Source organism: Bacillus cereus group sp. BfR-BA-01383, from assembly GCF_022663495.1.
Lineage (GTDB): Bacteria > Bacillota > Bacilli > Bacillales > Bacillaceae_G > Bacillus_A > Bacillus_A cereus_AU.
In genome coordinates, this window is the sequence record NZ_JAKUFP010000022.1 from 1 (window position 1) to 57,671 (window position 57,671).

The window sequence follows — 57,671 nt, forward strand, 5'->3', positions numbered from 1 at the left end:
GAAATTAAATAACCTGAGTCCATATAAATATAGAACTCAGGTTGCTTAGTTGCGCTTTTTAAATACTGTCTACTTGACAGGGGTCACTGCATAGTTGCTATCTCTTATTTTTGTTAATATCTTGGCTACTAGTTAAAAAGGTTTTAAATTTATGGAACAAACTTGTTTCTTAGGTTGTCTATTATGTATACGTATCAAAACAGGTGTTTAAGTTGGATAAAGTGTAGTGAATATAATACTTGTTTTCAGTATTGAAAATGTGAAAGGAATGATGGTTTTGAAAAACAAGAAAATGCTAAAATTAGGAATGTGTGTTGGTATATTAGGTTTAAGTATTACAAGCCTAGCAGCTTTTACAGGAGGGTCACTGCAAGTTGAAGCGAAAGAAAAGCCAGGACAAGTGAAACATAAAAATCATGCGACGTATCAAGAATTCGCTCAACTCGAGAAAAAATTTGATGCTCGATTAGGTGTATATGCTATTGATACTGGTACGAATCGAACAATTGCTTATCGACCTAATGAGCGGTTTGCCTTTGCATCAACCTACAAGGCGTTAGCGGCAGGGGTATTGCTACAGCAAAACTCAATTGATAAATTAAATGAAGTTATCACTTATACGAAAGCCGATTTAGTTGAATATTCACCCGTTACAGAGAAACATGTAGATACTGGAATGACACTAGGAGAAATTGCTGAGGCTGCTGTTCGTTCCAGTGATAATACTGCAGGGAACATTTTATTTCATAAAATAGGCAGACCTGAAGGATATGAAAAAGCGCTTAGACAGATTGGCGATCGAGTTACTATGTCTGATCGATTGGAGACAGAGCTAAACGAGGCTATTCCGGGGGACATTCGTGATACAAGTACAGCAAAAGCAATTGCTACCAATCTAAAGGCTTTTACGGTCGGAAATGCGCTTCCAGATCATAAACGTAAAGTTCTTACAGAGTGGATGAAAGGAAATGCTACAGGAGACAAACTTATTCGTGCAGGCGTACCCACTGACTGGATAGTTGGGGATAAATCAGGAGCTGGAAGCTACGGGACACGAAATGATATTGCTATCGTTTGGCCGCCTAATAGAGCACCTATTATCATTGCTATATTATCAAGTAAAGATGAGAAAGAGGATACCTATGATAATCAACTAATTGCAGAGGCAGCTGAAGTTATAGTTAAGGATCTTAGGTGATAATCTCTCATTATGCTAATTTCTTTACCTAATGTTATCGAAAGTATAAGAATACAAAAAAGATTCTTTTTCGTGTGAAAAGAATCTTTTTTGTATTCTTATTATTAATTGGGATAAAATCAAAAATATAGCGAAGATACACTATGTATCTGAAATGAAAATTGTGTGCCACTTACCATATCAAGACGACAACTGAGGTGGCTTCTTGATGGATTGACTTTTCAACAAAAACAAGGACATCAAGCTGTACATGCGAGAACCATTCTATAAAAATCATATATGAAAAAGGAATTTGAATGATTTTGCCGAATGGGTTTATCTATGAAAACAACACTCTCACATTCAAACCAACCCACAATTGAATCACTTCAAGCTCAAGTAGAGGAACTCACGGCAAAAGTGAGATGGTATAAAGAACAATTTCGTCTTAGGCAGCAAAAACGGTTTGGTACGTCTAGCGAAAAAACACTTAATAATCAACTCGCTTTAGAAATGTTTAATGAGGCTGAGAAAAAAAGTGATTCTGAAACACCCGAACCCGCTGTTGAAACGATCACCTATCGCCGCAAAAAGAAACGCGGTCATACGGATGAGTCTGTCCAAAACCTTCCGGTTGAAACCGCAAAAGAGAATAATTTAAGTCCCTATCATTATCTTCTTTATTTGTTTGAAACACTCCCCAATATCGATTTAAACAACAAAAAAGAAATTGATAAAGTCTTGCCATGGTCAACGGATTTACCGTCTAGATGCAGAGTGCTGAAAAAAAGTGAAGTAAACAAAAAGTAACCTAAAAATTAACTTTCATTGTATATTTTGGAGTTTATTTATATTTACAAATATATATTGAAAACACAAGGAGTTGGTGAATAAATTATGCTAATAGAGCTGAAACTAGTCATACTATCATTTATTTTAGTCGCTATTATTACACCATTTATTCTCTTTATTTTGAAAAAAATCAACTTTACGCAACCCATTCGAAAAGAGTTACCCCCTGACCATCAGACAAAAAAGGGAATTCCTCTAATGCTGGGGATTGTTTTTTACATTGGAGTAATTATTTGTCTATATTATAATCATTCTCCTTTAATGATACTCTTATGTTCTACATTTATACTATTTGGACTTATTGGATTTCTCGATGATTTTTGGAAAGCATATAATCAAGATCCTGGTGGGATATCTAGCAAAACTAAATTAATTTTACAGTTCATGTTTACTAGTTACATTCTTTATACTTTAATAATGAACTTTAATTTTGAATTTAAGATTTCTCTTACTCAAGATAATACTTTTTATTTACCTAGCTTTGTATACATCATTCTTATTACATTATTCATTGTAGGCACAGCCAATGCAATAAACTTCACTGACGGAATGGATGGACTTCTAGCTAATGTCTCCATACCTTCTTTTTTATTTTTTTTCTTAATAAGTGAGCATCAAGAAATAAGGATTTTTTCATTAGTGATGATTGGATGCCTAGTAGGTTTTTAAATTTATAACCTATACCCTGCAAAAGGATTTATGGGTGATACAGGTTCTCTTGCAATTGGTGGAATTTTAACCTTCTTTTCTGTTATTGAACACGTAGAGATTCTAGTACCATTATTATTTATTATTTATTTCGCAGAACAATTCTCAGTAATTATACAAGTCTATTATTTCAAAACAACCGGGTCCAGATTATTTAAAATGACCCCTATACACTATCATTTCGCTTTAAAATATGGTTGGCGCGAAAATCAAATTGTAAGTATATTTGGGGTGGTTTCTTGGATAACTATGCTGATTTGCTTTGTTTATTATAAAGCATTTTTGATTTGATAAATAAATTTCATAATCCCTCCCCTTAACTTTTTGGTACCTCCTCTTCCTATTATACGACAAGGAAATCTATTTAAAATAAAAAAATCGTTTAGCTTAAAATTATCGGGACATGCTCATGGAGGGCAAATTAGGTTACCATTTATCGGAGGATTAGTTGCTCCAAATCAAGGTATTTTGCCTAAATATACAGCGGGTTTATATGAAGAACAAAATACATCGATGGTAGTTAGTAGAGGATTAGGAAATAGTATTATTCCGCAAAGGATTTTTAATAGGCCAGAAATTGTAGTCGTACAGTTAAATTAAGCTGTACGATTTTTTATAGACGAAATAAGCAAAGTTACTTTACTTATTTTGTACAAGTTTTCATTACAATTTTGTTAAAAATTTTCTACGTTACATAAAGTAACAAAATTTGACCTGAAGAGTTTGTTATAGTGTAAATAATCAAAAAACTTAAAAATTAGTCGAGTGAAAAGTGTGATATGAAAATCATGTAAAAAACATAAAGGGGTGTACACATGCATAAAGAATATGAAATTGAAGAGTATACGGCGATTGAGGAACAAATACATTATTATTGTCAATGTTTATTAGTAAGCCATCCAGATCAAATTATAAAATATTTAGAAAAAAGATTAGAAAAATATGCAGAAACATTACAATATGCACATTTATATCCCGACACGATTATTTTACCATTACAGCAATTAGTCATCGAATATTCTTTGGACGTTGCTAGAATTAGAAAGTATATGAATTTAAAAACATAAAAATATATAATTCAAATGAAACAGAGTCGACTTTAAGAAAAAACATTCTAATGTCGACTCTGTTTCATTGATTAAGATGTGAATTGAAAACAAATACTAAACAATGAAGTTTGACATATAATTAGGCAAGAGTAGAATGAAAGTGAGTACTCACTCATTTTTATTTAAAAAGGGGGATAATACATGCAGCAACCTTCAATTATTTTACGTACTGTATCGAAAAGTTTTGGGAAAAAAGAAGTTTTACACAATCTTTCATTACAAGTTGATAAAGCAGAAATTTTTGGTTTAGTTGGGCCTTCAGGATCAGGGAAAACAACTCTTATTAAAATGATTGCAGGTATTAATGAGGCAACTAAAGGTGATGTACTTGTTTTCAATGTAAACATGCCTAATTTAAGTGAAATGAAACGAATTGGTTATATGGCTCAGGCTGATGCGTTATATGAAGAACTATCAGCGTATGAAAATGCAGATTTTATTGCAACGATGTATGGTTTAAAAGGTAAGCGTAAGAAAGAGCGGATTAATGAGGTTTTTGAACTTGTGCAATTATCCGAGCATATGAAAAAGCCAGTACAGCAATTTTCAGGTGGAATGAAAAAACGTTTATCATTGGCGATAGCACTCCTTCATGAACCAGAAATATTGATTTTAGATGAGCCAACAGTTGGCATAGATCCTCTTCTTCGAAAATCAATTTGGGAGAAGTTTTATGATCTTAAAAAGAAAGGTACAACTATTATTGTAACAACGCACATTATGGATGAAGCGGAGTTTTGCGAACGTCTAGGGTTAATTAGAGAAGGGAAATTGGTTGCGATTGGCACACCTGAGGAATTGAAAAAACAAACATCATCTGGACGAATTGAAGATGTCTTTTTATTAGAAGAGGTGGTTGAATCATGAGAGTTAATGGTGTAATTATCCGTATTATTCGTCAATTTTTTCGAGATAAGCGTTCGTTAGCTATGATGTTTGGGGCACCAATGTTATTACTTTGGTTATTGTCTCTCGTGTTTACACAAAAAGATTATATACCACATATCGCTGTTGTGGATGTGCCGGCTCCAATAGTAAAGGCAATGAAAAATCAAGAAGCGTCAATTTATGAATATGAAAAAGAAAAGGCATATTCTGAATTAGAAAAGCAAAAAGTGGATGCAGTAATCTATTTAGAGAAAGGAAAAATGAATCTTCTATTAGAAGGCAGTGATTCATCAAAAAATCGTGCTGTACTTCAAGTATTGCAAAAGAGCACCGAAAAGAATGATGTATCGATTATGAAACCTGAAGTGGAGTATTTACATGGCTCTAAAGATTTTACAATGTTTGATGGGCTTGGACCAGTATTAATTGGTTTCTTTACATTTTTCTTTGTATTCATATTGTCAGGAGTATCTTTCGTAAGAGAACGTTTAAGTGGCACTTTAGAAAGGTTGTTGTCCACTCCGGTAAGAAGATGGGAAATAGTTGTAGGATATATTATTGGTTTTGGAATTTTTGCATTTATACAATCTATTATTATCGTAAGTTTTTCAGTTTATATTTTAGACCTTTATGTAGCTGGCTCTATATGGCTAACGCTATTTACTACATGTATGCTTTCTTTAACTGCACTAACATTAGGTACATTTTTATCTGCATACGCAAATAATGAATTTCAAATGATCCAGTTTATACCGCTTGTAATTGTGCCACAAGTCTTCTTTTCTGGATTATTTCCAATTGAATCTATGAATAAGTGGCTACAAATGCTAGGGAAATTATTCCCACTCACATATGGTGCTGACGCAATGAGACAAATAATGATACGGAATCAAGGGTTTACAGAAATTGCATTAGATCTCACTGTTTTACTTCTTTTTTCACTATTATTTGCAGTTGGAAATGTATTTGCTTTAAAGAAGCATCGTAAAATATAATGACGACAAAAAGGAGCATTATAAATGAAGAAGGATTGGCTGGAAGAATTAGTTGCTGCAACAAATACTGATAAAAAAAATGAACGTCAAATGCGTATATTAGAGGCAGCTGTTGATATGTTTGGAGAAAAAGGGTACGCTTCAACCTCAACAAGTGAAATTGCAAAGCGAGCTGGTGTAGCGGAAGGAACAATCTTCCGCTACTATAAAACGAAAAAAGATTTATTGTTAGCGGTCGTCATGCCGACCTTAACAAAGTTCGCCGCACCATTTTTCGTACAAGCTTTTGCAAAAGAAATATTTAAAACTAATTATGAATCGTATGAAGGACTTTTAAGAGTAGTAATACATAATAGATTTGAATTTGCGAAAAAGCATTTTCCAATGATAAAAATATTAATTCAAGAAGTACCATTTCAACCAGAACTAAAAAGTGAAATACAGCAATTAGTGGAAACAGAACTACTTTCACATTTTAAAAAGTTGATTGTAAAGTTTCAAGAAGAAGGGGAAATTATTGAAATGCCACCATCTTCCGTATTACGTCTTACTTTATCAGCTGTATTAGGATTTCTTTTAACGCGGTTTTTATTATTGCCTGAAGAGAAATGGGACGATGAAGTAGAAATTGAAAATACGATTCAATTTATATTGTATGGACTAACGCCGCGGAGGCAATAAAATGCTGGATTGTTTTGTGGGGCAGTATTTTTTTTGCACCTTGCAATTGAAAAAGAAGATAAATTGTCGAATTTTATTACTTGAGAGCATTTCCTTTAAGCTTGTATCCAATTACTCATTTTAAACTGATTAATAATATGAAACAAACCGTAGTATTTTAACTAGATAATATATATTTGTTAGGGCATATAATTAAGTGAAATAAAAAGAATCAGGGAGTATTATTGCGAATCAAACTCAAGAACAAACTAAGTCTGTTTTTGAGAATTATGAGCGGAATCTATACGAATTATTAATATGTATACTGCAATATACATTAAATATAAACGTATGTGAGTATATTTTGTATATTTCAAAACGAAACTAAATAAAAAGAAAAGCTCATTTTTTAAAACTTCTACACATGTATTCTAAAAAGAAAATATCACTTCGCAAATGGCTCATGATTTTAAAATCGTGGGCCATTCGGTTTGATAAAAAGTATCTAAAACAAACGTATTTCGAGCCATACCTTGAAAATTTAGTAGAAATTTCTGATTATGAAAAAAGTAGAGATTATTAAACAATAAAATACATAATTCGACATGAAATTCCTATGTTGTTGTAGAACAATGTAGGAATTTTTTCGTGCATTAGTACAGAATCTGTTTTAAAATTAAGTTATGACAGAATTGTAGCAATTGTCTAACTAATATTCTTGTCTTTTAAGAAGTAATGTTTGTAGTAGAAACTCGCACGCTGTCGAAACTCAATATTCGATAAGGGGTGTGTAGCGGAATGGAATTTACTCTAACTCGCGAAAAACAAATGATTAAAGAAATGGTACGTGACTTTGCTGAAAAGGAAATCGCACCGAAAGCTGTGTATTATGACAAAACTGCGGAATTTCCATATGAAACATTTCAAAAAATGGGCGAACTAGGATTATTAGGCATCCCATTCCCAGAAGAGTATGGAGGTTCAGGTGGCGATACTGTATCGTACGCGCTAGCGGTTGAAGAAATTGGTCGTGCTTGTGGTGGTACTGGTTTAAGCTATGCTGCAACAATTTCATTAGGTGCTTCTCCAATTTACTATTTCGGTACAGAAGAACAAAAACAAAAATATTTAGTTCCAATGGCGTCAGGTAAAACATTAGGTGCTTTCGGATTAACGGAGCCAAACGCTGGATCTGATGCAGGTGGCACACAAACGAAAGCAATTTTAGATGGCGATGAATATGTGATTAGTGGTGAGAAGTGTTGGATCACAAACGCAGAGTATGCAAATACAATCATTGTAACCGCTATCAATGGTGTTGAAGACAATGGTAAAAAACGTATTTCTGCATTTATCGTACCGACTACTAGTGAAGGATTAACGATTTCAAGTCCTTACGATAAGATGGGTGTTCGCGCTTCTAATACTTGTGAAATCGTACTTGATGGTGTGCGTGTACCGAAAGAAAATATTCTTGGTGATGTAAATAAAGGATTTAAACAATTCTTATATACACTTGATGGAGGACGTATTTCAATCGCAGCATTAGCTGTTGGTATTGCGCAAGCTGCATTTGAACGTGCATTGCAATATGCGAAAGAACGTCAACAATTTGGAAAAACAATTTCTAATTTCCAAGCGATTCAATTTAAATTGGCTGATATGGCGACTGAAGTGGAATTAGCGCGTAATTTAGTACATAAAGCAGCTTGGTTAAAAGATAATGATAAACCTTTCGGTAAAGAAGCGGCTATGGCAAAACTATTTGCATCTGAAGCAGCGAGTCGTATTGCAAATCATGCAGTGCAAATTCATGGTGGATATGGCTACATGCGTGAATATGAAGTTGAACGATATATTCGTGATGCAAAACTGTTAGAAATTGGTGAAGGAACTTCTGAAATTCAACGTCTCGTAATTGCAAGACATTTAGGATGTAGATAAAAAGGAGGAATCACTATGTTTCAAAAAATATTAATTGCTAATCGCGGGGAAATCGCAGTTCGTATTATGAAAACTTGTCAAAAACTTGGCATCCGCACTGTTGCTATTTATTCTGAGGCTGATGAAAATGCCCTTCATGTAAAAATGGCAAATGAATCTTACTTAGTAGGTGGCCCACGTGTCCAAGAAAGCTATTTAAACCTTGAAAAAATTATAGAAATAGCTAAGCTGACGAATGCTGAAGCAATCCATCCGGGTTACGGATTATTATCAGAGAATCCATCTTTTCCGATTCGCTGTAAAGAAGAAGGAATCGTATTTATCGGTCCTTCAGAAGAAATCATTACTAAGATGGGAAGTAAAATTGAATCACGTATAGCAATGCAAGCAGCAGATGTACCAGTAGTTCCAGGTATTACTACAAATATTGAAACTGCTGAAGAAGCAATTGAGATTGCAAAACAAATTGGTTATCCATTAATGCTTAAGGCATCCGCGGGCGGCGGAGGCATTGGAATGCAGTTGATGGAAACTGAGCAAACGCTCACCAAAGCATTTGAAAGTAACAAAACAAGAGCACAAAATTTCTTCGGTAACGGAGAAATGTACTTAGAGCGCTATATAGCTGATGCACATCATATTGAAATTCAGCTTTTAGCAGATACACATGGTAATACAGTGTATTTATGGGAACGAGAATGTTCAGTACAGCGCCGAAACCAAAAAGTGATTGAGGAAGCGCCTTCACCATTTCTAGATGAAGGTACACGAAAAGCGATGGGAGAAGTTGCTGTACAAGCTGCTAAAGCTCTTGGTTATACGAATGCTGGTACAGTTGAGTTTCTTGTAGATGATCAAAAGAACTTTTATTTCTTAGAAATGAATACGAGATTACAAGTAGAACATCCGGTTACAGAAGAAATTACTGGGTTAGACCTTGTTGAACAACAACTACTTATCGCATATGGTGAGAAACTATCATTTACACAAGATGATGTAAAACGTAGTGGTCATGCCATCGAGGCTCGTATTTATGCAGAAGATCCGAAAACTTTCTTCCCATCACCTGGGAAAATTACAGATTTAACATTACCGTCAAATGTACGTATCGATCACTTCTTAGAGAATCAAGTAACGATTACACCTTTTTATGATCCAATGATTGCGAAAGTAATCGCTCATGGAGAAACTCGTGAAGAAGCGATTTCAAAATTACAGGATGCGTTGCAAGAGTTAAAAGTAGAAGGTATTAAAACGAATACATCGATGCTACTACAAGTATTAGAAGACGATGTGTTCAAAAGTGGTATTTATACAACCGGTTTTGTAACGAAACAACTTGTTAAAAAATAATAGCTATGAATATTAAGGGGGAAAAAATGATGACGAAAGTATATGCATCGATGGCAGGAAATGTTTGGAAGATTGTTGTAGGAGTAGGAGATACAGTAGAGGAAGAGCAGGATGTCGTCATTTTGGAATCTATGAAAATGGAAATTCCAATCGTTTCAGAAGAAGCCGGAACTGTTATGAAAATCAACGTGCAAGAAGGCGATTTTGTAAATGAAGGAGATGTATTACTAGAAATTGAATAGGGAGATATAGGGGGAAGCGAATTGAAACTACCTAATTTTGCTGTCATTAAAGAAGTCGGGCCACGTGATGGTTTACAGAATGAAAAAAAGATTGTTGGCACAAAAGATAAAGTAAAATGGATTCAACTACTTACAGAAGCGGGATTATCGTATGTTGAAGTTTCCTCATTCGTTCACCCTAAATGGGTTCCCGCATTAGCCGATGCAAGTGATGTATTTTCTGAGCTAAAAAGGGATCCAAATGTTACATATGCTGCGCTTGTTCCAAATCAAAATGGTTTGGAACGAGCTTTTTTGCAAAATGTAGATGAGGTGAATGTTTTTTTATCAGCAAGTGAATCTCATAATAAAAGTAATATTAATAAATCAATTAAAGAAGCATTGGCTGTAATTGAAGATATAACAAAACAGGCAGCGTTCGAAGGGAAAAAGGTAAGGGGATATGTTTCTACTGTATTTGGATGTCCTTATGAAGGAGATATAAGTGCCACAGCAGTTGACGAAATATGTAATCAACTATTTTCATACGGCATTTATGAAATCTCTCTTGGTGACACGATTGGTGTAGCGAATCCATTACAAGTAGAGAAAGTATTAGAACATTTATTAAAGAAGTATGATGCTTCACAGTTTGCGATGCATTTTCATAATACCTATGGAATGGCACTGGCAAATGTAGTTAAGTCTTTAGAACATGGTATTACAACGTTTGATAGTTCTTGTGGTGGACTTGGGGGATGTCCTTATGCACCAGGAGCATCGGGTAATGTTGCTACTGATGACTTAGTACATATGCTCCATAAGCTCGGGGTCCAAACTAATATTGATGAAGAAAAGTTATTGAGGGCTAGTCAATTTATTCAAAGTAAGTTAAATATCCAATTACCGAGTCATGTGTATAGAGCGCTTCAACATAAAACGATAAGTAGGTGAGAAGATGCTACAATTACAAAACATTTCAGTTGACTATGTTACACCGCACGTTGTAAAGATTTCATTAAATCGTGAAAGACAGGCAAATTCATTATCTTTGGCATTATTAGAAGAATTACAAACTATATTAACGGAAATAAGCGAAGAGTCAAATACACGTGTAGTTATTTTAACAGGAGCTGGTGAAAAGGCGTTTTGTGCTGGTGCTGATTTAAAAGAACGTGCCAATATGAATGAAGAACAAGTTCGCCATGCTGTTGGTATGATTCGTTCTACTATGGAGATGGTGGAACAATTACCACAACCAGTAATTGCAGCAATAAATGGAATTGCCCTTGGTGGTGGTACAGAATTAAGTTTAGCTTGTGATTTTAGAATTGCTTCTGAAAATGCAAGCTTAGGTCTTACAGAAACTACTCTTGCCATTATTCCTGGAGCAGGAGGTACGCAGCGCTTACCGAGATTAATTGGTGTTGGTAGAGCGAAAGAATTAATTTATACGGGAAGACGTATTTCGGCGCAAGAAGCGAAAGAATATGGTTTAGTAGAATACGTAGTGCCAGCTGATTTACTAGAAGAGAAAGCAATTGAAATTGCAGATCGAATTGCAAATAATGGTCCGATTGCTGTTCGACTAGCAAAAGAAGCAATTTCAAATGGTATTCAAGTAGATTTACATACCGGATTACAAATGGAAAAACAAGCGTATGAGGGCGTAATCCATACGAAAGATAGATTAGAAGGATTACAGGCATTCAAGGAAAAACGCAAACCAATGTATAAGGGGGAGTAAGTATGTTAGATCAAAAACAACAATCTAATTTATTTGAAGAACGAGTTGAAACAATTAAGCAAGGCGGGGCACCGAAATATCATGAACAAAATAAAGCAAAAGGAAAACTTTTTGTTCGAGATCGTTTAGCTCTTCTATTTGATAATGGCGAATACGTGGAAGATGCATTATTTGCAAATTGTGAACAAACAGGATTACCAGCTGATGGTGTTGTAACTGCAACTGGTAAAATACATGGTCGTACTGCGTGCGTAATGGCAAATGATTCAACGGTTAAGGCGGGGTCATGGGGATCACGTACAGTTGAAAAGATTTTACGTATTCAAGAAACGGCTGAAAAATTACGCGTGCCGTTATTTTATTTAGTTGACTCTGCTGGAGCGCGTATTACAGATCAAGTAGAAATGTTCCCTGGACGCCGCGGTGCGGGAAGAATCTTTTATAATCAAGTGAAATTATCAGGTAAAGTACCGCAAATCTGCTTATTATTTGGACCTTCAGCAGCTGGTGGCGCATATATTCCAGCATTTTGTGATGTTGTTATGATGGTTGAAGGAAATGCATCTATGTATTTAGGATCTCCACGTATGGCTGAGATGGTTATCGGCGAGAAGGTAACTTTAGAAGAGATGGGCGGAGCTCGTATGCATTGCTCTGTGTCAGGATGCGGAGATGTATTATGTAAGACAGAAGAAGATGCAATTACTCAGGCTAGACAATACATTTCATATTTTCCAAGTAACTATTTAGAAAAGACTCCATTGATTACACCTCAAGAACCGAAACAGTTCGATAAAACGTTAGAACAAATCATTCCAGAAAATCAAAATGCTCCTTTCAATATGAAAGATCTCATTAACAGAGTTATTGATGAAGGCTCTTTCTTTGAAGTGAAAAAATTATTTGCTCAAGAACTTATTACAGGATTAGCACGTATTGATGGTAAGCCAATTGGCATTATTGCAAATCAACCGCGTATGAAAGGCGGCGTGTTATTCCATGATTCAGCTGATAAAGCAGCTAAGTTTATTAATTTATGCGATGCATATCATATTCCATTATTATTCCTTGCAGATGTACCTGGATTTATGATTGGTACAAAAGTAGAGCGCGCTGGTATTATTCGTCACGGTGCAAAAATGATCTCTGCAATGAGTGAAGCAACTGTACCGAAAATTTCAATCGTCGTTCGAAAAGCGTATGGAGCTGGTTTATATGCAATGGCAGGTCCAGCATTCGAACCAGATTGCTGCTTAGCATTACCGACAGCTTCTATTGCAGTAATGGGACCAGAAGCGGCGGTTAATGCTGTATATGCAAATAAAATTGCAGCTTTACCAGAAGAAGAGCGTGCAAGCTTCATTGCTGAAAAGCGTGAAGAGTATAAGAAAGATATTGATATTTACCATTTAGCATCAGAGATGGTAATTGATGGTATTGTTCATCCGAACAATTTACGTGAAGAGTTAAAAGGCCGATTTGAAATGTATATGAGTAAATATCAAGTATTCACGGATCGTAAACATCCAGTATATCCAGTTTAAAAGCCCTATTTAGGGCTTTCTTTCTCAAAAAGTCAAGGAGGGGAAAACATTGAAACAAGCAGTTTGGTTTCCAACAGAAGAATATAAAGAAAAAACGCGATTATTTAGTTGGATGAAATCATTAGGCTATGAAGATTACGAAGCTTTTTATAATAAGTCAATTGAAGAAACAGCGTGGTTTTGGGGAGAAGCTGAGAAAGCAGTTGGCTATCAGTGGATGAAGCCATACACAGAAGTGTTAGATTTAGAAAATGGTACACCGTTTGCACAGTGGTACACTGGGGGCACTTGTAACGTTGTAGAATCTGCTTTATCTCGCTGGCTTGCAGATGATGAAACAAGAACACAGCCAGCACTTCAGTACGAAGGGGAAAATGGAACTTCTAAATCATTTACATATGAAGAGCTTGACAGCTGGGTAAGCCGTGTTGCGAACGGTTTGAAACACGCTGGTATTGAGAAAGGTGATCGTGTAACAATTTACATGCCGATGATTCCTGAAACAGTTGTTGCTATGTTAGCAGTAATGAAAATTGGAGCGATTATTTCACCGATATTCTCAGGTTTTGCGTCTGATGCAGTAATGACACGTGTACAAGCAGCGGGTTCAAAAATGATTATTACCGCAGATGGATTTTCACGCCGCGGGAAAATTGTTTCTTTAAAAGATGAAGTAGATAAAGCTTGTGAACATTGTCCAACTGTTGAAAAGGTGGTAATTGTTCGGCATGCTGGAAATGATTTTACACCGCATAATTACGATTTTTCATGGAGTACGTTAGAAAAAGAAAAACCATTTATACATGCTGAAGAAATGCATAGTGATGATCCATTAATGCTCATTTATACATCAGGAACGACTGGTAAGCCGAAAGGGACAGTACACACGCATGCTGGTTTCCCTTTAAAATCTGCATTTGATGCAGGGTTTGGAATGAATATAAAACAAGGCGACCGTGTATTATGGGTAACTGATATGGGCTGGATGATGGGACCATTTTTACTATTCGGCTCTTTAATTAATGGAGCAACGATGGTTATGTACGAAGGTGTGCCAGACTTCCCAGAAGCAGATCGCTTATGGGAGACGGTTGATAAATATGAAATCACACATCTCGGTATTTCACCAACATTAATTCGTGCGTTAATGGCAAAAGGTGATGAGTATGTAAATAAACACTCGCTCAAAAGTTTAGAAGTATTCGCATCAACAGGAGAACCTTGGAATCCGGATCCGTGGATGTGGCTGTTTGAAACGGTTGGAAAAGGAAAAGTCCCAATTTGTAACTATTCAGGAGGAACTGAAATTTCTGGAGGGATTTTTGGCAATGTGCTTATTAAGCCAATTGCACCAATTAGTTTTAACGCATCCTTACCAGGAATGGCAGCGGTTGTACTTGATGATCAAGGTAAACCAATTCGTGATGAAGTCGGAGAACTATGTTTAGAGAAACCTTGGGTTGGAATGACAAAGAGTTTCTGGGAAGACGATGAGCGTTATGTAAACACATACTGGTCACGCTTTGAAAATAAGTGGGTGCATGGCGATTGGGTTATTTATGACGGTGAGCAATATATTATTACGGGGCGTTCAGATGATACGTTAAACATTGCTGGAAAACGTATTGGGCCTGCTGAATATGAATCTATTCTTGTGAAACATAATAATGTAATAGAAGCAGCTGCAATTGGTGTACCTGACGATGTAAAAGGTGAGGTTTGTCATTGTTTTGTAGTATTACGAGATGGTGTAATATTTACAGCAGAATTAAAGAAAGAATTAATGAGTTTAGTAAATTCTCATATCGGAAAAGCATTATGTCCTAAAGATATTCACGTTGTAGAGGATTTACCAAAAACACGTAATTCTAAAGTAATGCGACGTGTCATTAAAGCAGCTTACTTAGGAAAAGAGTTAGGAGATTTATCGTCACTTGTAAATCCTGAAGTAGTTCCGTTTATTCAAGGATTACAGTCTAGTAAACTATAAAATTACGAATGGGCTCTATTTACATAGAGCTCATTTTTAATGTTTACAAAAAGGTAAGAAAGAAAAAGTAAATTTGAAGTAGAAAAATTCTACTATTAGTGTTAAGTATGCCTGTTTGTTTTATATTTTTTATCAAAATAGGATACTGTGGCATGTCTATTCAATAGAGTGATTGAATTTTGTTAAGAATGAAAATTTAGTGAAGAAAAAAGTAATAAATAAAAGGAGAAATCCCTGGGGGACAGGGATTCAATAAGGGAGATATTGTTGTCGTTCAATGTCGAAATTTGGCGTATCCGACAAATTAATATTATCATGAATTTTCAGGGGATTGTGATAGTGGATGTGTCAAAAATGTGTACGGGTTTCATATAAAAGTGTTATTTAAATAGGAAAAGGGAAAAGAATTAAGTTCATTCGCTCTTAAGATTTTTCCCTTTTAAATTTACTGTTTGTTCGTTGTTCTAAATACGTCTGAAATTGGTAAATCTTCGCCATGTAAAGCTTGAGTACTGTCCTTTTTGTTTGAATCATGTGCCTCCTGAGATGTTTCTTGCATTTGCTCTTGGGCCTTACTAGGAGTATTCAGTGCATCTGATGACACATGATCAAGTTTTTGACTTAATAGATCTTTTTTATCCATGTTATATAGCTCCTTTTTGAACTTAGATATAAAAACGATGTATTTTTAAATAGTTACGTGGATATTATGTATCTTTGAATGGAATTATATACACAACTATATTGAGAATTTAACTAATTATAAAAATTACTTGTGATGACAAACTTAAAAAATATAAAAATCATTAGTTCTAAATTAAAGCGTTATTTTAGTAGGATGTAGATTACTCGATAGTAACTAGATCCCATTCGTTAGGTGTTACGAAATTTCATTTGAAAGGAACATCCCAATGATAAGATGAGCACTGTAAATCAGTGCTCATCTTATCAGAAATTACTTAGTCCTTAAAAATAAAACCATTACGGACAATTTACAATGGTAATAGTGACGCTAGCCATTGTTCCAGGAGAATCAAGAAGTGAAGCAGTAATGGTTACTGTTCCAGGCCCATTAGCGGATAGAAATACAGCGGTAAAGTTAACTGAGGCATTGGTAATGACAGCAAGAGGAACCATGAAAGCAAGGGAAGGATTACTAAATGAAAAACTGACTACTACTCCTGGAGTAGGACTACCGTTTACTAATACTTGACCCGAAAAAAATAAAGTATTATTTCCTTGAGTGGATACACATGCTGTGGTTGCGTTAGAAGTCAAGGTAATAGATGCAGGTCCAGCAGGAAGATTAAATCCAGTTGGTCCGGTTGATCCAGTTGGACCTGTAGGGAATTGAAAGGGTTGAACAGGTGGAAGTGTAGGTCCAATAGAACCTGGATTAAGTGCAGGAAAAGATAAAAACTCGTCCATTATAAATCACCTCTAAAAATCGTATTACTAATAGTAAATGTAATGATAGAGTAAAGTGAAATGGACAAGTGGTTGTATTTTAATAAATTAAACAAAATAGTTATTTGATAGAAAGAGAGATTAGTATGATTCTTTTAGAAATCTAATATAAAAAGGCAATTATCGTCAAGTAATGACATACTCGACTAATTAACGATATCATGAATTTTTTTGGTGAAAACACTGGTAAATATATCCGTATTAATAAGGGCATCATTTGAAACAAAACACTATTTTAATAGGGAGGGGAATAATGATGATTCCATGGGACAAGCGATTATACATTGTATCAAAGTGATCATTTTATTACAGAGGGGACAATTTTTGAGGTTAGTGAAAAGGAAAATAAATCATTAGATTGGCTTCGGTGCATGTTAGCTCCAAGCTATGAAAAAGTGTGCGGGAATAGTACAAAGCGAATTCGGTTGATTCGGATAGATGATGACGAAGAATGATATAAAAATTTCATTTCGTAGAGAAATGAGGTGATTAAGGATGGGCATTGAATATGCCATGTTTGTATGCATAAAGAGCAGGATTTAGCTTATATAAAGGTGTTGGAATTGTTCTAAAGGGGGGAATATCTAAAATATAAATAATTGAGGGGAGTGAACTAATAATGGAGACTAGCACTTTTTTAGGGTTGTTTTGGGGATGGATAACGGTTATCGTATCGGGAATACTTTTCGTACGTCCATCGGTACTACGTGAATTGAAAAAATTAGTGGTTGAAGACAGAGGGTTTGGTATTATGTATGGTTTTCTATCGATTTTCCTGGGGCTAGGTACTGTAATCCTGCATAATATATGGGTATTCAACTGGCAGGGGTTCCTAACAGTTATTGCATGGCTTGCATTATTAAAGGGAATATACATAATTGTATATTCTGAACCCTCCAAGAAAACAGACTTTGAATTAAGGGTACTAACTACACGTATAGCACTCGCTATCATTGGCGCCTTGGCTTTATGGATGCTTATAGTAATCTAGATAAAATAATCCTTTTCTCATAAGAAATATACTAGAAAATGCTATAATAATACCAATTATACATTTAGTCTTACTGGAAGAACCAGTGGACATCAAACTATAAAGGGCGTTGTTATATTGCTCTGTAGTTTGGTGTCCGCTTTTTTATTTTTTATTAACAAAATGGATTAGGGGTGTTTTTATAAATGAAGCAATTAACTTTCTTACCTAAAATTGACCGAAAAGAAACACAGGTTCGTTTAGACATGCCTGATGAAATTAAGAAACAAGGCGTAGTCGGCAAATTACCTCTTTCAGCTATAAAGAGAGTTCAAAGGTTTTGTGTAAAGTCGCAACCAAAAAGAATAGCAAACGTGTAGAAGCTAGAACTAATCGTATTAATAAAAAATAAGGAAATTAAAAGAGAAAAAGATTCGTTTGAGGAAGAAGTTGTCTAACTTTTAAGTTCAGCAGAATAAAATCCATGTTCCCTCATTAAACTTGCCTTTAACAATTAGAGGCAAGTTTTTATTATTAATAAAGAAAAGACTATTTATTGTTGTTAAAAGCATGTTTATACCAATAATGCTGCACATTTAGAGTATTTAGAATGAGGGTTCATACAGTATGTACATTTGTTTTTAAAAATATAAATTAGGAAGGTTTAGTACAAGTGATTGTTTTTTTCTTTCTATGTTTTTGCCTCGTACACTTTTAAGCTAGTGGACATACTTTACTAATCAAAAGGATTAGGGGGTGAGGTTTTGGGTTCTCGATTTAATAATTGTAGAAAAAAATGTACGTGTAAACAGGATAATTGTTGGGATATTTTTGAAGAGTGTAAAAAGGAAAAGAATGAGAAATGTGACAGCTCTTGTGTACAAGGAATTAGAGACGAGCTTAAAAAATTAATTAATAAAACAGTGCGAATTAACACTGAAGGACGTACTTATATAGGTACTGTTTCTTCTGTAACTTGCGATGTTGTTAAGCTAGCCGCTATTCCTGGTTCAGTTGCAGCAATCATATCTCTTTGTAAAATTGAAGCAATTTTACCACCTGCTACAACTGTTGCTGATGAGTTTGATTTTAACGGTGTTGACGTAGCAAATAAAGAGTAATTATGCTTTATTTGTGTAAAGCCATTCTTATGGAGGGCTTTTTATTTTGTTTTAAAGGGAATATATTTTTCATATAGAAATAAATTTGAAAATGTATAAAAGGTTACGTGAAAGGAGAATGAGAATGATCAAGCTAAAACAATTTACAAGATATGATTTCAAACAATTAATAAATTGGATTGATTCCGAAGAATTTTTAATACAATGGTCAGGAAATGCATTTACATATCCATTAAATGAACAGCAATTAGAAAGCTATATAGAGAGTGCAAATTATGAAAATGCAAATACACTCGCTTTCAAAGTATTAGATGCAGAGAATAAAAAAGTTATTGGTCATATTTCGCTTGGACAAATCGACAATATAAATAAGTCTGCTAGAATTGGAAAAGTATTAGTTGGTAATACGAAAATGAGAGGACGTTCTATAGGAAAACATATGATGAAAGCAGTACTCCATATTGCTTTTGAAGAATTGAAACTACATAGAGTAACTCTTGGTGTTTATGATTTTAATACGTCAGCCATTTCATGCTATGAAAAAATAGGATTTGTAAAAGAAGGTTTATTAAGAGATTTCAAAAAAGTAGGAGATACGTATTGGAATTTATGGGAAATGAGTATGTTAGAATATGAATGGAACGATAAAAAATAGTAATTTTTTATAATTATGTTATGTTAACAAAAGGTGTTGGGGGAAACCATGAATAAAGAAACTAAAGTAATTTCAATTGCAGCAGTTTCAGGGGGAGGAAAAACTACAATTACAGAAAGATTAACGCATGAGTTGAAAAACTCAAAGGCTTTGTATTTTGATAGTTATAAATTTGATAACTGTCCTGCTGATATCTGTAAATGGATTGACAATGGGGCGAATTATGATGAATGGGTACTTACAACATTAATTACTGATATTCAGTATCTGCTACAAAACAGTCATCTAGACTATATTATTGTAGATTATCCCTTTGCATACTTAAATAGAGAAATGGGAGAATTCATTGATGTAACTATATTTATCGACACACCTTTAGATATTGCGTTGGCTAGAAGAATTTTGCGAGATTTTAAGGAAGATACAATGAGTGAAATATATAATGATTTGAAACATTACATGAGACATGCGAGAAAAGCTTATTTAGAGGCAATTCATACCGTTAAACCAAATTCAGATATTGTCTTGGATGGATCTTTATCTGTAAAGGAAATAATTGATCGTACACTAGAGGAACTTAATCGAAGAAAAGTGATTGTGAATGGTTAAATGTATAGAGGAATATGTACAAAAGGATGAGCCGCATTATATTATAGATGCTGTTAAGTGGATCATTGGGGTAGAGGAGAGATTAGTGTGTACACTTTATTTCAATATAATTGGCAAGCGAAAACGCTCAGATTCTTCTGAGCGTTTTTTAGCGTAATATGTTATCAACCTAATTGAACTAACACTACCCGTTAAAATAATATAATTTGCTTCACAAACAAATAGAGGGAAATCGATAAGGTCAGAACCTTAAAGCATTTTGGAATCAAAATGGAATTAGCCCAACTGTTCACAGCGCCTTAAAATCAAGCAATAATTTTATTCGTTCGGATAGAGATTCTGATATGTTTCTACTGTATGTTTAATTAAATCTTTTAAAACATCGATATCGATATTAGCTAATTTATTAACATAAATACAAGCCTTACTTTTCGTGTGTTTACCAAAGTTTTCTAATAATTTTTCTCTTTTCTCACTTTCATAGGCCAAATAAAGACTAATTTTCGCCTTTCTTGGTGAAAAACCCACTAAAGGCGCATCACCTTCACGTCCTGATGCATACTTATAGTGATAGCTACCAAAGCCAATAATACTAGGGCCCCACATTTTAGCGTCGTAACCAGTTACTTCTTCAAAAATTTCTAATAACTGATAGGCATCTGCCTTCTTCTTCTCATTTTCCACACTTTCAATAAATTCAATTACACTATTTTCAGTTTCTTTCATCTTTGGTTCAGACATATATGTACCCTCCTATTCTCTGAATAAATTTATTTTAACATAAAACTAAAACTCGGTATTCAAATCAAACGTATCTGTGCAATACATAGTTCTCGTCATCGGCTCAATATGTAATACATTTATGTACATGTCGTGGACCATTCGGTTACGATAGTATGAAATCAATATTTCCTCTTTGTTTTGTAGTGATTGCACAAGCCATATTTACAGTTGTTCTTTCATATCTTCAGTTACAATTGGTTTCGGTACTTTATTCAAATCATTCAGGATTTCTCTAATTCCTTCGTATTGTTCAGGCATACTGGCCATTCGTTATCAAGACCTAAATCGTAAAAAGCCATAAAAAATAAAAGATGATACATATTATACATAACTAATTCATGATCAACAGCATCCAATATGGTGTGGCAGGGCTGGAAGTGTTGGGAGTACTACGGGCACGGTTGGGCATTATTAATAAGAGCCCAATAAAAAAATTCTCTTGGATGCAAGAGGTTTTTTTATTGGGAATAGTAAGAGGGAGGGGAGGTGCATTACATATGGGAAAAGGTAGAAGTAATAATGCTGGTAAAAAACAACCGAATTTCGATGATTCATCTAATTTCGCTAAACAAAGCCAACCGACAGAAAAGAAGAAGAAATAAGAAAAGGAGCTCTCTTGATAAGGAGAGCTCCTTTTTAAGGTATATTGACATTTCAGCAAAACATATCGATCGCTCAACCAATAAGTCGGTTTTTATATATAAGAGGAATTCTTAGTTGAAATCCTCGGATTTTTTCTGACGTATATGTAAAAACATTGAGATTGAAATGATGAAAAAGATGATAACCGTTTGTATGATTAAATTTTTAAATTGCAGCAATATTGTCCAAGATGTAAGAGCGTCTTTAAAAGCTTGGAGTGCAGAGTACGAGGAAGGATCAAAACCGTACTGTAGTAACTTTTTTGTTTCGATAAAAGCACTGTTTTCTTCATCGGCTTCTAATATTACTGAAATAAGCCTAGTATCTCCTAGTTTTGCTGTACCGACAAAACTATAATTACCATTCGTTGAAAAACTAGTTTGCAAGCCATCGACACCTTCGAGTTTGATTTTTTCATTAAGGGAATAAATCATTTTATTTGTATTGAAAACTTGGGAATCTTTGAAGGTAAATTGATAAGAAGTTAATTTCGTAATATTCAGTACATCTGGGAAATCTTTTACTAATTGTGTTGCTAGTTTAGCTGCATCTATCGCTGTTGTAATAGGGTGTTTATTTTGCTCGTTATTAACGCCAGTAGAGTTTAGAAATGGAGAGGGTTGTGATAACTTTAGTTGTTTTGCTTTTTCGTTCATTAATATTGTAAAGCTATCTTCATTTCCAGCAATGTGTTCTGCTAGTGCGAGCGCAGAACGATTATTTCCTGTTAAAAGCAATGCATGAAGTAAATCACGAACCGTCGTTTTATCCTTCGATGTTACTTGTATAGGGCTTGTTTCTACTTGGAATACTTCGTTACGGATTTTTACTAATTCATCTAACTGAATTTTTCCGTCATTCAGTTGTTCCGATACGATATACTCTGTCATTAATTTAGACAAAGTAGCTGATTGTATAGGAGTTTCTTCATTTTTTTTATAAATAACTTTACCTGAATTAACATCTATTAATATAGCTGATTTAGCTTGAACAATTGGACCATTTACATAAAGGTAACAATATAAAACGATAAGCACGGTAATGAGAAAAGATAATAATAAAACTGTTATTTTTTTAAAGAATTGCATAAGCGATCCTCCTACTATGACATCAATAATATTATTGTAAAAAGGAATGCTTAATTAGGAAGAAAGAAAAGGTAAAGAATTTCTAAAGAATTATAAAGGATTATTTAATTTTGGTTATTGATGGAAAATAAAAGGTTCAATTTCTTATAAGATAAGAAATTGAACCTAAAATTATGTTGTCTTAACATTTATATGGAAGTAGTTTTACTGTGAAAGTCGTTTTGTTATCATCACTATATACTTCAATTGTTCCATTGTGCAGTTCGACAATACTTTTGGCAATTGCTAATCCGAGTCCAGATCCACCAGTGTTTGTTGAACGTGATTTTTCAACGCGATAAAAGCGCTCAAAAATATGAGGTAAATCTGTACTAGGAATAGGTTGTCCGTAATTTGTTATATCAACTGCAATCATATTATTGCTTTCATAAGCAGTAAGGTCAATATAGCCACCATCGTTTCCATAAGCAATAGCGTTTATAATAAGATTTTCAAATACACGCACTAATTTGTCTCCATCAGCTAATACCATGAGTTTTTGAGATGGGAAAGAAGGTCGACATTCTATATTAGCTTCTTGAACCTGTATGCGGAATTGAACAGTTAATTGTCCAAGTAGCTCTACGATATCAATGGGAGCAGAATATAAACTTAACTCTTTATTTTGAACACGTGTATATTCAAACAAGTCATTCATTAATGCATTTAGACGTGTTACTTTACCATAAATGACTTGTATATAATGACGCAATTCCACTTCATCCCTATAATTATCATGATGGATTAAATTCACGTATCCAACTATAGATGTAAGGGGAGTACGTAAATCATGTGATACATTTGTAATCAGCTCACTTTTTGCTTGTTCCGCCTGTCTTTCTTCATCAATCGAGACTTTTAATTGTTCTACAATTTGATTGACTCCAGTTGCTAGCTCTTCTAGATAGTTATGATTTACGATAGAAACTTTATGATTAAAATTTCCACTCGCAATATAACGAATCTCTTCAATCATTTTTTTTATACAAGTTTCATAATAAAGCTTTCTTTCATGACGATAAAAAATGTATAAATAGGATGAGAATATAGAGAATAGAAACAAATAAGATACAATCATCATCCAGAGAGATTCCTTGAGTCCTTTATATTTTTCATAGCCGAAAATTCTAATGAATTCTTTACCGAGTTCGCTTAAAGTAAGTGAACTCTCAATTACACTCGTAATGAGGCGATATATAATTAATTCAGTAATTGGAGTAAGAATAATAGATAATAAGAACCAAAAAATAATTTTCCATTTTGGAATATCTTTTAATATATCAAATGCCTCATTTCTCAATTTTATAGCCCACTCCCCAAACAGTATGAATAAATTTTTCCCCATTCATAACTGTTTCAAGTTTATCTCGTAAATTGCTAATATGAACCATTACAGTTTTGTTAGAACCATAACCATCTTCATTCCATACGCGTTCAAATATTTCTTCGGAACTAAATACTCTCCCTGTATTGCTTGCAAGTAAATATAATATATCAAATTCAATTGAGGTGAGTTTAATAAATTCTCCATTTACTTTAACGGTATGATTATGCTTATGGATCTCAGCCGTTCGAATACGAATGATACCATCTTCTTTCTTTTGGGGAGCAGTATTTTGGAAAGAGGATCTTCTCAACAAAGCTTTCACTCTAGCCACTAGTTCTAGTGGATTGAATGGTTTAATCATATAATCATCTGCCCCTGTCATAAGCCCTAATATTTTATCCATATCTTCAGCTTTGGCACTAAGCATAAGAATAGGTACAGTATTATTTTCACGAACTTCTTGGCAAACTTCTAGACCGTTTCGTTTTGGCATCATAATATCCAAAATCATAAGATCCACTTCATATGTAGATACCATGTGCAAGGCTTCATCGCCATCATATGCTTTATAAATGTTATAGCCTTCATTTCGTAAATAAACAGCAAGTAATTCAACAATTTCTTTATCATCATCAATAATTAATATATTTTTATTCATTTTCTTAGTTCCTTTCCTTACAAATCATCAACATTACTATAATAGCAAACATTTATGCACTTTGTAGCAATGATTCAATATAAAATTTCATGTAACGTATTAAAAAGGAATTAAACCATTTATAACGAATACAAAATAAAAAGGATATTTAAATTCTACATTATAATGAAAGTTAGTTATAAAGAGATTTGCTATGTTATATAATGATGTATATTCATTTGCTTCAACTGGAAAATTATACATCCGTGGCTAGAAGAAGCATATTGGCATTTAAAAGAAATTGTAAAGTAGAAAGGATATGAAAATGCAATTAAAAGAATATATGAATCAAACATTTCCAGGAGTTACATTACTACCGTACATATACTCTCAGTGGGAAAATCATTTACATTTTGATTTTGGGAAAGGTAAATATCAATTCAAAGAGGGAACAGATGAATATAATATGGATTATTTTTATCAGTTATATAAATACAATAAAGAAGTATTCCATGATATATTCTCGAAAAAAGATACAGTATTTTTAGTAACAAATGTTTATCGATTTAAAAAGGAAAATATAAAAACTCCACAGAAAATAAATGTATACAATAGATATATTAAGAAGAGAGATTTAAAATTTCGTATAAGACAAGAAACGTTACCTTTTCTATTTGAAGATGAAGAAGCTGACTTGTATTGTACATCTCAATTTTCTTTAAAATGTCTTGCGGAAAATATTAAATATGAATCGCTTATTCAAGCTGCTAATCATGAAGATTTTCCGAATCTTTATCCTCGGTTTGGACGCAAAAAAGAGGTTTCTTATCCAGATGTATTTCTTATAAATGCAACGAAAGATATTATCATGTTTATTTTTGATGATAGAGGATGTGAAGTAATCGCGAAGAATAAAGAAATGATACGGGATTTATATGAGGAGTATAAAGAGTGGATACCAGATTATGAACGAGAGAGTATAGATGACTTATTTAAATGACAATAGGGGAAGTGAAGCGTGTAATGAAACGTATTGCAATTGTATCCGCATGGGAACCAGAACTTACGTATTTGCATCAACATTATCCAAGTGAGCGTGTAGAAAAAAGAGCAGCTTGGGAATTTCATTTTCATTCTATTAATGAATTAGAAGTTATTTCAGTTATAACTGGTGTCGGTAAAGTAAGTTGTGCTAGTTGTGTACAATTGTTAATTAGTGAATTCCAGCCAGATCAGTTATTTATGACAGGAATTTGCGGGAGCTTATCAGATAAAGTGAAAAACGGGCATATCGTAGTAGCACTTAATACTTTACAGCACGACGTTACAGCGGCTGGTTCAGGAGAAGATATTTTTAATCTATATGATGGTAGAACAGCACCTATTGAAACAACTAAATCGCTCGTAAAACGAATGAAGAAATTGCGTTCGTATGACCCCGTTCATTTTGGTACCTTTTTGTCAGGAGATCAGCGTATCCGTAGTTCAGAAATGAGATATTTACTGCATACTGTTTATGGAGCTTTAGCCGTTGATCAAGAAGTGGCAGCATTTGCTTATGTGTGTCATGTAAATAAAAAACCCTTTTTATGTTTAAAAGCTGCTTCAGATCAAGCGAATGATAAAACGAAAGAAGAACAAAAGATTTTTAAAATGTTAGCATGTGAACGAGCATGTGAGCATTTAATTGCTTTTTTACGTGTTTGTGAGATTACTGTCGTAAATAATAGATAGTTAGAGAGTTGTCCGCTCATTTCAAATTAAGGGGTGAAATAATAGTGCATACATATTATGGTGAACTTTGCACAAAAATATATGAAAGTGATAAATCAATGGCGGCCGGAAAAGAATTGGATTTTTATCTTTCTTTTGCAAAAGATAAAAATATAAAAGTGTTAGAACCAATGTGTGGAAATGGTAGAATGCTAATTCCATTTATGCAAAATGGTGTGGACATAGAGGGATTCGATCTTTCAGAAGACATGCTTAAAATGTGTAAAGAGAAAGCAGAACAACTCAATTTGAAACCCGTTGTATCTCAAGAAAGAATTGAAAAATTCCATGGTAATAAAAAATATGATCTTATTATGATACCTATTGGATCATTTTCACTTTTACCAGATAATTTAGTAGACATTAGTCTTCAAAATATGAAATATAACTTGAAGAAAAATGGTAAATTACTGCTTACAGTTGTACAAGCTGGAAGTGAGACAGAACAAATTTTAGATTGGATGGAGACAAATAGAAAAGAAATTAACGATGAATTAATTGTTGAATATAGAAAAGTATCATATGATGAGGCACAAAAGCTTTTATATATAAAACTAAAATATGAAGTTATTCATGATGAAAAAATAGCAGAAACTGAGATTATGGATTTCCCTATAAGACTATATGATTTAAAAGAATTTGAAAATATACTTATTGCAAATGGATTTAGTCAAGTTGTTATTCATGGAATAAAGGATGGATATGGTGAAGGGAATTCATTTCATGTGTTCGAATGTAGTATATAACAACTCATAGTGGAGGATTATACTTATATGATTCAATACAAAAGATGTAGTGAAGAGAGTATAGATTTAGTGTATGAAGCTTTTAAAGACGGATTTTCAGATTATATTATTAAAATGGATGTTTCTAAAGAAAATTTTATTAAAAGATTTTTGGGACCAGAAGGTAACTCGCTAGAAAACTCTTTTCTTGCTTTAGACGGTGACAAATCTGTTGGTGTGATACTTGGTGGTATAAAGGTTTATGAAAATATAAAAACGATGCGTTGCGGAACATTAGCTGTTCATCCAGAGTATCGAGGGATTGGTGTAAGTCAGTATTTATTTGAACTGCATAAAGAAGAGGCGATTCAAAATGGATGCAAACAACTTTTTCTTGAGGTCATTGTAGGTAATGATCGGGCGATTAAATTTTATAATACACTAGGTTATGAAAAAGTGTATGATCTTTCTTATTATAATTTAAATGATGTAACTAAACTAACAAATAAAGATAACGAAAATATTGAAGTAAAAAGATTAGAATTTCCAACATTTAAAGTTGGAATTCGAGAATGGTTGAACTTTCATATAAATTGGCAAAATGATATTGATTATATTGAAAAAACAAATAATACATTTTATGGTGCATATGTTGATAATGAATTAATAGGCTCTTTATGTGTAAATGAACATGGGAAAATTAGCTATATATTCGTAGATAAGGACTATAGAAATATTGGTATTGCGACGCGATTATTACAAGTAGCAAGTGAAGAATTAAAGTTATCAAGTTTATCAATTGGGCTTCCTAATAACGGGTTACTTCAGGGGTATTTGAAGAAATGTGGATTTGAAAAGAACGCTTTAGCACAATATGAAATGTACCATCTATTATAAAAGCAGTAGGGAGTATTCTTTCTGCTTTTTCTTTTTGTCATGAAAATAAGGAGAAGATAATTAGTCAATAATGACCCGTTGGTGTATACACACAAATAAGCACCATTTTCTTTTTGTCCTTGGCAAGGACCCACCGCATTTTAGCGATTATGACTGTCTTATCCATACCAACGTCATGGCTTGGTTTTCGCTCTTTTGGTATGAATGGCGAGTGATTGAAGATTTTACGGTACGAATCTTTTCTCGTACCAACCTCATATCTTCAGTTTTCAAAGAACAACCTGTATAGGATGATTATAGTAAATGGTTAAATAATAACAAAGCCCTTTATTGTTAAAATATCGTAAAAAGTATGTTAATTGAGATTTATTTTTTTAGTAAAATCAAGTAAAATAATAAAAGAGAACATATATTCTGTTGGAAGCAGAAGGAGGCGTATGAATAATGATTGCTATAATAGATAAACAAAATAATGAATACGTAGTACAATTTGATCGGCATTTTCCATATTCGATAGAAGAAGTATGGTCTGTGTTAACAGATAATAATAAATTGAAAAAGTGGATGTCTAACTTGCAAATAGAAAATCTTAAAACAGGTGGAATTATTAAATTCGACATGATGAATGGTTCGTTTTTAAATATTGATATTTTAGATTGTAAAATAAATTCAACATTAGAATTCACGTGGGATAAAGATCGTGTTCGATTTGAAATACATAAAGAGAAAAATGGATCCATATTAATACTTAAAGAATTCATTCATGAATTAACAGATCATACACCGAAAGATATAGCCGGTTGGCATATTTGTCTAGATCTTTTTTCTTCTGTTTTACAAGGAGAAGAAAAAGAATTTTCAAAAGATGACTGGAAATATTGGTTTGATAAATATAAGGTTAAGACCGATGAATTGAATGGATAGATGCTATATAATCTATATTTATTATGTAATTATTATCTTATAAAAACGTTTTTCAACAACTATAAGAATAGAGGTTAATATGAAAGTAAATCAATTAATTGCGAATAATATTAATAAATTGGATGCAGAAATATTGGCAAATAAATCGTTTGGAATTGCTGGTTTGTCTGGATCAGGTAAAACTACATTTTGCCAAACGATTGGCGAAGAATCAAAAAAACGATTAGTTTCTTTATTACCAAAAGCTGAATATCAATATCTATTTCCTAACATTATGGAAACGAATTTTAGTGCTATTAAGATGGAAGAAATGCCATTAGTACTTTTTCTAGGAAAATCATCGATTTCATCTAATCCCCGTTCAACAATAGGAACTCATACTGGTGTTTTTACAGAGGTTCGTGAAAAACTTGCTGAAAAATTTAATCTTTCCCCTGAGGTATTTTCGTTTAATAATCAGTTAGGCTGGTGTGCTGGCTGCAAAGGACGAGGCACTACTAAAAATATTGAATGTAAAAAATGTAAGGGTAAACGCTATAGTGACGAAATTGAACAATATGTAATTGATTTGTTTGCTAAACCACATACAATTTCAGATATTAATGATTTAAGTATTGAATCTATTCTTTCATTAGCAAAAGAATTAAATATTAGTGAAGCAAAACAACATATACTACAAAATATAATTAATATGAACATTGGTTATTTAACATTAAATCGAATTATGGGTACGTTGTCAGGTGGAGAGTTAACACGACTTTATTTGGCTGAATTCATGGCAGTAAGTGAAAATGCTGTAATTATTATTGATGAGATTTCAGTTGGACTTGATCACGAAACGTTATTACAAATATTAGAAGAGATTAAACAATTAGGGTGTAAAAATCAAATTTGGCTCATTGATCATTCAGATACAGTACTGAATACAACTGATGAGCAATTGTTCTTTGGCCCAGGTAGCGGGAAATATGGCGGGAAAGTTGTGAAAGAATCACCAAGGCCAAAACCAATACTGTGGGACAGAAATAAAGAAATGCCAACAGAATATTATACGTTCCATGATTTGTATTGCCGTAATATCCAAATGAATGAGTTTCAGATTCCTAAAAATAGACTTGTAACGGTTACAGGAGAATCGGGTTGTGGGAAATCTACACTTGTCAATGAATGTGTAGCTCAAGATTTTCTAAAGCGATATCCAAAAGATAAACTAGTTATGGTTGGGCAAGATCGAAACCAATCGATTACAAGTCGATCAACCGTTGCAACGTTCCTTGATGTTAAAAAGAAACTAACAAAGTATAGTGAAGAAATCGATGATATTTTCGAACGCTCGATTGAGGATATTATTGATGAACTTCCAAATGAAGATATCGCTTATAAACGTTTGAGCCTACTAATTAAATTAGGACTTGGCTATTTAACATTAGAACGAAAAACACAAACATTATCAACGGGTGAGTTTCAATGTGTTCATTTAGTTTCGGAGTTATTTGCAAACACAAGAAACCCACATACATTATTTATTTTTGATGAGCCTTCAAAAGGTTTATCACAAAATATTTTAAATCAATTTATTGATAGTGTAAGAGGTATTTTACAAGACGAATCAGTCTCTATCGTAATGATTGAACATAATAGCTATATGCTAGAAAGCTCTGATTTTATTGTTGATTTTGGTAAAAGACAGGATGAATCAGTAAAGCACCTCGATGTTGTTAGTCATGATGAATATTATTGTCAAAAAAACAGTGTGCATAATACAGAACAAATCCGTATTTCTTCTATGCTTAAGCAGAGAGAAGGCCTTCACTATTTAGAAGAAAATCATATCAATTATTTTAAAAATGCCGAAAATGTTTACAAGGGTGGTATTTTAAAGAGTTTATCATCAATGGCGCGATTAATTTATGGTGAATACGAATCTGATATAATTGCACCAGTTGTTGCAATTGATCTAGAAAGACATTTGTATAGTCAATATAGTTTCTTGTATGAGATTGGTGGATTGATTAATCATATTGTAGCTGCCCATCCGACTAATAAAGATACGAGAAGTTTTGATTTCTATTCACAGGAAAATCATTGTCCATCTTGTTCCGGACGTCTTCAAATTGAAATTTTTGATAAAGAGATTACAATCCAAGATAAAAATGTTCCATTTTGGGATGGTCTATTCGATCCAGAAATCATGAAAGTGCTAAAATTTTATCAGTATGAAAAAATAGAATTTCTATTTGAAGAAATTAAAAATGAACTTGGTCACGATTTGTCAAAGAGCTATAATGATATGTCAGAAGAAGAAAAACATACATTTTGGTACGGATATTTTGAAAAATCATTTTATGACAAAAAAGGAAAGACACGTAGAACATGGGTAGGATTTAATACGATTATTGGCGGATATATTGTTATTTCTAAAGCAGCTATTAAAGAACAAATTAAAGAATCTAAAGAAATGAGTGTATGTCCAATTTGTGAGGGGACAGTTTTAAATCATCATAAACCGCTTAAATTTGATAACTTCGATATTCGTGAAATTATCAATCAACCAGTTGATGAAGTGTTGAAAATAGTCGGTGATTTACCTGCACTTCATAAATTAAAATCTATTGTTGGTGGCGATATGAGATTGACAGAAGATGTTTCTTTATTGCCAAGAAAACTACAAGTTGCACTGAAAATGTTTGAATTAGAGCAGGCAAGCTTTTCAAACTATGAAATGGTGTTACAAAATGTTTTACCATTCTGGGACGAAATAAAAGGAAATATAGAATCTATTAGCGTTAATAATCAAATAACTGTTTGTGATTTTCCTAATGTGTATGAAACAAGAGAAACCATTATAGATAAGTATTTCACAAATGGTAAATATAAAAAACTAACATATGTGTATGAAGCATTTGGTTACAAAAAAATAGTTACCCAAATTAATAAAATTAAAAAAAGCAACCCATGCCCATTCTGTAAAGGAAAGAAAGTTATAACAGAAGATAATCTACATGATGGTGTGTTTAAATTAACAATTCCATGTGTAACTTGTAACGCAAGTGGTATTAACGATGAAGGGCTTAAAGAAATTGTTGATGGGATAGACGTAGAGACATGGTTAATTGGAAAAGTTAGTGATGTTGTGGATGAAAGCTTACGAACGGAAGCTGTTGAGGATATACCTATTTTTAATCGTATTCGTGAGTTGGATAAACGAGATATGATGGCAGTTTATGAATGTTTGGAGCTTAATAAGTAAAATTTAACTAGTTTATGTGTTATTAAAAAGACTAACTCAACTGAAGCAGTTAATATAAAGCGTATATTCTTAATAATAAATGTAATAACGTGTTATGAATATTCCAAAGTAATGAAAGAGGGTCCAATTTCTTAATGTGAAAATTAAGAAATTGGACCTTTAAATATTTTTATTTCCTACACATGTTATTTTACACCAAGACAAAGGTTAAAAGGTTGGAAAATAAAATGGTGTAATGATTGATATGTTATACAATTATTACAGTATAAAAATAACGATAAAGGAGAAAAACAGTTTGTGAGTGCTGTGATATATTCATTAAACTATTTATCCAGCTATTTGTGGGCAGTAAAACTCCCACCAATGATAACGATTTGCTTATCTTTTAATGTAGTAAAAGACATGATTAAGCCTCTCCCTTAATATAAAATTAAAAATTAATCTGTGTTGCTTTTATTATTCGTTAAAATATGAATATTGAAAAGTACGCACTTTATTTGTACTTAGTCGTAACTTTCGTACTAATGAATAGGTAAACTGAGAAATAACATAAAAAATTTTTTATGATCTATGATGGGATGGCAGAGGTGAGAAAATGGATTTACAAGAACCGAAATTAAAAGGGGTAATAGCAACATTACAAATAATCGGTGGTAAATGGAAACCACTCATTTTATTTATTTTATTAACAGATGGAACAAAACGGTTTGGTGAATTAAAGCGATTAATATCAGATATATCTCAAGGAACATTAGCGAAGAAACTTAGGGAATTAGAAAAAGATCAACTAATAAAACGCGAAATTTATCAAGAAATACCACTTAAAGTGGAATATAGCTTATCTGAACATGGAAAAACGGTAAGTGTTGTTTTTGGATAGCATGTGTGGTTGGGGAGAGGTCATTTAGAATATTATCGATAAAAATAAAATATAATATTATTATGTAAACTTCATGTGGTGTTTTAAAACATATTGTATTAATAATTTGTATTTTATAATATATAATTAAACAAAAAGGTTTTTATACATATAATTTTCCAACAGAGGTGGAGTAGATGAAATGCCGTATTGTTCAAAGTAACTAGTTGTTCGGAGCTGAAAAAACATGTATCAGTTATAAAAGGAGACATAGGCTCTTTTAAGATACTATCAACTATGAGTCTATTTCGAGGATTATCAAAATTAAACATTTCATACATTTTTACAAAGGGGAAATATTAAGATGAATGAATTAGAGTATAAAAACTATTATGATAAAGTAGGACGATTAAATGGGTGGGATTTTAGTAAATTAAAATGTAAAATAGTTGGAGAAACTTGGGACTTTTATGGAGAAGTGAAAGAAAGATGTAAACCATCAGACATGTTACTTGATGTTGGTACAGGTGGCGGAGAAAATGTACTTAACATAGCATCCTCAGCTAAATTACTAACTGGAATAGATAATTCAAATGGCATGATTGAAAAAGCACATTCCAACTTGAAAAAAGCAGGTGTACAAAACGTTGAGTTTCTTCAAATGGATTCGGAAGCTTTAACGTTTCCGCATGCTCATTTTGATATTGCTTCTAGTTGTCATGCACCATTTGTAGCATCCGAATTAGCAAAAGTAATGAAAAAAGGTGCTTTTTTCTTAACTCAACAAGTGTGCGAACATGATAAATTGAATCTTAAAGAAGCATTTGGAAGAGGACAATGCTTAGGCGATAGAGATGGGACTTTAAAAGAAAAGTATATGAGTGAACTTATTAGTGCAGGATTTGAACTTGTGCAAGTACGTGAATATGATGTAACTGATTATTATAGTACTCCTGAAGATCTCATTTTCTTATTAAAACATACGCCTATTATTCCTAGATTTGGAGAAGAGAAAGAGGATTTTACTATTTTACAAAAATTCATTGATGCGAATAGTTCTGAAAAAGGGGTTCGTACGAATTCAAAAAGGTTTATGATTATTGCTGTTAAATTATAATATACATTAGCGTAAAGGCAGATTTTCTTTTAAAGACAATCTGCTTTTTTGTATGAACAAAAGCAGGGGAAACTTGAAAATAATAGAAATAAGTATAATGTAAATTTAAAAATTAAAATATGGAGGATAATTGTTTTGAAACGTTACTATATTAACAATGAAAAATTAAACGTACATATTACTGAGTGGGGAGGAAATGATAAACCCGTTATTTTTTGTTTACATGGATTAGGTAGTACAAGTTTAAGTTTTATAGAAATCGCAGAAGAACTAAAGGAAGAGTATAGACTTATTTCCATTGATGCACCTGGCCATGGTAAAACACCGTCCTTTGAAAAAACAGAAGATTATGAGATGCGAAATTTAGCAAATTGGTTAAATGAAATAATAAATGAACTGAGAATTGAACATTTCTATTTTCTATCACATTCATGGGGAAGTTTTGTAGCGCTATTTTATTTATTAAATAATCCAGAAAAGGTATTAGGCAGTATTCTCATTGATGGAGGGTATCAAACGAAAAGGTTTCAAGAAGAAACGTTGGAAGAAGAAATTGCTTATTATGAAAAGGACTTTGAAGAGTATGTATTTAATAGTTGGGATGATTTCTTTAAAAGTGAAAAAGAAGTTTATACAAGATGGTCTCCATTATTAGAACTTGCAGTTAAGGATCTTGGTATAGAAATAGATAATAAAGTATGTTGGCATGCGAGGGGTACAACAGCTGGTAATATCGTAAGAGGTATGCACAAGGATGAAACAATGGATATATATGAGGAGTTACCATCTAATATAATATTACTTCGTGCTACAGTACCAGAAATTTGGGATGAGTATAGAGGGAAGACAGCGAGTATTTTTAGTGAGAGAACGAGAGCGACAGTAAAACTAATCCCAGATTCTACCCATCTGTTACATTGGGATTATCCGGAAGTTATAGTAGCAGAAATAAGAAAACATTGGTAAATTCCTAATGCAATATAACCTAAAAAGGTTGGTTCTTGTAAGATATAAGAATCAACCTTTTTGAAGCGTATTCAATAAAGATATAACGTATATAGTAAGAAAGATGTTTGCTTATGTTGTTATTTTTTAGCAGGTGTATTTCCCATCGCGATAGAAATTCTATTCCAATTATTAATTTGATTAATAATTAAGACAAGATCAATATATTGTTTTTCATCATAATGTTCACATACTCGTTTATATAAGGAATCAGGAACTCTTTTAGTAGGAATAAGTGTAATATGCTCAGCTAGTTCAATAGCGATTTTTTCTTCTGGTGTATAAAAAGTACATTCATCCCAAGTGCTTAAACAATAAATTCTTTGTTCAGTCTCTCCCATTTTTCGTGCATCAGATGTATGTAAATCTATGCAGTAAGCACAGCCATTTATTTGAGAAACTCTAATTTTAATAAGCTCTCTAGTCGTTCGATTAATCGTTGATTGCTTTGTGTACTTTTCCATGTCCATCATAATTTTCATAGCATCAGGTGCAGCATCATAGTAAGAAATTCTTTGAGTCACAATATAACACTCCTTTTAGCTTAAGATATTATTCATTATATCCTGATGTGGTCGTTCATACCAATTGTTTGTACTAAAACGCAAACTGCTTGAAATTAAGATTTTATTGCATTAGCCGAAAATGTTAACTTAACTGTTCTAATACAAAAGTAGTAGTTTTTTTAATTAAAGTTTCAATCTCCAGATGGATTTTTTCTGTTAGTTTTTGAAATACAATACTAATAAATATAATGAATTTGGAGGTTTATTACAATGATTACACACATTTCAGAAATTAAACTACAAACTGTTTCTATAGAAGGAGTAAAACAAGTATACGGAGATATATTATCTTTTCCAATAAAAAAAGAAACAGCATCATTTATTCAATTTGAAGTAACACCATACACAACAATTAGTTTTCAGGAAGCATATGAACCAATTGCACCTGCGCATTTCGCATTTGAGATTCCATACTCAAAATTTCATGAAACGGCAAGATGGCTTGAAGGTTCTGGATTACTCATTGTGAAGTGGAAAGATGGAAATACAATTGGTGAGGAGAACGGCCTATTCAATTTATACTTTAAAGACGGTGATGGAAATCTTCTCGAAATTATCGCACATAGTTATGTTAAAGAAGATGTATTAGTACCGCATTCACCGTTAAATATTTTATACGTAAGGGAAATCGGTCTTCCCGTTAAAAGTGTACCTGTATTTACGGAATGGTTGAAATCAAATCTTAATATGAAAACGATGGAAGATGGGGACATTTTCAACTTTGTTATAGGTGGCACTGCATACATCGTTGCGACTTGGTGGCAGCGACCTTGGATTCCAATTGCGATGAAAGCTTTACCACCGAAAGTACACGTTTCTTTCGGAACACCAGATCAAGCATTTTTACAACGAATGCAAAACAAATTTAAGAAAAATAGTATTCCATTTGAATGTAAAAGTAATGCAGTATCGTTTATTCAACAGGGATATTCATTTACTGTCTTGCATACACCAAAGTTTCATTCCGGTATTTCTAAACAATTAAACTTACCACTTTCTATTTAGGATAGAAGGTGGTAAGTTTTTTGTATCTTCGTGAAGAAGGTTTTCGTTATGATTACAATGAATTTAAATGAAGAGATAAAGCGTTATTTGAATTTGTTTTAAGGAGGGAAATGAAGTGAATCTAAGTAATCCGATTGCAAAAGGGAATACAGCAGAAATTTATCTATATGATGATAAGGTTGTGAAATTATTTAAAGAATACCTCCCAGATACAGAGGCTATAAACGAAGCAAAAAAACAAAAATATGCTTTTTCATGCGGACTACCAGTTCCAAGCGTATTTGAGGTGAAAAAGGTACAAGATAGACAGGCAATTATTATGGAATATGTAAAAGGAGAAAGTGTTGGTAATCTTCTGCTTAATAATCTAAATGAGGCAGAGTATTACATCGGCCTTTGTGTTAATGAACAAAAAAAGATTCATGCTATACGAGTGAATACGGATGAAATGGAATCAATGAGGGAAAGGTTAGAGCGTCAAATTAAATCTGTACATAATTTGGATGAGAAACAAAAGGAAAATATATTGAAAAAGTTAGATTCAATCAAGTTTGAACCCAGATTATGTCATGGAGACTTTCACCCATATAATCTAATGTTGAGTAATGATAATGTGAAAATAATAGATTGGGTAGATGCTAGTTTAGGTGATATTCGTGCAGATGTGTTTCGTACCTATCTATTGTATGCTCAGGCTTCAGTAGAATTAGCTGAAATGTATTTACATATATATTGCAGAAATACTGATTTATCAAGAAATGAAATTTTTCAATGGGCTCCTATTATTATTGCAGCTAGGTTTTCTGAGAAAGTCTCTCCGGAAAACGAAATATATTTGAACAAATTATTGAACCTATATTTGTGATTAAAAATCAAATGTTGCCTAGTATGTAATTAACTAATAAATGATGTTGTTCAACTAAAGTTTCCTTGTAGTTAAACAACATCCATTTTAAATATTGATACAGGGATACTCATTTTCAAGTTTTATTCTATAAAGATTCATTATCCGTACTTGTTCCTCAGTTAATTCTTCTTTATCCCAATACATATGCATTAAACTATATTCAAATATCTCCTTTAATTTTATAAACAAGGGAAGTTTGTCTATCATTTCTTTAGGTAGTTCATTTTCTTCTTGATACCCATCAAGTATTGCTTTTGTAATTGAATTCTCATAGTCAACAATATTCCCATTTCCAGTAAATGAGTATTCTATCGCACTATAAATAGGAACTGCTAAATCGAATATGTAAAAATGTTTTTCACAGTCTTGAAAATCAATCATTGTTAAGTTTGAATCATTATCAACTAAAATGTTTTCTAGCCATAAATCCCCATGGATCAGGCCGTAGTTCGTAGATGTTTTTGGTAGATTTTTTATGGAAGATAAAGTATCAGATGCAATTTCTCTAATAATAGTCTCTTCTTTAGGGATATACTTAAGAAAATTATATTCTTCATTTTCATACCAGTCGCAAATATGTTTTAGCGGTTCAATACTTTCAAATTTTTTAGATATACGATGCAATTTACCAATTTGTTGACCAAGCTTTTTAAACACATTAGCATTCCATTCACTTCTTGGTAAATGTATACCAGGAGCAGCTTTATATAATACAGCGAAAAGTTCCTTGTCTAATGTTAATTTCTCTACTAAATTCTCCATTAAAGAAGGTATTACTGGAGGGACTCCTAAGCCCTTTTGGTGTAAAAAATTCGTATATGTAACTTCTTCTAACTGCTCTTCATACGTTTTATAGTTTGTAATTCTAATGAAGTATGTACCTTCTTCCGCGAGACATTGATACATTTCGTTCGTTATGGATTTAATGTTAATAAAATTTAATGGATATTGTTCATTTATTAAGTGGAGTATCTCTTTTTCTAACTCGTTCATTGTAACTTCCTTTCTAAGCATAAATTTTCAATTAGAAAACTAATCATCTCTTAATTTACAAAATTCGTGTTTTGATTTTCGAAATCCTTTAAAATTGATATAGTAGAGCTTCCAAAAATGTTTTTGGAATGAACCCAAGAGAATTTCAACTTAACAAAATGCCTATTCAATCATTTGTTAAACTCAATATAAATAAAGAAGGGGAGTTTAAAATGAATATTTCTAGAAAAGTAGAGGTTGAGCAGTTACGAAATGCGAAGAGTTATCTGTTTGATAAAGATGTACTTAACATATTAAACGGTCAAATGATGTATGAAGAATTTAAAAACAAAAAGCTAATGGGTGAGTCTGATTATGCACCATTTAACGAAGCGATGTGTGTAAACCTGGTTACTACACAAGTTTTTGATGCGGAGTTTATTAAAACAAGAGCAACAGGGCATAATAGTTCGGTTGAGGATTATATAAAAAAGGTTATAGATCCATTAAATAATCTTTTTAAGAATAACTATGAATGTATTGTTTTATGGTTTGGTGAGGATATGTTTTGCCAAATGAATCTATTGACGATCCTTTCTTATCTTGAGGAGTCAGGCTATAAGGGGAGAATTGTTTTAAATAGTTTTAGAGAGGATGAATTTAAAGTTAGTCAAACTGAAATTAAGTTAGGTAACTATCACTCTGTATATAAAGAAGTGTTGGTGAATCATGAAAAACCATCTGTTGAATTACTTCCAGTAATGTATCAGGCTGTAGACTTATATTTAGAAATGCTAAAAGAAGATAATGTTGTAATGAAATTTATCTCTAAGAATAAAGATTTATCAACGCAAGAATTATTAATAAAGTTGTTTCATCTTTTTCCAACAATCGGATATGGAGATTTTCAGTACATAGAACTGATTAATAAAATAAAGAAGAAAGCTACACCTAAAATATAGGTGCAGCTTTCTTCTTATATTTGTTCAAGTAATTCTAATTCTTTTTCTACAAATGTCATTAGTTCTTTAATTGTTTCACCTGAAAAATCAAAGTGAATGCCAGCTGTTTCATATACTTCTTTTATTGATTTTGAGCTGCCTAGCGATAGAGCTTTTTTATATTTCTCTAGAGCTTGTTTAGGATTTTCTTTATATTGTTTATACATTTGTAGCGCACCAAGTTGTGCAATTGCATATTCAATATAATAAAATGGCACTTCAAAAATATGGAGTACAGGTAACCAACTCGTTGCTATCCAGTTTTCGTAACCATCAATATGTATGACGCTAGACTGATAAGTTTTTTGAAGTTGTAAGTATTTTTCATTTCTTTCTCCAGAAGTATGATTCGAATTTTCATAAAGCCAGTGTTGAAATTGATCTACGATAAGCATAACAGGTAAATATGAAATAATATCTTTAAAGAAGTTGATTTTCGCTTGTTTTAAATCTTTTTTGTTTGTATAGAAATTCTCCCAGTAGTCAATTGAGAATAATTCCATTGTCATACTAGCTAGTTCAGCTGTTTCGGCGGGAATTTCTATAAACTGTCGCAACTCTATTGGTTTTATGAGTTCGTTATGAATGCTATGACCCATTTCATGTATGAAAGTGATAACATCATCTTGTGTATAGTTAAGGTTCATAAAAATAAATGATAATTGAGAAGAAGGTAAGTACTCACAAAAACCACCAGCGGCCTTGCCTTTCCGGCTTATTAAATCTAGGCATTCATGTTTATGCATTCGGTTTAAAAGTGCTGAAAATTCAACATCTAGTTTATTGAAGATTTGAGTGCTTTTTTCAATTAAATCATTTTCATTTGTAATAGGTTTAAGTACTTTTTGATCAGGAGCTACAGCTGTTACATCCCATGGACGAAGCGTATCCACTTGTAGTTTCTCTTTTTTCTCTTGTAATATTTTATCTTTAAGTGGCACAACGTACTTACGAATCGATTCAGCTAGTTCATAGCAATCTTCTGCTGTATAGTCAAAGCGTTCGTATTTCTTAAACATATAATCACGATAATTATTTAACTGAACATTTAAAGCCTTTTGATGTCGGATTTTTGTTAAATCATTTAATATTTGTTGTAACTGTTTTTCAACAGATATATACTGTTCAGAAATGAGGGTTTTTGCCCGTTTACGAATATCGCGATTTGGATCTTGTAAATATGATTGTAATTCCGTAATTGTTTTTTCTTCGCCGTCCCAAATTCCACTTAATCCTCCTGTAATTTCAAAGTACTCTGTTACTAAATTGTCTTCTTTAATTTCTAACTCGATGTTTTCCTCACAAAATAGCGTTTGAGCATTTTTTATTTTAGCATCTAATAAACCATATACTTTAGAATCTAATTCCATTCGAAAAGGTGACTGTAAGTATTTATTATTAAATAAATGTTGATAACGTTTTAAAAGAGGTCGTATAAACTGCTGATCATGTTCAAAAGTATCTTTTATTTCTTTGTTATTTGTATTACATTGAAAGGCAATATAGTGTGATCTTAATTGTTCTTCGATTTTCCAAATTAATTTAGATTGCTCTTTTAACCAATTTTCAAGGTCTTGTTTTGAAGAAATCACTTCATTTAATAAAGTCGAAAGAGCTTTTTCTAATTCTAGTACATTACTAATATCAATCGTATTTAAGCGCTGCATTATATATCCCTCACTTTTTATTTATTCATGAAGATATTCTATTCATGAATTATAATTCCTTTGTTAAGTGGAGAAATTGTGAAGTAATATATAATTGAATAAAAAATCTAAATAGAAATTCGAAAAAGTATGTTCATAAATATAAGCTGTAACAATACAAAATTGCTGAAGAAGGTGTGAGATGTATAAGTATTTACATGTTTTAAACAACATAGAAAATATGATTCAAAATGGAGAGATAAAAGAAGGGAAGAAACTACCGTCTATTCGGACACTCGTTACGCAATATGAATGTAATAAGGCGACAGTTATACGTGCATTTCATGAATTAGAAAAGCGTCATATTATTTATTCCGTCCCTCAAAGTGGGTACTACGTTGTTAAGAAGTCTGGGAGCACCATAGAAAATAACGAGATAATTGACTTTGCTTCTTCAGCACCAGATCCAGATGTTTTTCCGTACTTAGATTTTCAACATTGTATTAATAAGGCCATTGATACATATAAAAATGATTTATTTGTATATGGAAAGCCGAAAGGTTTACCATCTTTAATTACGGTTATTCAAAAACAGCTGGCAAACTATCAAGTCTTTACAAAAGAAGAAAATATTTTTATAACGTCAGGTGTGCAGCAGGCGCTTGCTATATTAACTTCTATACCATTTCCGAATGAAAATGAAGCGATATTAATTGAACAGCCAACTTATCATCTATATATTGAATATCTAGAAATAAATAAAATTCCTGTAATCGGTATTAACCGAACAAATGAAGGCATTGATTTGAATGAAGTGGAACGCATATTTCGAACTGGAAAAATAAAGTTCTTTTATACGATACCGAGATATCATCATCCGCTTGGAACTTCTTATTCTAAAGATGAGAAAGAAAAAATTGTCCAATTAGCTAAGCAATACAATGTATTTATAGTGGAAGACGACTATTTAGCAGACTTAGAAAATGATTCAAAGGTAGATCCGTTATATAGCTTTGATAATTATAATCATGTAATATATTTGAAAAGTTACTCAAAGATTATTTTTCCAGGTTTACGAGTCGGTGTGGCAGTTATTCCACCGGCTATTGCAAATGCTTTTCATAAATATAAAAAAATTTTAGATATTGATAGTCCAATGATATCTCAAGCTGCTTTAGAAATTTATATAAAGAGTGGCATGTTTGAACGTCATAAAAGTAAAATTAATTCTTCCTACTACAATAGATCAATAAAACTAGCAGAAACATTAGAAAAAGTGCATAATGAAAACCCGCTTTTATTTACGTTTAAAAAGCAAAAAACATTGGGAATACACACTTGTCTAGAAATACAGAAAAACATAGTTACAGAAACATTTATAAAAAAATTAGGCGAAAATCAAATAAGTATCGATTCAATTGATAGAAATTATTTAAATGATTTTCATAAAGAAAAGTTGTTAAAGTTAAACGTATCCAATGTAAAAGAAGATAAGATTGAAGAAGGTATTCGCAAAGTAATTGAGGAAATCAAACAATCGGGACAGTTAAATTTTCAATTCAAAAAAGAATAATATGTATAAGGAGGTTTGTTGTGAGACGCAAAATAATTCTCTTGTTTGTATGTATTGCTATAGTAATTGGAGCAATGGTTGTGACTAAATATTATAAAAAAGATGATCAATGCATAGCAATTGCTAAGTATTCAAGAGGTATTATCGTAGATCAAAATAACGAACCTATATTTAATGTGAAAATTTATGAAGATTCTATTGAAAATAAGGAACGTAGTATTTCAAATGCACAAGGTGAATTTGAAATACCGCATGGTGTTTGTGGTGAAATTGCATTACAATTAGTTACTCCAGATGGCGAAACTTATACGAGAAAATATGATAGTAAGCATATACCAAAAGTGATAAAGTTAAATTATAAAAAGTAAGTAGAATTATATGAAACCATTATAAGGAAAATGTGTTAAATCAAAATTAACATTTTTTAGAGCACTCAATAGCTGAGTGCTCTTTTTGTTTACGACATAAGTATGATAAATGGAAATAAACTGCCAATAAATGGTATCCTTAAAGTGTAGCTTTTATTATGAATAGGAGGAGGATGGAGTCTATGGCGGTACGTATAGTCGATGATTTACAGCAATTATCGTTGTTACTTATGTTTTTGAGTACATTCATACTTTACAGGTACTTAAAGAAGGTTAAACGAGATAGAAAATTGACTGGTTTTGAATGGACAATGTATTTTCTCACTCAATTTGCGACATTAATTTGGGCAATTACTTATTTTATTAAACACTTAGCTGAATCGTAAATCCAATAGCAATGAGATTAATGCAATTACAGTTGAAGAGGCTGAATGTTTCTTCAGTAAATTTTTATTTTAGTTTACTGAATTAATTGATTTATTCACTGGACTTTTTTCGCTCTTTATATCGTAATGAAAAATGAGTGAATGTTAATAGTTATTAAAATCTGCGGATCCTTGAATCTCAATATGGGTGAATAGTGGCGAAAAATTAAATTGAAAATTATGAAAATTAATATTGCGCTCGTTTTTCACCTCTGATATATTATATTTAAGTAAAAATTCACTAAATTATTACTTTTATTTACTAAAAATAGAAAAAGAGGTAATCATATTGGTAACATTAAATGAAATTGCCAAAAAGGCACAGATATCAAAAACGACTGTATCAAGAGTGTTAAATGAGGATCAAACTTTATCCGTTACAGAAGAGACTCGGAAAAAAATCCTTCAAGCTGCAGAAGAGTTAGATTACATACCTAAAAAGCAACGAAATATAGAAAAAAAAATTACCAATCCTAAGCAGTACGGAAAAATTGGGCTTTTGATGTATCTTTCTCAGGAATCGGAATTTGATGATCCATATTTTTTGGCCATTCGTAATGGAATTGAAAAGAGGATGATTGAATTGGGAATTGAACTATCGAAAGTGTTGAGACCTCCTTTCAATAAAAAGGATCTAGAAGGATTGGATGGATTAATAGTAGTAGGAGTCATAGGTCAAGAAGAGGTGGAAAATCAAGTAAAGCAAGTACAACATTTAGTGTTTGTCGATGTATCTCCTGACGAACAACTATATGATTCAGTGGTGATAGATTCTGAAAAAGCTACTGAAAAGGTTATTCAATACCTATTGGATTTAGGACACAAAAAAATAGGCTATATTGGTGGTCAATCATATACCATTGGTGGATTATCTGGAAAATTAGAGATTCATGATGTACGAAAAAGAACATATGAAAAAATGCTAACGGAACTGGGATTATATAACCCAGAATATACTTATATTGGAAAATGGACAACGAAAGATGGCTTAACGCTAATGGAGGAAGCGATCCATTCAGGGAATCTCCCTACCGCCTTTTTCATTGGAAGTGACCCTATGGCCATTGGTGCTTTGAAAGCTTTAACGGATTCAGGATTAAAAGTTCCTGATGATATCGCAATCTTTGGATTTGATGGGATTGAATTATGCGAATTTGTTACTCCTCCATTATCCACTGTAAAAGTTCATACCGAGGAGATGGGGAAAGTAGCAGTAAATCTTCTAGTTGAACGCATTGATGGGAGAACACTGCCATTAAAAGTGGTGGTTCCGACTAGTTTGATTATTAGAAAAAGTTGTGGAGGTGAGGGAATTTAAAAAATTTTTAAGAAGGAATGAAAGCGCATTCTTAAAGTTAGGTCTAAAAATTGTTTTACAAAAGACAAAATTGATCTTCAAAAAATGATAGGGGGATTTATGTTGAAAAAAAGAATATCGTTATTATTAATTTTAGCTATTTCTTTTGCAATGCTGCTTTCTGCCTGCGGGAACAGTGAGAAATCTTCTAGTCAAGGTAAAAGTGGGGAGAAAGTATTACGCTTTGCTACATGGGATACTGGAGAGAGTCTCAAATACCAACAAGATATTGCGAAAAAGTTTGAAAAGGCGAATCCAGGAGTGAAAGTGCAAGTTGAAGCATATGCTGACGGGTTTGAGGATAAGCTTGCTGCTTCTTTCGGAGCAAAAAATCCCCCTGATGTCATGTATATGTGGAACTATCCAGATTACTATAAATCTCTGGAGCCACTTGATGACTACGTAAATAAAGACAGTAGTTTTAAAACTACTTTTGATGATTTTTATACGAATATTCTAAACTATCACAAATTTAAAAATACTACCTATGGATTTCCAATTGGTTTTACCACTCGCGTCATTTACTACAATAAAAAACTTTTCCAAGAAGCAGGGGTACCTCTTCCGACTTCTGGTTGGACTTGGGAGCAGTTCAGTGATGCAGCGAAAAAGTTATCCAATCCTGAAAAGAAACAATATGGGTTTGTTCTCTCTTCCAAAAAAAATTCATATGCATTCCAAGAATATGTATGGAGTAATGGGAGTAGTTTCATTAGTCCTGATGGCAAAAAGGTAGATGGATATATGAATAGTTCAAAAACACAAGAAATCCTTAATGGCTTTCAACAAATGATTGATGAAAATAGTGCTATTGTGTCTGATAAAGTCACTGAAAGTTTCAAATCAGGGAAAATCGCTATGATCGAGAACGGCATTTGGCCTTTAGAAGATTTTAAAAAGGCTGGCATGGATTTTGGAACTGCAGAAATTCCATCCTTTCATGGACAACCTTCAAAGGGTGTTATCCATTCTGCAGGAATTGCAATGGCCAAAGACTCTAAAGAGAAAGACCTAGCTTGGAAATTTATCAAATACTTTGTATCAGCAGAAGCAGCAGAAATGAGAAAGACTGATATGCCAGTACTTAAGAGTGTGGTTTCCGAACAAAGTCATAAAAATGATCAGTTATTAAGTACATTCTATACTATGCTTGAAAGATCATCAGATACTCCAGGCTTTTTACTTACAAACAAATGGACAGAAGTTGACAAAAAACTAGATTATGCAATTAGCAGTGTATTATTAGGGCAAAATTCAGCAGATAAAGCCTTGAATGAAGCGGTTAAATTAACAGAGCCTGCATTGAAAAAATAGTTTAAGAGAAAGAAGGGGATCATTTCATGATTATAAAAACTGAAAATAAAATAACTCAAACGGTTCCCGAACGACCCATATCCATTCTATCAAAGATTAGATGGGGAGACCTTACTCCCTATCTATTCATTTCTCCTTGGATCATTGGTTTCATCTGTTTTACGTTCGGACCCTTGATTTTTTCTCTTATCATAAGCTTTTTTGATTGGCCTACTGTTGGAACCCCAACGTTTATTGGTTTCAAAAATTATGTTGATATGTTTACAAATGATCCAGTGTTTTGGCAATCTTTAGGAGTTACCTTTAAGTTTGCTGCTATTTTAGTACCGTTAAACATCGGTATTGCTCTCTTGCTAGCTATATTATTAAATCAAAAAGTAAAATGGCTTTCAGGCTATAGAACGATATTCTATCTTCCTACGGTTGTTTCGGGAGTAGCCCTTTCAATGATTTGGTCATGGATGTACGACGGAGAATACGGTTTATTAAACTATCTACTATCATTAATAGGCATTAATGGACCAAACTGGCTAAATGATCCAACCTGGTCACTTTTTGCCATCGTGTTTGCAGGTATTTGGGGGCAAGGGACTATGATGCTGATATTCTTAGCCGGTTTAAAAAATATACCGAAAGACCTATATGAAGCTGCAGATATAGATGGTGCAAGTAAATGGCACAAGTTCAGTAAAATAACACTTCCGATGCTGAGTCCAACCATTCTGTTTAATGTCATTACTGCTATCATTTCAGCATTTCAACAGTTAACACTCGCGCTTGTTCTAACAGGTGGAGGACCTTTAAGAAAGACGTATTTCTATGCGATGTATGTTTATGAAAATGCTTTCAAGTATTTTAAAATGGGTTATGCATCCGCAAATGCTTGGTTTATGTTCTTAATTATTTTGGCTCTGACATTACTGGTTTTCAAGTCATCTAATACTTGGGTTTACTATGAAAATGAAATGAAAAAGAAACAAAAATAGGAAAGGAGGAATATGATGATTACGAGAAGTATAACAACGAAGATTATTGTACATACAATACTGATTATTTTTTGTTTATTTTTTATCGCACCATTTCTTTGGATGTTCATTACAGCTGTAAAAACCCCTGCTGAGACATTTGTATTTCCTCCGAAACTAATTCCGTCTCAGTTTGAATTTAGTAATTTTTATACAGCCTGGACAGTTTTACCTTTTACAACATTTCTGAAAAATTCTTTGATTGTTACAGGATTAGGAATCATCGGACAACTATTATCATCTTCTTTAGTAGCTTATGGATTTGCCAGATTCAACTTTAAAGGAAGGGACGTTCTTTTTCTAATTTTACTAGCAGGAATGATGATTCCCTGGGATGTAACTGCAATTCCCTTATATATGGAATTTAATCAGTTGGGCTGGATTAATACTCTAAAACCACTGATTGTTCCTACCTTTTTCGGATCACCCTATTTCATTTTTTTACTTCGCCAATTTTTATTAGGAGTTCCTAAAGAAATGGAAGAAGCAGCGCTCATAGACGGGGCGAACCATTTTCAAATTTTTTATCGGATATTCATTCCGTTAATGGCTCCAGTATTGGTGGTTGTCGGTGTGTTTCAAATGTTAGGCTCATGGAATGATTATTTAGGACCATTAATTTTTCTGAACGATCAAAGTAAATACACTTTAACGTTGGGACTCATGCAATTCAAAGGGATGTTTGGAGTTGATATGACTTCTATCATGGCTTCGACTCTATTAATTTGTATTCCTCCCATTATAGTATTTTTTGTAGCACAGCGCTTTATCCTGGATGGTGTTCAAAATACAGGTATCAAATAATGTTTATTTCCTACCTGATCAAGGAAGACAGAAAGGAGGAAGTGGGCCGTGATCGCAAGGATTTATCATTTATTAGAATGGGTCATGAAATTGTTATTCCTTAATTTATTGTGGATTGGATTTACATTGATTGGTTTTGGAGTGTTTGGATTATTCCCATCGACTGTTGCTATGTTCCAATTAATAATGGATTTGATTAACAAAAAGGATACAAAAATGGTAGCAACTTTTTGGAATTCCTATCAATCTAATTTTAAAAAATCGAACAAAATGGGTTTTTTCATCGTTTTAATAGGTTCGATACTTATGACGGATCTTTATTTTTTTCAAATGTATGACACCTTGGTAAGTAGGGTTCTTTCCCTAATGAGTTTGTCAATGCTTTTATTTTATGTAGTGAATTTACTCTATATTATTCAGACATTTAATCATTTTGAAGTAAAAACATTTCATTATTTTAAATATGCCACATTTATAGGCATAGCAAATCCGATAAAAACGATCATGATCATCATCACTCTCATTTTGATGTCACTTCTTTTTTTAATATATCCAGGTCTATTTTTCATGTTTGGTGGTAGTGGTATTGCACTAGTCATCGTATTGTTTACAAAAAATATTTTTGCTCGCTTAAAAGGTGTAGCTTCATAATTCAATATTCTAAAAAAGAAAAAGAGGAGGAGAGGCTATGATCACACATAAGGTAAACATTGAGGCCATTCATGAAGAGAGTGTCAAAGTCAAAATTGACCAAAGAGAAGAAAATGGAGTTTTATTTGTTCATATCCATATAGGATCAGAACAACCAATTCAATTCCCAAAAGTTAATTTAGTTTGGCATCACCCAATTGTTGATATTCAATCATATTGGCATCCAGGATCCTCCCGTAGTAAAAGTTTCGGTGTGGATTGGGATGGAGGTTTTTCTTCTAAAGCAACAGTATTAGCCCCGGTTGGCTGTTTCTATAATCAAGAAGGACAAAACAGGCTGGCTGTAGCATATTCCAATGCGATGGATACTGTTAATTTTAATTTGGGCGTCCACGAAGAAACTGGAACGATGAAAGCGCAAATCACATTATTTACAGAGCCATCCAAAGTTCAATCATCCTATGATGGAGTGATTCGAGTCGATATGAGGGATATTCCTTATTATCAAGCAATCCAAGATATTTCCGTGTGGTATGAGGAAATGGATGGATATGGGCCATCCTTTGTTCCAGAAACTGCGAAGCTTCCTATGTATTCGACATGGTATAGCTTCCATCAGGACATATCTGATGATGAAATCGAGAAACAATGTGAGATTGCGAAACAGTTAGGTTGTGGGGCTGTTATCGTTGACGATGGCTGGCAGACAGAAGATGATCATCGTGGTTATGCTTATTGTGGAGATTGGGAAGTGTCTCCTAAAAGAATCGTGGGCATGAGGGAACATGTTGAGAGAGTACATGATTTGGGGATGAAATATTTATTGTGGTATAGTGTACCATTTGTAGGAATCTATTCAAAGACATGGGAGCGATTCCGAAGTAAAATTTTATATTTCAGTGATAATCTCCAGGCAGGAGTTTTGGATCCACGTTACCCAGAAGTCAGGGAATATTTGATATCTACTTACGAAAAAGCTCTGAAAGAGTGGGATCTAGACGGATTTAAATTTGATTTTATTGATTTATTTGATTTAAATCGAGCGAAGGGACAAGCAATTCAATTTGATCCAGAACGGGATTATGAATCCGTACAGGAAGCGGTGGATTGTCTATTTACTGATATTATGGAAAGTTTAAAATTAATTAAGCCATCCATTATGATTGAATTCAGACAAAGATATATCGGACCTTATATGAGGAAATATGGAAATATTTTCAGGGTAGGAGATTGCCCGAATGATGCAATTACAAACCGTGTTGGTATTATGGATCTACGCTTGCTATCAGGAGACACTGCTGTTCATTCCGATATGATTATGTGGAGTCCAGAAGATACGACTGAAAATGCGGCACTGCAATTAATCAATGTTATTTTTGGTGTACCACAATTTTCCATGCGTTTTGAAAGATTAAATAAAGATCATTTTGAAATGGCAAAGTTTTGGCTAGGGTTTTCGAAAAAATACCAAGACGTATTATTGAATGGTGATTTAAAGCCTACTGCACCAGAATTACTTTACCCGATAGTAGAAACTGTGAATGATTCAACCAAACTAATCGCCATTTACGCAGATGTTTGTATTAAGACTGGTACCAATATTCCCGAGGAATTTATTATTGTAAATGGCACTTTAAACGAGGAGTTCATCCTAGATTTAGAAAAAGATCTTGTCAATATAACAATTGAGACATACAGCTGTACTGGAAAATTAATCCGAAAACATAAAACCGATCTATCCAAAGGGTTACATAAGATGGAGACAGAGAAATCTGGAGTTCTAATTTTTAGAAAGTCCTAAATCGGATTATGGCTTCATATTAATGAATGCTGGTATTCAACTAGAACAAACTGTTTTTAGGAACACTGCAATGAGACGATTTTTTTCACGGATTTTTATTCTAAAAAGTCGTTCCTAGTTGCGATAAATAATAAATTAAAATGGTTCATAAGGAGGATGAAAATGTCGAAAATTACATTTATAGGTGCGGGTAGCACGGTATTTGCGAAAAATATTCTTGGTGATTGTATGCTTGTTCCAGCGTTAGAGGGATTTGAATTCGCACTATATGACATTGATGTGCAAAGGTTAAAAGATTCCGAGAATATGTTGACCAACTTGAAAGAAAACTTGAATAAAAATATTCAAATTAAAGCCTATTTAGATCGAAAGGAAGCGCTTAAGGACGCAAAATACGTCATTAATGCTATTCAAGTGGGTGGTTATAAGCCAAGTACAGTGATTGATTTTGAAATTCCTAAGAAATATGGTTTACAGCAGACGATTGCTGACACGGTAGGGATAGGCGGTATCTTTCGTAATCTCCGAACCATTCCTGTGCTGCTAGATTTTGCAAAAGACATGGAAGAGGTTTGTCCTAATGCCCTCTTTCTAAATTACACCAATCCTATGGCGGTATTAACAGGCGTGATGAATCGTTTTACAGCAATTAAAACAGTGGGCCTATGTCACAGCGTTCAAAGTTGTACAAGCGAACTATTCAAATCATTGGGCATGGATTCTGAAGGTGTTCAAGAAAAGATTGCAGGAATTAACCATATGGCATGGCTATTGGAAGTAACAAGAAATGGTGAGAATCTCTATCCAGAAATTAAAAGAAGGGCAAGAGAAAAGCAAAAAACAAAACATCATGACATGGTGAGATTTGAATTGATGGATAAGTTTGGATATTATGTGACCGAATCATCTGAGCATAACGCCGAGTATCATCCGTACTTTATCAAATCTAGATATCCGGAGTTAATCGAAAAATACAATATTCCCCTTGATGAATATCCGCGCCGCTGTGAACAGCAAATCAAGAGGTGGGAAACCATGCGGGAGGAATTAGTCAATAATAAGGCATTAGACCATGTACGCTCAAAAGAATATGGTTCAGGTATCATTGAAGCCATTGAAACGAATATCCCATTTAAATTTAATGGAAATATACTAAATACCGGAAGATTGATTAGCAACTTACCTGAAAAAGCCTGTGTGGAAGTTACGTGTATAGCGGATCGAAGTGGCATAACTCCAACGTATGTTGGAGATCTCCCTGAGCAGCTTGCTGCATTAAACCGTACTAATATTAATACGCAGCTGCTAACCATTGAAGCTGCCATTACATGTAATCGAGAATATATTTACCAGGCGGCGATGCTAGATCCTCACACGGCCGCAGAATTGTCATTGGATGATATTGTTTCCCTTTGTGATGATTTAATAGAGACACATGGAGAGTGGCTTCCAGAATTTAAGAAAAAAGAGGAGATTGCCTTCAACTTGTAGGATTTTATTTTAATCAAGTAAAACAACGTACAAAGCTATATCAATCATAAATGATTTTTCCTGCTATCAGCAGTTACGATCTCGAAACTACTAAAAGTAGTTTCTATTTGGGGGAATCACTAAGTCTTATGCATTTATGCCGCGAAAGTCCCTTGACGATGAGGGTGTAGAGGCTCGTGGTCAAGGGAACCGTGGAATAAAAAGCGTAGGACAGATTCTAGCATAGGACAAAAAGAAAATTAAAATTAGAGATTCTGTAACTCAATTCGATCTAATTCTTTTTGTCTATTTCTTTTAAAACGTTCTCTGCCTGAATTCCATATACTTAAAAGCCCGCATAAACCGGCTATTATCATTAGCCATGTAGAGAAATAATCACCATTAGCTATTAGTTTATTAAAAAAGAAGCTAATAAAACCTATGTATGCTACAGGAAGAATTCCACCTAAATAAGGGGTTTTTCGAGATGATAAAAAGCTTTGAGTAACTATAATAATAACAACTATTATTCCAACTACAGGACTCATAATTAAACATTCCTTTCTTTTTTATATTTTTCTATGATGATTTTAGCGACGTCTAGACTAATTCGTTCATCAATAACAAAGCCCTTAATCATATTTACAAACAATTACTTGTCACATATATCATATATATTTCGTCACTTTTATGATTACTAAATGAGGAGGAACATATATGAAAATATTTGTGGCAGGTGCGACGGGGGTAATAGGACGTTCTTTATTGCCAATGTTAATAAAAGAGGGGCACACGCTATTTGCAATGATTCGTAATGAATCGCAAGTAGAAGCAATGAAGGAAGTTGGTACTGTACCAGTAATAGCCGATGTGTTTAACCGACAGGCTGTATTTTCTGTATTAGAAGAAACAAATCCCGATGTAGTTATTCATCAATTAACATCGTTGTCTTCATGGAATTTTGAAGATAACGCAAAAATTAGAACTGAGGGTACTCGTAATCTTATCGATGCTGCTAAAAATGTAGGTGTAAAGAAAATAATAGCTCAAAGTATTTCATGGGCGTATGAACCAGGGGATACATTTGCGACTGAAAAAGATTCACTAGATATTGCTGCTCCTATGCCTCGGCAAGTAACTGTTAATGGCATATTGAAATTAGAAGAAGCCGTTTCTGAGTTGCCAGAAGCGGTTATACTTCGTTATGGTACGCTATATGGACCGGGAACATGGTATGAGGAAAACGGATTTATTGCAAATCAAGTTTGTAATAATGAAATTATCGCAAATGATGGGATAAGCTCTTTTATACATGTTGAAGATGCAGCTAGGTCAGCTATGTTGGCACTTAATTGGCCAACGGGGACGGTGAATATTGTAGATAATTATCCAGCAGCTAGTAAAGAGTGGTTACCAATTTATGCAAATGCAATAGGGGCACCTAATCCAATGGTTCAAGATGGGAAAAGGAACTGGGAAAGAGGAGCTTCAAATGATAAAGCACGTAATGAATACGGATGGGCACCATTATATCCTTCATGGTCTGAATGGTTTAAAAATTCGTTGATTGTGTAAAAAATATATAATTCATCCTTTAATGGAGAACGCTACTAATATTCAACATTAAAGGATTGAGCGATAATGACTATATTATTTGAAAGTATTATTTTAATTTTGACTGGGATTTTTGTTTTAAAAATGACAGGGAGTATATCTGTTAGCCAAATGACTCGAGCTGAAATTATTATTGTTGTTTCTATTGGACGTATTATTGTAGAACCAGTTTTAAGTAGGAAAGTGATACCATCTATTGTTACTGCTGTTATATTTTCAAGCATTTTACTCCTCATTCATTTTTTAGAATTGAAATCACGAAAAGTGGAAGAATTTTTAAATGGAAGCAGCATCATTATTGTTGAAAACGGAGAAATTATTAAAGGTGGCTTATCACAAGCAAAAATGTCGGAACAACAACTATATATGCAATTAAGAGAAAAAGGGATTCATGATTTAAAGAGTTTACAGCAAGTTACAGCAGAACCAAATGGGCGAATTGGATATCAGTTAACAACTAAAGTACAACCGATAACTTTGGAAATGTTAGAACAAGTTTTAGATCAATACAATATGAAAAGGTAATAAAGAAAAAAGCCAAAACTGGAATTGTAGTTTTGGCTTTTTTCATCTACAAATGAATAGGGAATAGTTTGTATATTTAAACTCAAATTATAATATAAAAATTATGCACGAATAAAAAGGACAAGCATATAGTGTTCATATCCACTTAACTTTCGTTAGGGGGTATCTCAAAATCCCTAGAAAGAGCACTTGCGGAAACAAGTGCTCTTTTATGTTAAGTTAGGTGAAAAGAAATGTTTTCGCACAGTTCATTTGGATTATTAAAAAGTGAAATTGAATAGAAGAGTGGATGGATAACGTATCGATTTTTAAAACAATCTTTAAATTAGATATAGCCATATTAATATGCTATATTCAATGAAGCTAGAATGATTAAGATTAGTGAAACAAGGTGTATGGAAGAAAAAATTACATTTAGATTAACGGAACAAATATCCTTTTAGAGGAGTTTTTTGTATTTTGTACACAAAATGTGAGAGTGTTCTAGGATTTACACATACCAACGAATAGTTTGTCCAATTAATGATCTAAAATTATATAAAGAATAAGGAGATAGAACATAATGGAATTTTGGGAATCAAGTTTTATCGAGAAACAAACGATGTGGGGATTTGAACCTACAGATTCTGCAATTTTGACAAAGGATTTTTTTCTTGAAAAGAACGTCAAGGACATATTAGTTCCAGGTATTGGATATGGAAGGAACGCAAAGATTTTTATCGATAATTCTATAAATGTAACAGGTATTGAAATTTCAAAAACAGCCATTGATTTAGCGAAGCAAAACGGACTAGAAGATATTAATATGTATCACGGTTCGGTAAACGAGATGCCTTTTGATAATAAACTTTATGATGGTATATTTAGTCATGCGCTTCTTCATTTGTTGACTAAGCATGAGCGAGAGAAATTTATTAAAGAGTGTTATAATCAGCTAAAACCAGGCGGATATATGGTTTTTACAACTGTTTCTAAAAAAGCTCCGATGTTTGGGAAGGGCAAACAGTTGGATGAAAACTATTTTGAGATAATGGAAGGCATAAAAATGTATTTTTATGACGCTGAATCCATAAAACAAGATTTTGTAAAATACGGACTTGTACAGGTGTCAGAAATTGATGAATCAAATAAGAATGTAGAAAATAAACCTTCAATAAATTTTTTATTTATAAAATGTAAAAAAGAACTATAAAAAGTTAGAAGCTGAAGGGAAAGGGATTTGGGTTACAATCTACGCTATAGGTTTGTATATCGTAACTATTCCTTGTACAGTAAAAAATATAAATCTTAATACATATATGTTTATAGAAGAGACCTTTTATTTTAAAATAAAAGGTCTCTTCTATAAATTTGTCAATGTAATGCAATTATTCTATAGTTCATCAGTGATGTATAAGAAGTCGTATCGTTATCCAAAAGTATTGCCTTAAATACTTTTAATCAGTTTTATCCCCTCAATAAAGAAAAGTATTAAGTGTATAGTGTTCATTACAAACCATAACATGAGCTTTGAGTTCTTCACAGTTTTCAACTGATTTGACTTTGTATTAGACAATTCTATCTTTAAAGACATTAATATAATAGTGTTAGACATAAAACCTAACAATATAAATCCGAATAAAGGTAAGTTTGTTATAGCACCTATTACCATAATTCCTATGTATACTATAGTTAACTTCTTAATATATTGTTTATCTTCTTTTAACTTCTCTATATTTTTACTTTTAAACCAGTCTCTTACTATTCTTACAAAGACAATAGTTTGAAATACCAGTACAATTATGCTTACAAAGAGAAGAAACAAAGTCTCCACATGATTTTCAATTAAGTTCCCTAAACCGTTCATTTCGTCTGTACCCCTTTTATTTATGTTTATTAGTACGTAAAAAGTAATGTTTAATCGCAAAATAGGTGAGTAAGATGCTCTGATAAATACTACGTTTATTAACAGTTAAACTTTATTTACGTCTTTCTGCTGTTATTGTATGTTCTTTACATCTGTCATTTTCAAAGAACCTGCTAATAATAGAAATGAGATTGTAACGTAACTAGTTCTTTACTTCCATGTTAACCCTTTCCAAAAATAATTGATTTATGAAGTGTTATTCTGTTTTAAAGAATTATGAGTTGATTTTAATCAAATTATTTTCAAATCGACACTATTTCGAATTGCTTCATGAACTCTCCCCTTATAATTAAGAAAAAGGACATACCTAAGCATATAGCTGCTAGAAAGGTATATCCTTTATATATTTTTGGTTGAATTTGGTTGTCTGCATATTATTTTATAGTGAAAAAAGTAATACGTCAAAATATTTTTCGAAAATTAAAGTTATTAATCCCTTGTACAACACAAAAGGATTAGTAGTTAGTTATATCATAATGGTCTTAGTATACTTGCTCTGTTGTGGATTTAAAATGAAGTTTAGATGTTTTTATTTATAGTAACACTTGCATTTTTATTAGAAGAGCTTAATTTTATAATAGGAATTTTATTTGCAGTTCTTGCATTAGTTGTATTAGTTGCACTTTGGAAAACCATTCAAAAAATTATTATGAGGAAACCGGCTGTTATTTTAGAAATGGAATATATTACGATTATTAGCAATCCTAAATATCCTGTAAAAATCGCTTTGAAGGATATATTCGGCCTTTTACCTTATGGAATCCAAGGACAAAGGTTTTTAGGGATTGTATTGGAAGAGGAAATTGAGGATCGGTATATCGCTTCTATACCAGTAAAGGGACAACGATTGTATCGAGTAAATAAACGTGCTGGATATATACCGTTTAATATTCATTTGAATTTATTAAAAATCGATGGGGAAGTATTATTTGAGAGATTGCAAGAGTATAATTTAAGTTTTTTAGTTTACGAAGAAGAAGCGAAATAGTGGTGTAGAAAATATAAAAAAATACATTAAGGAAAGAAAAAAGTTGCTGAAAAATAACTCCTTTAATTGATGAGTATGTACTGTGCTAAATTGATTTAGAAACGAAAACGGCAAGCTAGTGATATCTGCTTGCCGTTTTTTTATAGCTTCGTATGTATTTGTATTCCTTTTGCTTTTTCTTTTTCGCCTTTTACGCGTACAATCAAATCATAAGATCCGGATTTTGGCGCTTCAAAAGAAAGTAAGCCTTCTTTTTGCGAAGTGACTTCTTCTTCATAAATGACCTTATCGTCTTTTGTGATTTGTAATAAAATTGTGCCTTCTTCAACGGCTGCTTCAAAAGGAATTTCCACGATTCCTTTTTCAGTTTTAATCGTTTGCACATCATAATACCCTTTCAGGGAGCCGATGTTTAAAGTCGTTTCACCGTTATTTTGAACCTTTGTGGTTTTTATTGCTGTATTACCGCATGCGCTTAACAATACAACAAGAGTGAGAATGAGAAGTGAACGTAATAATTTCATAGTGATCCCCTTTTTTATCATTATAAAATTTTTCCAGTGCGTAAACTAGTTTATCATTTTTTTATAAGCAAATATACACATTAAAACTAAAAATTGTTATTTACTAATAATCTATAGGCCGTCCGTGTCCTATTAGTCTAAGAAACTTCTGTA

At 32.9% G+C, this 57,671-nt stretch carries 57 protein-coding genes and 7 pseudogenes; 50 read left to right on the top strand and 14 right to left on the bottom strand.

All coding sequences use genetic code 11. The annotated features are described in order from the left end of the window. The first annotated feature begins 271 nt into the window (after positions 1–271). The 17 genes and pseudogenes from bla (at position 272) to MR065_RS18560 (ending at position 15,188) form a co-directional block, all read left to right on the top strand. Positions 272–1,198 carry a class A beta-lactamase Bla1 gene (bla, locus tag MR065_RS18490; protein ID WP_472927168.1) on the top strand — a complete coding sequence of 309 codons (927 nt, stop codon included), beginning with the start codon at positions 272–274 and terminating at the stop codon, positions 1,196–1,198. Between the two features lie 309 nt (positions 1,199–1,507). Beyond that, positions 1,508–1,823: pseudogene (locus tag MR065_RS27920) on the top strand (transposase domain-containing protein); the annotation flags it as partial. A 38-nt stretch (positions 1,824–1,861) separates the two neighbouring features. After that, positions 1,862–1,987, top strand: coding sequence for a hypothetical protein (locus MR065_RS27925; RefSeq protein WP_472927169.1), 126 nt, complete (start codon positions 1,862–1,864; stop codon positions 1,985–1,987). Positions 1,988–2,290: 303 nt separating this feature from the next. Beyond that, positions 2,291–3,028: pseudogene (locus MR065_RS18500) on the top strand (phospho-N-acetylmuramoyl-pentapeptide-transferase). A gap of 96 nt (positions 3,029–3,124) precedes the next feature. After that, positions 3,125–3,337, top strand: a pseudogene (locus MR065_RS18505) (metallophosphoesterase); the annotation flags it as partial. Positions 3,338–3,552: 215 nt separating this feature from the next. Beyond that, the gene (locus MR065_RS18510) at positions 3,553–3,804 is read left to right on the top strand and encodes a hypothetical protein (protein ID WP_097906374.1); all 252 of its coding nucleotides are present in this window, start codon (positions 3,553–3,555) and stop codon (positions 3,802–3,804) included. Between the two features lie 183 nt (positions 3,805–3,987). Further along, on the top strand, positions 3,988–4,713 hold the full coding sequence (locus MR065_RS18515) for an ABC transporter ATP-binding protein (protein WP_242214663.1): 726 nt from the start codon (positions 3,988–3,990) through the stop codon (positions 4,711–4,713). After that, the gene (locus tag MR065_RS18520; protein ID WP_242214664.1) at positions 4,710–5,729 is read left to right on the top strand and encodes an ABC transporter permease; all 1,020 of its coding nucleotides are present in this window, start codon (positions 4,710–4,712) and stop codon (positions 5,727–5,729) included. Before MR065_RS18515 ends, MR065_RS18520 begins: the two co-directional genes overlap by 4 nt. A gap of 24 nt (positions 5,730–5,753) precedes the next feature. Continuing rightward, complete coding sequence (locus MR065_RS18525; RefSeq protein WP_098266855.1) at positions 5,754–6,410, top strand: TetR/AcrR family transcriptional regulator; 657 nt, start codon at positions 5,754–5,756, stop codon at positions 6,408–6,410. A gap of 205 nt (positions 6,411–6,615) precedes the next feature. Continuing rightward, positions 6,616–6,972: pseudogene (locus tag MR065_RS27930) on the top strand (DUF1722 domain-containing protein); the annotation flags it as partial. 215 nt (positions 6,973–7,187) lie between these two features. Then, a complete protein-coding gene (locus MR065_RS18530) occupies positions 7,188–8,333 on the top strand; it encodes an acyl-CoA dehydrogenase (protein WP_098991887.1) in 1,146 nt (381 codons plus the stop codon). A 15-nt stretch (positions 8,334–8,348) separates the two neighbouring features. Continuing rightward, a complete protein-coding gene (locus MR065_RS18535) occupies positions 8,349–9,686 on the top strand; it encodes an acetyl-CoA carboxylase biotin carboxylase subunit (protein ID WP_098266857.1) in 1,338 nt (445 codons plus the stop codon). A gap of 26 nt (positions 9,687–9,712) precedes the next feature. Further along, positions 9,713–9,928, top strand: coding sequence for an acetyl-CoA carboxylase biotin carboxyl carrier protein subunit (locus MR065_RS18540; RefSeq protein WP_001985297.1), 216 nt, complete (start codon positions 9,713–9,715; stop codon positions 9,926–9,928). 21 nt (positions 9,929–9,949) lie between these two features. Then, positions 9,950–10,861: a hydroxymethylglutaryl-CoA lyase gene (gene mvaB, locus MR065_RS18545; RefSeq protein WP_098991888.1), complete on the top strand. Its 912-nt coding sequence runs from the start codon at positions 9,950–9,952 to the stop codon at positions 10,859–10,861. 4 nt (positions 10,862–10,865) lie between these two features. Continuing rightward, a complete protein-coding gene (locus MR065_RS18550) occupies positions 10,866–11,654 on the top strand; it encodes an enoyl-CoA hydratase (protein ID WP_097906381.1) in 789 nt (262 codons plus the stop codon). A gap of 2 nt (positions 11,655–11,656) precedes the next feature. After that, positions 11,657–13,198 (top strand): acyl-CoA carboxylase subunit beta, encoded by a 1,542-nt coding sequence (locus MR065_RS18555; RefSeq protein WP_098991890.1) that lies wholly within the window; start codon positions 11,657–11,659, stop codon positions 13,196–13,198. Between the two features lie 49 nt (positions 13,199–13,247). Further along, positions 13,248–15,188 carry an AMP-binding protein gene (locus MR065_RS18560; protein WP_242214665.1) on the top strand — a complete coding sequence of 647 codons (1,941 nt, stop codon included), beginning with the start codon at positions 13,248–13,250 and terminating at the stop codon, positions 15,186–15,188. 445 nt (positions 15,189–15,633) lie between these two features. Here the strand turns inward: MR065_RS18560 and MR065_RS18565 are convergent, their stop codons facing one another. Continuing rightward, complete coding sequence (locus MR065_RS18565; RefSeq protein ID WP_098991470.1) at positions 15,634–15,831, bottom strand: hypothetical protein; 198 nt, start codon at positions 15,829–15,831, stop codon at positions 15,634–15,636. Positions 15,832–16,169: 338 nt separating this feature from the next. Further along, a complete protein-coding gene (locus MR065_RS27615) occupies positions 16,170–16,616 on the bottom strand; it encodes an exosporium leader peptide-containing protein (protein ID WP_313895166.1) in 447 nt (148 codons plus the stop codon). A 323-nt stretch (positions 16,617–16,939) separates the two neighbouring features. Here MR065_RS27615 and MR065_RS18575 point away from each other — a divergent pair, with 323 nt between their 5' ends. The 7 genes from MR065_RS18575 to MR065_RS18605 all read left to right on the top strand — a co-directional run bounded on the left by MR065_RS18575 (position 16,940) and on the right by MR065_RS18605 (position 20,167). Beyond that, entirely contained in the window at positions 16,940–17,110 is a 171-nt protein-coding gene (locus MR065_RS18575) for a hypothetical protein (RefSeq protein ID WP_242214667.1), read from the top strand. Positions 17,111–17,274: 164 nt separating this feature from the next. Next, entirely contained in the window at positions 17,275–17,646 is a 372-nt protein-coding gene (locus MR065_RS18580; protein ID WP_242214668.1) for a hypothetical protein, read from the top strand. Positions 17,647–17,831: 185 nt separating this feature from the next. Next, positions 17,832–18,005, top strand: a complete 174-nt coding sequence (locus tag MR065_RS18585) for a hypothetical protein (RefSeq protein WP_242214669.1) — start codon at positions 17,832–17,834, stop codon at positions 18,003–18,005. Between the two features lie 384 nt (positions 18,006–18,389). Then, the gene (locus tag MR065_RS18590; RefSeq protein ID WP_242214670.1) at positions 18,390–18,746 is read left to right on the top strand and encodes a hypothetical protein; all 357 of its coding nucleotides are present in this window, start codon (positions 18,390–18,392) and stop codon (positions 18,744–18,746) included. A 124-nt stretch (positions 18,747–18,870) separates the two neighbouring features. Continuing rightward, positions 18,871–19,401: a GNAT family N-acetyltransferase gene (locus tag MR065_RS18595; protein ID WP_242214671.1), complete on the top strand. Its 531-nt coding sequence runs from the start codon at positions 18,871–18,873 to the stop codon at positions 19,399–19,401. 48 nt (positions 19,402–19,449) lie between these two features. Continuing rightward, positions 19,450–20,010, top strand: coding sequence for a nucleoside/nucleotide kinase family protein (locus MR065_RS18600; protein ID WP_242214672.1), 561 nt, complete (start codon positions 19,450–19,452; stop codon positions 20,008–20,010). After that, a complete protein-coding gene (locus MR065_RS18605) occupies positions 20,003–20,167 on the top strand; it encodes a hypothetical protein (RefSeq protein WP_242214709.1) in 165 nt (54 codons plus the stop codon). The genes MR065_RS18600 and MR065_RS18605 overlap by 8 nt, the downstream gene beginning before the upstream one ends. 161 nt (positions 20,168–20,328) lie before the next feature. Here MR065_RS18605 and MR065_RS18610 read toward each other — a convergent pair whose 3' ends face one another. The 5 genes and pseudogenes from MR065_RS18610 to MR065_RS18630 all read right to left on the bottom strand — a co-directional run bounded on the left by MR065_RS18610 (position 20,329) and on the right by MR065_RS18630 (position 24,547). After that, the gene (locus MR065_RS18610; protein WP_098991410.1) at positions 20,329–20,751 is read right to left on the bottom strand and encodes a DUF1801 domain-containing protein; all 423 of its coding nucleotides are present in this window, start codon (positions 20,749–20,751) and stop codon (positions 20,329–20,331) included. Positions 20,752–20,796: 45 nt separating this feature from the next. Next, positions 20,797–21,060 (bottom strand): annotated as a pseudogene (locus MR065_RS18615) (YolD-like family protein). 446 nt (positions 21,061–21,506) lie between these two features. Beyond that, positions 21,507–22,523, bottom strand: coding sequence for a D-alanyl-D-alanine carboxypeptidase family protein (locus MR065_RS18620; protein WP_242214673.1), 1,017 nt, complete (start codon positions 22,521–22,523; stop codon positions 21,507–21,509). 181 nt (positions 22,524–22,704) lie between these two features. Then, positions 22,705–23,862, bottom strand: a complete 1,158-nt coding sequence (locus MR065_RS18625) for a sensor histidine kinase (protein ID WP_242214674.1) — start codon at positions 23,860–23,862, stop codon at positions 22,705–22,707. Next, positions 23,852–24,547 carry a response regulator transcription factor gene (locus tag MR065_RS18630; RefSeq protein ID WP_242214675.1) on the bottom strand — a complete coding sequence of 232 codons (696 nt, stop codon included), beginning with the start codon at positions 24,545–24,547 and terminating at the stop codon, positions 23,852–23,854. Before MR065_RS18630 ends, MR065_RS18625 begins: the two co-directional genes overlap by 11 nt. A gap of 304 nt (positions 24,548–24,851) precedes the next feature. Between MR065_RS18630 and MR065_RS18635 the strand changes: the two genes are divergently transcribed. The 9 genes and pseudogenes from MR065_RS18635 (at position 24,852) to MR065_RS18675 (ending at position 35,037) form a co-directional block, all read left to right on the top strand. Continuing rightward, complete coding sequence (locus MR065_RS18635; protein WP_242214708.1) at positions 24,852–25,526, top strand: DUF3885 domain-containing protein; 675 nt, start codon at positions 24,852–24,854, stop codon at positions 25,524–25,526. After that, positions 25,523–26,260, top strand: coding sequence for a 5'-methylthioadenosine/S-adenosylhomocysteine nucleosidase (gene mtnN, locus MR065_RS18640; RefSeq protein WP_141436573.1), 738 nt, complete (start codon positions 25,523–25,525; stop codon positions 26,258–26,260). The genes MR065_RS18635 and mtnN overlap by 4 nt, the downstream gene beginning before the upstream one ends. 44 nt (positions 26,261–26,304) lie before the next feature. Then, a complete protein-coding gene (locus MR065_RS18645; protein WP_242214676.1) occupies positions 26,305–27,045 on the top strand; it encodes a class I SAM-dependent methyltransferase in 741 nt (246 codons plus the stop codon). 27 nt (positions 27,046–27,072) lie between these two features. After that, on the top strand, positions 27,073–27,921 hold the full coding sequence (locus tag MR065_RS18650) for a GNAT family N-acetyltransferase (protein WP_242214677.1): 849 nt from the start codon (positions 27,073–27,075) through the stop codon (positions 27,919–27,921). A gap of 444 nt (positions 27,922–28,365) precedes the next feature. Further along, on the top strand, positions 28,366–28,845 hold the full coding sequence (locus tag MR065_RS18655) for an SRPBCC family protein (protein ID WP_242214678.1): 480 nt from the start codon (positions 28,366–28,368) through the stop codon (positions 28,843–28,845). A 79-nt stretch (positions 28,846–28,924) separates the two neighbouring features. Beyond that, positions 28,925–32,095, top strand: a complete 3,171-nt coding sequence (locus MR065_RS18660; protein ID WP_242214679.1) for an ATP-binding cassette domain-containing protein — start codon at positions 28,925–28,927, stop codon at positions 32,093–32,095. A gap of 595 nt (positions 32,096–32,690) precedes the next feature. After that, positions 32,691–33,030: pseudogene (locus MR065_RS18665) on the top strand (winged helix-turn-helix transcriptional regulator). Between the two features lie 288 nt (positions 33,031–33,318). After that, a complete protein-coding gene (locus MR065_RS18670; RefSeq protein WP_242214680.1) occupies positions 33,319–34,071 on the top strand; it encodes a class I SAM-dependent methyltransferase in 753 nt (250 codons plus the stop codon). A 135-nt stretch (positions 34,072–34,206) separates the two neighbouring features. Continuing rightward, a complete protein-coding gene (locus MR065_RS18675; protein WP_242214681.1) occupies positions 34,207–35,037 on the top strand; it encodes an alpha/beta fold hydrolase in 831 nt (276 codons plus the stop codon). A 119-nt stretch (positions 35,038–35,156) separates the two neighbouring features. On the opposite strand, the gene MR065_RS18680 is transcribed toward MR065_RS18675, so the two are convergent. Further along, positions 35,157–35,600, bottom strand: coding sequence for a carboxymuconolactone decarboxylase family protein (locus MR065_RS18680; protein WP_242214682.1), 444 nt, complete (start codon positions 35,598–35,600; stop codon positions 35,157–35,159). 252 nt (positions 35,601–35,852) lie between these two features. Between MR065_RS18680 and MR065_RS18685 the strand changes: the two genes are divergently transcribed. Continuing rightward, on the top strand, positions 35,853–36,647 hold the full coding sequence (locus tag MR065_RS18685) for a VOC family protein (RefSeq protein ID WP_242214683.1): 795 nt from the start codon (positions 35,853–35,855) through the stop codon (positions 36,645–36,647). 115 nt (positions 36,648–36,762) lie between these two features. Next, positions 36,763–37,512 (top strand): aminoglycoside phosphotransferase family protein, encoded by a 750-nt coding sequence (locus MR065_RS18690; RefSeq protein ID WP_242214684.1) that lies wholly within the window; start codon positions 36,763–36,765, stop codon positions 37,510–37,512. 87 nt (positions 37,513–37,599) lie between these two features. Here the strand turns inward: MR065_RS18690 and MR065_RS18695 are convergent, their stop codons facing one another. Beyond that, positions 37,600–38,568, bottom strand: a complete 969-nt coding sequence (locus MR065_RS18695; protein ID WP_242214685.1) for a phosphotransferase enzyme family protein — start codon at positions 38,566–38,568, stop codon at positions 37,600–37,602. A gap of 107 nt (positions 38,569–38,675) precedes the next feature. Between MR065_RS18695 and MR065_RS18700 the strand changes: the two genes are divergently transcribed. Continuing rightward, positions 38,676–39,488 carry an AraC family transcriptional regulator gene (locus tag MR065_RS18700; RefSeq protein WP_242214686.1) on the top strand — a complete coding sequence of 271 codons (813 nt, stop codon included), beginning with the start codon at positions 38,676–38,678 and terminating at the stop codon, positions 39,486–39,488. Between the two features lie 14 nt (positions 39,489–39,502). Here the strand turns inward: MR065_RS18700 and MR065_RS18705 are convergent, their stop codons facing one another. After that, a complete protein-coding gene (locus tag MR065_RS18705) occupies positions 39,503–41,194 on the bottom strand; it encodes a M3 family oligoendopeptidase (protein ID WP_242214687.1) in 1,692 nt (563 codons plus the stop codon). Positions 41,195–41,375: 181 nt separating this feature from the next. On the opposite strand from MR065_RS18705, the gene MR065_RS18710 reads away from it, so the two are divergent. The 10 genes from MR065_RS18710 (at position 41,376) to melA (ending at position 51,982) form a co-directional block, all read left to right on the top strand. After that, on the top strand, positions 41,376–42,746 hold the full coding sequence (locus MR065_RS18710) for an aminotransferase-like domain-containing protein (protein ID WP_242214688.1): 1,371 nt from the start codon (positions 41,376–41,378) through the stop codon (positions 42,744–42,746). Positions 42,747–42,766: 20 nt separating this feature from the next. After that, on the top strand, positions 42,767–43,114 hold the full coding sequence (locus MR065_RS18715) for a carboxypeptidase regulatory-like domain-containing protein (protein ID WP_242214689.1): 348 nt from the start codon (positions 42,767–42,769) through the stop codon (positions 43,112–43,114). Positions 43,115–43,296: 182 nt separating this feature from the next. Continuing rightward, on the top strand, positions 43,297–43,500 hold the full coding sequence (locus tag MR065_RS18720; RefSeq protein ID WP_242214690.1) for a hypothetical protein: 204 nt from the start codon (positions 43,297–43,299) through the stop codon (positions 43,498–43,500). Between the two features lie 328 nt (positions 43,501–43,828). Then, positions 43,829–44,857, top strand: coding sequence for a LacI family DNA-binding transcriptional regulator (locus tag MR065_RS18725; RefSeq protein ID WP_098991145.1), 1,029 nt, complete (start codon positions 43,829–43,831; stop codon positions 44,855–44,857). A 102-nt stretch (positions 44,858–44,959) separates the two neighbouring features. Then, positions 44,960–46,210, top strand: a complete 1,251-nt coding sequence (locus MR065_RS18730; RefSeq protein WP_242214691.1) for an ABC transporter substrate-binding protein — start codon at positions 44,960–44,962, stop codon at positions 46,208–46,210. 26 nt (positions 46,211–46,236) lie between these two features. Then, positions 46,237–47,196, top strand: coding sequence for a carbohydrate ABC transporter permease (locus tag MR065_RS18735; RefSeq protein WP_002201080.1), 960 nt, complete (start codon positions 46,237–46,239; stop codon positions 47,194–47,196). A gap of 15 nt (positions 47,197–47,211) precedes the next feature. Beyond that, positions 47,212–48,039, top strand: coding sequence for a carbohydrate ABC transporter permease (locus MR065_RS18740; RefSeq protein ID WP_242214692.1), 828 nt, complete (start codon positions 47,212–47,214; stop codon positions 48,037–48,039). 48 nt (positions 48,040–48,087) lie between these two features. After that, entirely contained in the window at positions 48,088–48,690 is a 603-nt protein-coding gene (locus MR065_RS18745) for a YesL family protein (protein ID WP_242214693.1), read from the top strand. Positions 48,691–48,727: 37 nt separating this feature from the next. Further along, positions 48,728–50,491 (top strand): glycoside hydrolase family 36 protein, encoded by a 1,764-nt coding sequence (locus MR065_RS18750; RefSeq protein WP_242214694.1) that lies wholly within the window; start codon positions 48,728–48,730, stop codon positions 50,489–50,491. Positions 50,492–50,653: 162 nt separating this feature from the next. After that, on the top strand, positions 50,654–51,982 hold the full coding sequence (melA, locus tag MR065_RS18755; RefSeq protein WP_242214695.1) for an alpha-glucosidase/alpha-galactosidase: 1,329 nt from the start codon (positions 50,654–50,656) through the stop codon (positions 51,980–51,982). Between the two features lie 245 nt (positions 51,983–52,227). On the opposite strand, the gene MR065_RS18760 is transcribed toward melA, so the two are convergent. Together MR065_RS18760 and MR065_RS27785 are read right to left on the bottom strand one after the other, a co-directional pair. Next, positions 52,228–52,509: a hypothetical protein gene (locus MR065_RS18760; protein WP_242214696.1), complete on the bottom strand. Its 282-nt coding sequence runs from the start codon at positions 52,507–52,509 to the stop codon at positions 52,228–52,230. 2 nt (positions 52,510–52,511) lie between these two features. Next, positions 52,512–52,610: pseudogene (locus MR065_RS27785) on the bottom strand (SHOCT-like domain-containing protein); the annotation flags it as partial. A gap of 68 nt (positions 52,611–52,678) precedes the next feature. On the opposite strand from MR065_RS27785, the gene MR065_RS18765 reads away from it, so the two are divergent. The 3 genes from MR065_RS18765 (at position 52,679) to MR065_RS18775 (ending at position 55,292) form a co-directional block, all read left to right on the top strand. After that, positions 52,679–53,536, top strand: a complete 858-nt coding sequence (locus MR065_RS18765) for an NAD-dependent epimerase/dehydratase family protein (RefSeq protein WP_242214697.1) — start codon at positions 52,679–52,681, stop codon at positions 53,534–53,536. A 66-nt stretch (positions 53,537–53,602) separates the two neighbouring features. After that, positions 53,603–54,100 (top strand): DUF421 domain-containing protein, encoded by a 498-nt coding sequence (locus MR065_RS18770; RefSeq protein WP_242214698.1) that lies wholly within the window; start codon positions 53,603–53,605, stop codon positions 54,098–54,100. Between the two features lie 562 nt (positions 54,101–54,662). Then, positions 54,663–55,292: a class I SAM-dependent methyltransferase gene (locus MR065_RS18775; protein WP_242214699.1), complete on the top strand. Its 630-nt coding sequence runs from the start codon at positions 54,663–54,665 to the stop codon at positions 55,290–55,292. Between the two features lie 234 nt (positions 55,293–55,526). Here MR065_RS18775 and MR065_RS18780 read toward each other — a convergent pair whose 3' ends face one another. Next, a complete protein-coding gene (locus MR065_RS18780) occupies positions 55,527–55,946 on the bottom strand; it encodes a hypothetical protein (RefSeq protein WP_242214700.1) in 420 nt (139 codons plus the stop codon). Positions 55,947–56,529: 583 nt separating this feature from the next. Between MR065_RS18780 and MR065_RS18785 the strand changes: the two genes are divergently transcribed. Further along, a complete protein-coding gene (locus MR065_RS18785; RefSeq protein ID WP_242214701.1) occupies positions 56,530–56,994 on the top strand; it encodes an STM3941 family protein in 465 nt (154 codons plus the stop codon). A gap of 140 nt (positions 56,995–57,134) precedes the next feature. On the opposite strand, the gene MR065_RS18790 is transcribed toward MR065_RS18785, so the two are convergent. Beyond that, positions 57,135–57,518: a BA_1872 family lipoprotein gene (locus MR065_RS18790; protein WP_242214702.1), complete on the bottom strand. Its 384-nt coding sequence runs from the start codon at positions 57,516–57,518 to the stop codon at positions 57,135–57,137. Positions 57,519–57,671: the final 153 nt, after the last annotated feature.

What these genes read in the sequence shown, in the direction of transcription:
- MR065_RS18735 (WP_002201080.1), top strand. Translation starts at nt 46,237, where the DNA reads ATGATTATAAAAACTGAAAATAAAATAACTCAAACGGTTCCCGAACGA.
- MR065_RS18695 (WP_242214685.1), bottom strand. Translation starts at nt 38,568, where the DNA reads ATGCTTAGAAAGGAAGTTACAATGAACGAGTTAGAAAAAGAGATACTC.
- MR065_RS18765 (WP_242214697.1), top strand. Translation starts at nt 52,679, where the DNA reads ATGAAAATATTTGTGGCAGGTGCGACGGGGGTAATAGGACGTTCTTTA.
- mtnN (WP_141436573.1), top strand. Translation starts at nt 25,523, where the DNA reads ATGACAATAGGGGAAGTGAAGCGTGTAATGAAACGTATTGCAATTGTA.
- MR065_RS27615 (WP_313895166.1), bottom strand. Translation starts at nt 16,616, where the DNA reads ATGGACGAGTTTTTATCTTTTCCTGCACTTAATCCAGGTTCTATTGGA.
- MR065_RS18525 (WP_098266855.1), top strand. Translation starts at nt 5,754, where the DNA reads ATGAAGAAGGATTGGCTGGAAGAATTAGTTGCTGCAACAAATACTGAT.
- MR065_RS18580 (WP_242214668.1), top strand. Translation starts at nt 17,275, where the DNA reads ATGGAGACTAGCACTTTTTTAGGGTTGTTTTGGGGATGGATAACGGTT.
- MR065_RS18510 (WP_097906374.1), top strand. Translation starts at nt 3,553, where the DNA reads ATGCATAAAGAATATGAAATTGAAGAGTATACGGCGATTGAGGAACAA.
- MR065_RS18555 (WP_098991890.1), top strand. Translation starts at nt 11,657, where the DNA reads ATGTTAGATCAAAAACAACAATCTAATTTATTTGAAGAACGAGTTGAA.
- MR065_RS18515 (WP_242214663.1), top strand. Translation starts at nt 3,988, where the DNA reads ATGCAGCAACCTTCAATTATTTTACGTACTGTATCGAAAAGTTTTGGG.
- MR065_RS18720 (WP_242214690.1), top strand. Translation starts at nt 43,297, where the DNA reads ATGGCGGTACGTATAGTCGATGATTTACAGCAATTATCGTTGTTACTT.
- bla (WP_472927168.1), top strand. Translation starts at nt 272, where the DNA reads ATGGTTTTGAAAAACAAGAAAATGCTAAAATTAGGAATGTGTGTTGGT.
- MR065_RS18565 (WP_098991470.1), bottom strand. Translation starts at nt 15,831, where the DNA reads ATGGATAAAAAAGATCTATTAAGTCAAAAACTTGATCATGTGTCATCA.
- MR065_RS18650 (WP_242214677.1), top strand. Translation starts at nt 27,073, where the DNA reads ATGATTCAATACAAAAGATGTAGTGAAGAGAGTATAGATTTAGTGTAT.
- MR065_RS18780 (WP_242214700.1), bottom strand. Translation starts at nt 55,946, where the DNA reads ATGAACGGTTTAGGGAACTTAATTGAAAATCATGTGGAGACTTTGTTT.
- MR065_RS18660 (WP_242214679.1), top strand. Translation starts at nt 28,925, where the DNA reads ATGAAAGTAAATCAATTAATTGCGAATAATATTAATAAATTGGATGCA.
- MR065_RS18535 (WP_098266857.1), top strand. Translation starts at nt 8,349, where the DNA reads ATGTTTCAAAAAATATTAATTGCTAATCGCGGGGAAATCGCAGTTCGT.
- MR065_RS18595 (WP_242214671.1), top strand. Translation starts at nt 18,871, where the DNA reads ATGATCAAGCTAAAACAATTTACAAGATATGATTTCAAACAATTAATA.
- MR065_RS18620 (WP_242214673.1), bottom strand. Translation starts at nt 22,523, where the DNA reads ATGCAATTCTTTAAAAAAATAACAGTTTTATTATTATCTTTTCTCATT.
- MR065_RS18750 (WP_242214694.1), top strand. Translation starts at nt 48,728, where the DNA reads ATGATCACACATAAGGTAAACATTGAGGCCATTCATGAAGAGAGTGTC.
- MR065_RS18610 (WP_098991410.1), bottom strand. Translation starts at nt 20,751, where the DNA reads ATGTCTGAACCAAAGATGAAAGAAACTGAAAATAGTGTAATTGAATTT.
- MR065_RS18550 (WP_097906381.1), top strand. Translation starts at nt 10,866, where the DNA reads ATGCTACAATTACAAAACATTTCAGTTGACTATGTTACACCGCACGTT.
- MR065_RS18530 (WP_098991887.1), top strand. Translation starts at nt 7,188, where the DNA reads ATGGAATTTACTCTAACTCGCGAAAAACAAATGATTAAAGAAATGGTA.
- MR065_RS18635 (WP_242214708.1), top strand. Translation starts at nt 24,852, where the DNA reads ATGCAATTAAAAGAATATATGAATCAAACATTTCCAGGAGTTACATTA.
- MR065_RS18770 (WP_242214698.1), top strand. Translation starts at nt 53,603, where the DNA reads ATGACTATATTATTTGAAAGTATTATTTTAATTTTGACTGGGATTTTT.
- melA (WP_242214695.1), top strand. Translation starts at nt 50,654, where the DNA reads ATGTCGAAAATTACATTTATAGGTGCGGGTAGCACGGTATTTGCGAAA.
- MR065_RS18740 (WP_242214692.1), top strand. Translation starts at nt 47,212, where the DNA reads ATGATTACGAGAAGTATAACAACGAAGATTATTGTACATACAATACTG.
- MR065_RS18685 (WP_242214683.1), top strand. Translation starts at nt 35,853, where the DNA reads ATGATTACACACATTTCAGAAATTAAACTACAAACTGTTTCTATAGAA.
- MR065_RS18700 (WP_242214686.1), top strand. Translation starts at nt 38,676, where the DNA reads ATGAACCCAAGAGAATTTCAACTTAACAAAATGCCTATTCAATCATTT.
- MR065_RS18790 (WP_242214702.1), bottom strand. Translation starts at nt 57,518, where the DNA reads ATGAAATTATTACGTTCACTTCTCATTCTCACTCTTGTTGTATTGTTA.
- MR065_RS18775 (WP_242214699.1), top strand. Translation starts at nt 54,663, where the DNA reads ATGGAATTTTGGGAATCAAGTTTTATCGAGAAACAAACGATGTGGGGA.
- MR065_RS18540 (WP_001985297.1), top strand. Translation starts at nt 9,713, where the DNA reads ATGATGACGAAAGTATATGCATCGATGGCAGGAAATGTTTGGAAGATT.
- MR065_RS18705 (WP_242214687.1), bottom strand. Translation starts at nt 41,194, where the DNA reads ATGCAGCGCTTAAATACGATTGATATTAGTAATGTACTAGAATTAGAA.
- MR065_RS18760 (WP_242214696.1), bottom strand. Translation starts at nt 52,509, where the DNA reads ATGAGTCCTGTAGTTGGAATAATAGTTGTTATTATTATAGTTACTCAA.
- MR065_RS18520 (WP_242214664.1), top strand. Translation starts at nt 4,710, where the DNA reads ATGAGAGTTAATGGTGTAATTATCCGTATTATTCGTCAATTTTTTCGA.
- MR065_RS18605 (WP_242214709.1), top strand. Translation starts at nt 20,003, where the DNA reads ATGGTTAAATGTATAGAGGAATATGTACAAAAGGATGAGCCGCATTAT.
- MR065_RS18710 (WP_242214688.1), top strand. Translation starts at nt 41,376, where the DNA reads ATGTATAAGTATTTACATGTTTTAAACAACATAGAAAATATGATTCAA.
- MR065_RS18670 (WP_242214680.1), top strand. Translation starts at nt 33,319, where the DNA reads ATGAATGAATTAGAGTATAAAAACTATTATGATAAAGTAGGACGATTA.
- MR065_RS18600 (WP_242214672.1), top strand. Translation starts at nt 19,450, where the DNA reads ATGAATAAAGAAACTAAAGTAATTTCAATTGCAGCAGTTTCAGGGGGA.
- MR065_RS18655 (WP_242214678.1), top strand. Translation starts at nt 28,366, where the DNA reads ATGATTGCTATAATAGATAAACAAAATAATGAATACGTAGTACAATTT.
- MR065_RS18585 (WP_242214669.1), top strand. Translation starts at nt 17,832, where the DNA reads ATGAAGCAATTAACTTTCTTACCTAAAATTGACCGAAAAGAAACACAG.
- MR065_RS18630 (WP_242214675.1), bottom strand. Translation starts at nt 24,547, where the DNA reads ATGAATAAAAATATATTAATTATTGATGATGATAAAGAAATTGTTGAA.
- MR065_RS18785 (WP_242214701.1), top strand. Translation starts at nt 56,530, where the DNA reads ATGTTTTTATTTATAGTAACACTTGCATTTTTATTAGAAGAGCTTAAT.